Genomic DNA, 56,839 nt, shown 5'->3' on the forward strand with positions numbered 1-56,839 from the left:
TCTATCTTATCACCGTGATTCCGACTGTCAAATCCGACACGCCGAAGCTACCGAAGCAACCAGGCCATCAGACCGGCAAACCGATCACAGCGACAGACCACAAACTTACCAGACGACAACCTGAGGTTGTCCTGGAAGTGACATCTTCGTGAAGAGGCCGCTTCCCCCAGTAATCCCGCCCCACAGACATGACATCTGAAGGACTTCGTTGTGGTGGTTGTCGCCTTCCTGGGATGGGGGAGCCTCTCAGCTCGACCTCACCGCTTGGCGGCGACAAGGGATTACATTACGCAGGAACGACGAGGGCCACAAAAGCGGCTGCAGCCGGGCGTGTCGAAACGACGTCTGCGAGCGCTGATGCGTCCGCTCCCCCGTCGAACAGGGCGCTCAGCAGCGCGACGGCGCCGATCAGGATCCCGAACAGCACGACGAGCAGGATGATGCCGCCGATCAGGATCCCCTTGCCGGCCTTCTTCAGCGCACCGGTGACGGCACCGTTCGACAGTGCGTCGTGCATCACCGAGCGTCGATCCTCGATCGACAGGCCGCGTTCCGTGAGGTGAGTCCTGAGCGCCTCGCCCGACGGGCCGGACGCGTACTCGGCCATGACCTGTGCGCGCCCTTCGCGGGTGCGCAGCGCGCGCGAAGACTCGAGCAGCTTCGTCGCCTCGGGATCCGAGACGCCGTACCGCTCGGCGAGCCGGCCGGACATGTGCACGCCCAGCTCCTTCATCGCTTTCGTGCGCCCCTCTTCGGTCGTGAGGGCGAGCGCGGTCTCGCTGATGCCGGCGGCGTCGATGTCGACGCCGGCCTTCTGCGCGTACTCGGCGGCGCGCTGGCTGCCGGCCTGTTCGGCGGCGCGTCGCGCTTCCTCGGTGGGGATCATCGCCTCCGAAGCGGCCTGCGGGTCGAGACCGGCCACCGCATCGCGCAGCGGATCGCCGCGTTCGATGAGCTCGATCCCGTCACCGATGGCAACGCCGTCGTCGGGCTCTGCCGAGCGGCGCCACGGCATCTCATGCGTCGAACTGGTGCTCATCTTGACCCCCTCCGATCACGATAGCGAACCGCACGTGCTCAGGCGACGAATACTCCCGCGAGCGCTTTCTTGCCGCGACGGAGCACGGAGACTCCGCCGGGAAGGGATCCGGTCACGACGGCATCGTCGGACGTGACCTTCTCGCCGTCGAGCGATACGCCGCCCTGCTTGATCGCGCGGCGCGCTTCGGACCCCGACGGCACCAGCTCGGTCGCCACGAGCGCGTCGATGATCGAGGTTCCGGCCGCAAGGGTCGCGTGGGGCAGCTCCGCGAGCGCCGACGACAGCGTGCCCGCATCGAGCGATGCGAGCTCGCCCTTGCCGAACAGCGCCTCAGAAGCCGCGATCGCCTTCTGCGTGAGGTCGAGCCCGTGCACCGTCGCGGTCACCTCGAGCGCCAGCCGCTTCTGGGCCGCCCGGCGGAACGGCTCGTCGGCGACGAGCCGCTCGTACTCGGCGATCTCGTCCCTCCCCAGGAAGGTGAACACCTTGAGCCGTTCGATGACGTCGCGGTCGTCGGCGTTGAGCCAGAACTGGTACATCGCGTACGGGCTGCACATCTCGGCGTCGAGCCAGATCGCGTTGCCCTCGCTCTTGCCGAACTTCGTGCCGTCGCTGTTGGTGATCAGCGGGGTACCGAAGGCGTGAACGTCCGTTCCCTCGACGCGGTGGATGAGGTCCGTGCCGCTCGTGAGGTTGCCCCACTGGTCGCTGCCGCCCGTCTGCAGCACGCACCCGTACTGGCGGTGCAGCTCGAGGTAGTCGAGCCCCTGCAGGATCTGGTAGCTGAACTCGGTGTAGCTGATGCCCGCATCCGAGTTCAGCCGCGCGCTCACCGCATCCTTCTTCAGCATCGTGCCGACGCGGAAGTGCTTGCCGATCTCGCGGAGGAACTCGATCGCCGACAGCGGCGCCGTCCAGTCGAGGTTGTTGACCATGCGCGCCGCGCTGTCGCCCTCGAAGCTCAGGAAGCGCTCGATCTGCGCGCGCAGCTTCGCGACCCATTCCTCGACCGTCTCGCGGGTGTTGAGGGTGCGCTCGGCCGTCGGCCGCGGGTCGCCCACGAGCCCCGTGGATCCGCCGACGAGCCCGAGCGGGCGGTGCCCGGCGAGCTGCAGCCGGCGCATCGTGAGCAGCTGCACGAGGTTGCCGAGGTGCAGGCTCGGAGCCGTCGGATCGAAACCGCAGTAGTACACGATCGGATCGCCGTCGAGCAGGTCGCGGAGCGCGTCCTGATCGGTCGAGACATGCACGAGGCCTCGCCAGAGGAGCTCGTCCCAGAGCGTGTCGAAGCTGTCGTCGAGCTGCTGGGGCGCCAAAGTCGTCGCCATGGTCACTTGCCCTCCCCCGCGGTGATCGCCGCGAACGCGTGCTGTGCGCGCTCGGCGAGCTCGACGCGCTGCTCGGCGACGCGCTCGGGAGCGGTTCCGCCGACGCCGGCGCGGCTCGCCACGGATCCCTCGATCGTCAGCACCTCGCGCACGCCGGGCGTCAGGTGCTCGCTCACCTCGGCGAGCACCGCGTCGTCGGCGTCCTCGAGCCCGATCCCGCGCTGTTCGCACGCGCGCACCAGGGATCCGGAGATCTCGTGGGCATCCCGGAACGGCACGCCCTGCTTCACCAGCCACTCGGCGACGTCGGTCGCGAGCGAGAAGCCCTCGGGCGCACGCTCGGCCATGCGGTCGGTGTGGAACGTCACGGTCGCGATCATGCCGGTGAACGCGGGCAGCACGAGCTCGAGCGTGTCGACCGAGTCGGACACCGGCTCCTTGTCCTCCTGCAGGTCGCGGTTGTATGCGAGTGGCAGCGCCTTGAGCGTCGACAGGAGCCCAGTGAGGTTGCCGATCAGGCGGCCCGACTTGCCGCGCGCGAGCTCGGCGATGTCGGGGTTCTTCTTCTGCGGCATGATGCTCGAACCCGTCGAGTAGCCGTCGTCGAGGGTGACGAAGTCGAACTCGCGCGTGTTCCACACGATGATCTCTTCGGCCAGGCGCGAGATGTCGATGCCGATCTGTGCCGCGATAAAAGCGAACTCAGCTACGACGTCGCGAGCAGAGGTCGCGTCCATCGAGTTCTCCGCGGGACGATCGAGTTGGAGCTCGCGCGCCACGAGCGCCGGATCGAGACCGAGAGTGGATCCCGCAAGGGCTCCCCCACCGTACGGCGAGACGCCGGCGCGCACGCGCCAATCGCGGATCCGCTCGAGGTCGCGCACGAGCGGCCACGCGTGGGCCTGCAGGTGGTGCGCGAGCAGAACGGGCTGGGCGTGCTGGAGGTGGGTGCGGCCGGGCAGTATCGCGCCGTGGTGTGCCTCGGCCTGTGCGACGAGCGCATCAATGAGCTGCAGCACGTCGCGCGCGACGATGCTGGCATGGTCGATCAGGTACATGCGCACGAAGGTCGCGATCTGGTCGTTGCGGCTGCGTCCGGCGCGCAGCCGCCCCCCGAGCTCGGCGCCGACCTCGTCGAGCAGCATCTGCTCGAGCGCGCCGTGGACGTCCTCGTCACCGGGGCGCGGGACGAGCTCGCCCGAGGCCACCTTCGCGGACATCTGGTCGAGCCCCTCATGCATCGCCGCCGCGTCTTCCGCCGACAGGTATCCGGCCGCCTCGAGCGCCGTCGTGTGGGCGTGGGATCCACGGATGTCGTACTGCGCGAGCTTCCAGTCGAAGTGCGTCGAGCGGCTGAGCGCCTCGAGCGCGGGACTCGGGCCGGACGCGAATCGGCCGCCCCAGAGGGCGCCCTCGTTCGTGCCGTGCGGGGTCGATGCAGGATCCGTCGTACTCACCCGTCCAGCCTAGCCCGCACGGCACGCGTCGATATCGCGCCCACCGCCCATTCGAGCGGTCCTCGGCCGACGATAAGGTTCCACGCGCAGCAGAAGAAGACCGTTGCGAGGACCATCGGCCAGAACGGATCGACCGCATGGAATCCTCCGATCGGGTCGACGGGCGGATCCTGTGCCCAGATCCAAACGCTCCACGCGATGAGCTGGCCGGCGTACGCGGTCAGCGGCATCGACCCGACGACGCGCACGGGCCACACGATCCACGTGAGCGGTGTGCGGCAGACGAGAACGCAGGCGCAGACGACGGCGACCGCGAGTCCTCCCGAGCCGAACATCTCCCCGATGCCCGTCGTATGCGGTTCGGACGAGAGCGCTTCGACCCCGAAGCGGCCGATGACGCCGAAGCCCGCGCACGAGATCCCCGCGGCGATGAGACCGGTCGCGAGCACCGTGAGCGGTCGGTCGAACCCGATGCGGGCGACCGCGATCCCCACAGCGACGAACGCGATCCAGGCGAGGAACGGGTAGTGCCAACCTGTCAGGTCTTTTACGACCGCACCCTCGAACGACGACCAGAAGTCCGAGTGATCGATGGCGGCCACGACGAACGGGGCGACCACGGCGACGGCGCCGGCCATCGCGAGCAGCCATCTCGGCCGCCACGAGAGCAGCGGCAGGGCGAGGAGGAAGAGGATCCCGTACGCGGGCAGGATGACGTACACGGGCGCGGGCATCAGCCACAGCGCGATGCCGACCGCGTAGATCAGCGCGGCGCGGACGGCAGTGCGGCGGCGATCGGTCGCGAGGCGCACGCCCGCGTGCGGCGCGGATCCGCCCGTCAGCAGGCCGAGTGAGACGCCCGCGAGCACGGCGAACAGGATCGACGAGTTGCCGTTGACCGCCGCCGACCAGCTGGCGGGGTCGGTCCAGTGGAACTCCGGCGCCGTTGCGACCACGTGGGCCGCGAACATGCCGAACACCGCGAGCCCGCGGGCGAGATCGACCCCGCCCTCACGACGGTTCGGTGCTCGCCCGGCCGGCGCGCTCGTGCGCGGCTTCAGGAATGCTCCGATCCGCGCACGCATGGCCCTGCGATCAGACGGTCTCCTGCTGGCGCAACAGCCAGACGAGGAGCGCCTTCTGCGCGTGGAGTCGGTTCTCGGCCTCGTCCCAGATGACGCTCTGCGGGCCGTCGATGACCTCGCTGTCGACCTCGTAGCCGCGGTCGGCGGGCAGGCAGTGCAGGAAGATCGCGTCGCCGTTCGCGCGCGCCATCAGGTCGGTCGTGACCTTGTAGCCGCCGAGCGCCTTCAGCCGATCCGCCTTCTCCTCCTCCTTGCCCATCGACACCCAGGTGTCGGTGACCATGACGTCGGCGCCGTCCGCCGCGGCGACGGGGTCGGTCGTCAGCGTCACGGATCCGCCGGTCTGCGCGGCGATCGCGCGCGCGTCGGCGACGACGTCCTCGCGCGGGTCGTAACCCTCCGGGCTCGCGACGCGCACGTGCATGCCCGCCATCGCGCCGGCGACGAGATACGAGTGGCCCATGTTCGAGCGGCCGTCGCCGTAGAAGCTCATCGTGAGCCCCGCGGTCCTGCCCTTGTGCTCGCGGATCGTCAGCAGATCGGCGAGCAGCTGACACGGGTGGAAGTCGTCGCTGAGCGCGTTGACGACGGGCACCGTCGTGCCCGACGCCATCTGCTCGAGACCGGCCTGCGCATAGGTGCGCCATACGATCGCCGCGACCTGGCGCTCGAGCACCCGTGCCGTGTCGGCCGGGGTCTCCTTGCCGCCCAGCTGGCTCGAGGCGGTCGTGATGATCAGCGGGGATCCGCCGAGGTCGGCGATGCCGACCGCGAACGAAACGCGCGTGCGCGTGGATGACTTGTCGAAGATCACCGCCACCGTCTGCGGGCCGTCGAGCGGCTTCTCCGAGAATCGATCCTTCTTGAGCTCAGTCGCGAGATCGAGGATCTCGGACTGCTCGGCGGGCGTGATCGAGTCGTCGCGGAGGAAGTGACGAGTCATCGGGCGTTCTCCTGGTTCTGGGCGGCGACCGCGTCGAGCGATGCCGTGAAAATGTCGAGGAACTCGGCGATCTCGCTGTCGCCGATCGTGTAAGCGGGCGCGAGGCGGATGACGTCCGGCGCCGGCGCGTTGATGACGAGGCCGCGCGTCAGGGCCTCGGCCGCGACGTCGGCGGCCACCGGAGCATCGAGCACGATTCCGATGAGCAGGCCCGCACCGCGCGTCGAGGCCACGAGCGGAAGAGCCGCGACCTTCTCGCGCAGCTCCGCACCGCGTGCGGTGACGTTCTCGAGCAGGTTCTCGCTCTCGATGAACTCGAGCACGGCGTTCGCGACGGCGCTCGCGAGCGGGTTGCCGCCGAACGTCGAGTTGTGCGTGCCGGGGTAGAACAGCTCGCTCGCGGATCCGTACGTGATGAGCGCGCCGAGCGGGAACCCTGCGCCGACCGACTTCGCGATCGTCACGGCGTCCGGGGTGATCCCGAGGTGCTGGTGGGCGAACCACTCGCCCGTGCGGCCGGATCCGGTCTGCACCTCATCGAGGATGAGCAGCGCGTTGTGCTCGGTCGCGAGTTCGCGCGCCCGCACGAGGAAGCCCTCGGGAAGCGGCACGACGCCTGCCTCGCCCTGGATCGGCTCGGCGAAGATCGCCGCCACGTCGCCCGCCGCGAACGCCTCTTCGAGCGCCGCGATCGTGGGGTCGATCGCCTTCACGCCCGGCATCAGCGGCGCGAACGGATCCTGGTACGCGGCCTTCGGCGTGAGCGCGAGCGCGCCCGTGGTTCGCCCGTGGAACGCGCCGTTCAGACACAGGATCGTGCCCAGGCCGTGCTTGTTGCCGTGCAGCCGCGCGAGCTTGATCGCCGTCTCGTTGGCCTCAGTGCCCGCATTCGCGAGGAACACGCGCCCTTCGTCGCCCGTGCCCGCGAGCCGTTTGAGGCGTGATGCGAGCTCGAGCTGCTGCGGCGTGGCGAAGTAGTTCGACACGTGGATGAGGCGGCCGGCCTGCTGCGTGATGGCGTCAATGACGACCGGGTGGGCGTGGCCGAGGCAGTTCACGGCGATGCCGCCGAGGAAATCGAGGTAACGGCCACCGTCGGTGTCCCACACGTGGGATCCCTTGCCGCGCTCGAGGTTCGCGAGACGGCCGCCCAGGCTCATCAGGTCGCGGCCGGCCTCGTCCTTCCAGTTCTGCGTCATGATGCCGAGACCTCCGTTCCGATTCCGTTGCTGGTGAAGAGTTCGACGAGCACCGAGTGCGGCACCCGTCCGTCGATGATCGAGGCCTTCTGCACGCCGTCGGTGACAGCGTCGAGGCAGGCCTGCATCTTCGGGATCATGCCCGATTCGAGCTTGGGCATGAGGTCGGTGAGCTCGGCTGCAGTCAGGTGCGAGACGAGCGAATCGCGGTTCGGCCAGTCGGCATAGAGGCCCGGAACATCCGTGAGGATCACGAGCTTCTTCGCGCCGAGCGCCCGCGCGAGCGCGGAGGCGGCCGCGTCGGCGTTGATGTTGAGGGTGTGGCCCGGGTTGTCGAGGTCGGGGGCGACGCCCGCGACCACCGGGATCCGGTCGGCCCGCAGGTGGTCGAGCACGGGCGTCGGATCCACCCGCTCGACGTTGCCGACGCGGCCGAGACTCTCCTCGACGCCGTCGATCATCACGCCGCGGCGGCGGCCGCCGAACAGCGCGGCGTCCTCCCCCGAGATCCCCACCGCGAACGGCCCGTGCGAATTGATCTTCGCGACCAGCTGCGGGTTGATCTGGCCTGTGAGCACCATGCGGACCACGCTGATCGCCTCGGTCGAGGTGACGCGGTACCCGCCCTTGAACTCGCTCGGGATCGCCAGGCGGTCGAGCATGTTCGAGATCTGCGGGCCGCCGCCGTGCACGACGACGGGCTTGATGCCGACGTACCGCAGGTAGGCGATGTCCTCGGCGAATGCCTCCTGCAGCTCCTCCGAGATCATCGCGTTGCCGCCGTACTTCACCACGACGATCTCGTCGCGGTACTGCTTGAGCCACGGCAGGGATTCGATGAGCGTGGAGGCCTTGAACTCGGCCTCTTCGGGGCTCGTTTGCTGGAGATCGATCGGTGTCATGAGGAGTATGCGCTGTTCTCGTGGACGTAGGCGTGCGTCAGGTCGTTGGTCATGATCGTCGCCGACTCGGAGCCCGAGCGCAGGTCGATCTCGACGGTCGTCGTGCGGGGCGTGAGGTCGACGTCTTCCCGCGGGCGGTCGGGTCCGCCCTTCGTGCACACCCGCACCCCGTTCATCGTCACGTCGGTGTCGTACGGGTCGAACCGCGCATCGGTCGTGCCGATCGCCGCGAGCACGCGCCCCCAGTTGGGGTCGTTGCCGAACACGGCGGTCTTGAACAGGCTGTTGCGGGCGACCGACCGGCCGACCGTGACCGCGTCGTCTTCGGTCTCCGCGCCCGTGACCGTGATGAGGATGTCGTGGCTCGCGCCCTCCGCGTCGCCCATCAGCTGGGTCGCGAGGTCGAGGCAGACGTCGGTCAGCGCCGCGCGGAACGCATCGGCGTCGGGCGCGATGCCGGAGGCGCCGCTGGCCAACAGCGTGACCTGGTCGTTCGTCGACATCGCGCCGTCGGAGTCGAGCCGATCGAACGTCGTCCGCGTGGCGGCGCGCAAGTGCTGATCCGCCTCGTCCGGGGTGAGCTCGGCGTCGGTCGTGATGACGACGAGCATCGTCGCAAGGCCCGGCGCGAGCATGCCCGCGCCCTTCGCCATGCCGCCGATCGTCCAGCCGCCCTCGGAGCGCGTCGCCTGCTTCGGCACCGTGTCGGTGGTCATGATCGCGCGCGCGGCGCTCTCGCCGCCGTCGGCGCTCAGCGCCGCGGCCGCCGCCGTCGTGCCGTCGAGCACCTTCTGCCGGAACACCTCGTCGCCCGTGCCGATCAGGCCCGTCGAGCACACGAGAACGTCGACCGCGCCGACGCCGAGCAGTTCCGCGGCCTTCTCGGCCGTCAGGTGCGAGGTCTGGAAGCCGAACGATCCCGTGAAGCAGTTCGCTCCGCCGGAGTTGAGCACGATGGCCTCGGCCGTGCCGTTCTTGATGGCCTCCGCCGACCACATGATCGGATTGGCCTTGGCGCGATTCGAGGTGAACACCGCGGCCGCGGTCTTCTGCGGTCCGCGGTTGACGACGAGCGCGACGTCGGGCCTGCCGGTCGACTTGAGGCCGGCCGCGACGCCGGCGGCGACGAATCCCTGGGCTGCGGTGACGCTCACGGCGCTACTCCGTTCATGGTCAGCGCCGTCGTCTCCTCGAGTCCGAGCGCGATGTTCATCGATTGGATTGCGGCGCCCGCCGTGCCCTTGGCGAGGTTGTCGACGGCCGCGACGATGATGACGCGGTTCGCGGCGCGGTCGATCGTGACGCTCATGAGGGCGGTGTTGGCTCCGGTCACGTCCGCAGTGCGCGGGTGCGATCCCTCGGGGAGCAGTTGCACGAAGGTCTCATCGCCGTAGGCGGACTCCCACGCGGCGCGGATCTCGGCGTCGGTCGCGCCGGGCGCGATGCGCGCGGTGGTCGTGGCGAGGATCCCCCGCGCCATCGGCACGAGCACCGGGGTGAACGAGACCCGCGGATCCGTCGCGCCCGCGCCGCGCAGCGCCTGCTGGATCTCGGGGATGTGGCGGTGCGTGCCGCCGACGGCATACGGGTTCGCGGATCCGATGAGCTCGGCGCCCAGCAGATGCGTCTTGAGTGACTTGCCCGCACCGGACGGGCCGACCGCGAGCACCGAAACGATGTCGTCGGTCTCGATCACGCCCGCCGCGACGCCCGGGACGAGGCTGAGCGACACGGTCGAAGCGTTGCAGCCGGGAGCCGCGATGCGGGTCGCCCCCACGAGGTTCTCGCGCTGCTTCACACCATCGACGAGCAGCTCGGGCACGCCGTACGTCCACGGCGTGTGGAACTCGCCGCCGTAGAACTGATCCCATGCTGCGCTGCTCGTGAGCCGGTGATCCGCGCCGGCATCGATCACGAGATCGACGCTGTCGAGCGCGTCTGTGTACTGGCCCGACTGGCCGTGCGGCAGCGCGAGGAACACGATGTCGTGGCCCGCGAGCACCTCGGGCGTGGTGGGCTGCAGCTCGAGGTGGCGCAGCCCGCGGAGGTGCGGCTGATGCGCCACGAGCGGGTCGCCCGCGTTCGAGTGAGCCGTGACCGTGGTGATCTCGACATCGGGGTGATTCGCGAGCAGGCGAAGAATCTCGCCGCCCGCATAGCCGGAGGCGCCGGAAACGGCGACCGAATACGTCATGACTTCTACCTTATTGCGCGATGGGCGGTTGACCGTGACGGCGAACCGCTCGCGCGGCGCGATTTACGCGTGCGCTGGCCGGCGGTCCGCCCGGATTCGGCGGCCGCGACGGCTCTCGCAGAAGGACATGGCTGCGAGATTAGCACGGGTCGGGCCTTGCCGAGGATCTGAGGATTCGCCGAGGGCCTGACGATTTCCTCGAAATCGTCAGGCCCTCGGCAAGAAGTCAGGCGCTCGGCGAGAGCGATCAGATGATCTGCTCGCCGTTCTTCTTCGCCTCCCGCACGTCCTTGACGAACGCGCGGACCAGGACCGCGAGAGTGCCCGCGACGATCACGGGCCACACGAGAACATAGAGCGTGAGTGCGACGGTCATCGCATGGCTCCTTCCTTCTGGGCGGCAGGCGCTTCGGGGTCGAACGATCCCGTGCGCTGCTTGATGAGTTCGAAGTCGAACGACTTGGTGCGGTTCATCATCGTGATCGCCACGCACACGATCGTGCTGACGCTGTAGGCGATCAGCGATCCCGACAGCGTCGGATAGGTGTGCAGGAACCCGATCGCGAACGGCGCCGATGCGAGCGTTGCGACGATGCCGATCACGATGCCCGTCTTCAGGCCGAAGAACCCGAAGGCCATGAGCGCGAGCACCACGCCCACGCCGATCGTGGCGAAAACATCGCTTGCGATCCCCACGCCGCCCGAGAGGCCGATCCACTCGAAGCGCACCGGCAGGAACGCCGCGAGCGCCACGAGAACCGAGACCGTGAAGGCCACGTTCGTCACGCGCTTCCAGTAGAAGCTCGAGATCACCGGGAACACGAGCGCGCCCCACAGCGCGCCCACGAACACGAGCAGGTCGAGGATGCTGAACTGGATCGACGCGAAGCACAGGGCCGCGACGACCGCGACGATCATCGTGATCCGGCCGACCAGGAGCATCGTCTTGGGGTTGGCGTTCTTCTTGCCGGCCACGTTCTGGCCGTACACGTCAGCCATCACGATCGACGACAGCGCCGTGAGGTCGGAGTCAGCCGTCGACGAGAGCGAGCCGATGATCATCACGAAGAACACGCAGATCAGTACCGGGCCGAGGTAGGTGGCCGCCATCTGCGGGATGAGGTTGTTGACATCGCCGCCGAGCGGCTCGATCCCCGCGTACAGCGCGATGACGCCGAGCATGCCGACGCCGATGATCGTCGCGCCGTAGCCGACGGTCGCCGTCACGAAGGTCTTCTTGATGAGGTCCTCGCGCACGGCGAACAGGCGCTGGGCGATCGTCTGGTTGCCGATCGCGTAGGCCAGTACCGCCGCGATGTAGGGTGCGCCCTGCTCGAAGAAGGCCTTCGAGGAGAAGAAGTTCCCCTGCTCGGGCGTGAGGTTCGACGCCCCCTGCTCGAACATGCCGGGGCCGCCGGCGGCGAAGAACACGACGGGCACGATGATGACGACGGCGCCGAGCATCGCGATGACCTGGGCGAGGTCGGTCAGCACCGACGAGCGGAAGCCGGACCAGAGCGTGTAGAGCAGCACGCCCGCGCCGATCGCGAGGATGCCCTGCGTGAAGCTGAACGGCGACAGCAGCGAGATGAGCGCGCCGCCCGCGATGAGGTTCGACGTGAGGCTGATGAGGCTGCCGAGCACGTTGGATCCGGCGAGCATCAGCTGGCTGGAGCGCCCGTGGCGGGCGAACATGACCTCGGCGATCGTGTGCGCGCGGGGCGCGACCGAGCGGATCCGCTTGCCGAAGGGGTAGATGAGGAGGATCATCAACGCGCCCCACAACCCGTAGTGGATCGGGCCGGAGATCCCGAACTGGTAGCCGGATGACGCCGAGGCGTACATCGACGAGGCCCAGATCCAGGTGGCGGTCATAGAAGCCGCCGAGATGCCGAAGCCGAGCTTGCCGCCGCCGGTCATGTAGCCATCGGCGTTCTCCTTCTTCCGGGAGATGCGGACCGACATATAGAAGCTGCCGCCGAAGAAGACGAGCATGAGGATGACCACGACGGGCCAGGAGATCTGTTGGAGGTCGCCCACGGAGGCGGGTCCCTTTCTCTTGCCGCGCAGCACGCAGGCCGCGCGCGGTTGACGTATACGAACCTGGGCCACTGCTGCCGACATCGGACGAGCGAATGACCCGGGGCACTTCTCCTCTCGCGACTGGTACTGGACGCGGGCGCGCGCAAGCGCACTGAGCGTCAGGAAACGGAAAGCGCGGCGAACACGCGCGTGTGTGTCACGGCGATCGCGGTGCGGGGAGCGCACCTGGCGCTCGACCTCCACCCCCGCGCTGTCGCACGGGCACCACACGACACTATCAAAAACCTGGTGCCGAGCCTGGAGAAGCCTGTGAAACAGGTGGTACGCATCGCGTGTTCGCCTCGTTCCGCGCGCGAAAAAGGGCGAGGGATCCGCGGATCCCTCGCCCTTCTCAGCCGTCAGTCGCGGATGTGCGCGCCGAAGCGCTCTGCCGCGACCTCGACCCCGGCCATCTTCGCTTCCGTGGCCTCTGCCGCCGTCAGGGTGCGGTCGGCGGCGCGGAAGCGCAGGGCGAAGGTGAGCGACTTCTGCCCCTCCTCCAGGCCCTGGCCGCGGTAGTCGTCGACGAGGCGGGTGCTCTCGAGCAGCTCGCCCGCACCCTCGACGAGGGCGGCACGCACCTCGGCGGCGGGCGTTGCGGCGCCGACGACGAGCGACACGTCCTGGGTCGCGGCCGTGTAGGACGACAGGTGCGCGGCCGTCACGCGGTGGCCAGCGAGGGCGATCACGCGGTCGAGGTCGAGCTCGGCGACGGTGACGCGGCCGAACAGGTCGGCCTCGTTCGAGACGTCAGGGTGCAGCTCACCGACATAGCCGACGCGCTCGCCCGCCACGATGAGGGCGCCCGCGCGCCCGGGGTGCAGCGCGGCGCGCTGGGTCTGCACGACCTCGATCTCGACCCCCGCGGCCTCGCCGATCGCCCGCACCGCGTCGAGCGCCGACGACAGACCGGCTGCCTCCGCCGCGCGGCCGGGCTGCTTCGGCGCGATGTCTCCCGCGAACAGCACGCCCGCATAGCGCGGCTGCGGCGGGATCGCCGCGTGGATCTGCGCCAGCTGCTCGTCCGTCGGGCGCACGGCGCGCGGCAGGTTGAAGTCGGTGCCGTAGGCCACGCCCTCCTCGGGGAGGAACACGCTGCCGATCTCGAAGATCGACAGGTCGGACGTGCCGCGCGCCAGGTTGCGGTGCGCGGTCGCGACGAGGCCCGGGATCAGCGAGCGCCGCAGGAACGGCGCCGTCTGATCCAGCGCGTTCGCGATCCGGATCGCCGCGGCGGGCTCTCCCGATGCGGATCCGTGGAGCGTGTTGACCTTCTCCCCCACGAACGGGAAGGTGACCGTCTCGACGAGCCCCGTCGCCGCGAGCACGTCGGCGATGCGGCGCCGGGCGCTCTGCTCGCGCGTATAGCCGCGGCCCGACGGGGGCGTCGGGAGGATCGACGGAATCTTCTCGAGCCCCTCGACGCGCGCGATCTCCTCGACGAGCGTCCACTTGTCGGTGAGGTCGGGGCGCCACGTCGGCGCGGTCGCCTCGAACCCGGACGGTGTGCGCACGACGGCGCAGCCGATCTGCTCGAGGATCTGCTGCTGGCGCTCGGGGGCGTAATCGACGCCGACGAGCTCGCTCGCGAAGTTCTCGGGCAGCTCGATCGTGACGACGTCGTGCTCGTAGGCGAGCTCGGTGCCGATGGATCCGGCAGTTCCGCCCGCGAGCTCGACCATCAGGTCGACGACGCGCTGCGCCGCGGCGTGCGCGACCAGCGGGTCCACCCCGCGCTCGAAGCGCTTGGACGCCTCGCTCGGCAGCTTGTGGCGGCGCGCGGTGCGGGCGATCGACACAGAGTCGAACGCGGCGGCCTCGATCACGACGTTCGTCGTGTCGTCGCCGAGCTCGGTCGTCTGACCGCCCATGACGCCCGCGAGCCCGATCGGGCCGGACTCATCGGTGATCAGCAGGTCCTCGTCGCTGAGGGCGCGCTCCGCACCGTCGAGGGTCGTGAGCTTCTCCCCCGGGTTCGCGCGGCGCACCGTGATGCCGCCCGACAGGCGATCGGCGTCGTAGCCGTGGATCGGGTTTCCGAGCTCGAGCATGACGTAGTTGGTGATGTCGATGAGCAGACCGAGCGAGCGCATGCCCGCGAGCTGCAGGCGCGAGCGCATCCACGGCGGCGTCGGGCGCGACGGGTCGACCCCGTCGACCGTGCGCACGACGAACTGCTTCACGCCGGCGTTGCCGCGGATCGGGCGCTCGTCATTGATCGCGAGCGCGAAGCCGTCTCCGGCGGCGACGTCCGATGCGGGGCGTTCGGCGGGATCCTCGAAGGGGACCCCCGTGGCGAGCGCGTACTCGCGGGCGAGCCCGCGGATCGAGAGCGCGTAGCCGCGATCCGGCGTCACGTTCACGTCGACGGCGACGTCATCGAGCCCGAGCAGCGCGATGGCGTCGGTGCCGACGGCGGGATCGAGGCCCCACTCGGACAGGCGGATGATGCCGTCGTGGTCGTCGCCGAGGCCCAGCTCCTTGGCGGAGGCGATCATGCCGTCCGAGGTATGGCCGTACGTCTTGCGGGCGGCGATCGGGAACGGTCCCGGGAGCACCGCGCCCGGAAGCGTCGCGACGATCTTGTCGCCCTGCTCGAAGTTCTGCGCGCCGCAGATGATGCCGCGCACGCCGCCGTGGGCCTCGCCGACATCGACCTGGCACCAGCGGATGAGCTTGCCGTTCTTCTGCGGCTCGACCTCGAACGAGACGACCTGGCCGACGACGATCGGGCCCTGGACGTCGAAGCCGATGGCCTCTTCCTCCTCGAAGCCGACCGACACGAGCGACGCGAACACGTCGTCGGTCGACGTACCGTCTGCCATCTCGACGTTCTCGCGCAGCCACGAAAGCGGAACGCGCATCAGATCACCATCCCGAACTGCTCGCTGAAGCGCACATCGCCCTCGGCCATGTCGCGCATATCCTGTACGTCACTGCGGAACATCAGCGCCCGCTCGATGCCGATGCCGAACGCGAAGCCGCTGTAGACCTCGGGATCGATGCCCGCCGCGCGCAGCACGTTCGGGTTCACCATGCCGCAGCCGCCCCACTCGATCCATCGAGCGCCGCCCGTGAACGTCGGGTGCCACAGGTCGAACTCGGCGCTCGGCTCGGTGAACGGGAAGTGGTTCGTGCGCAGCCGCGTCTCGGCCTCAGACCCGAACAGCTGCTTCGCGATGTGATCGAGCGTGCCCTTGAGGTGCGCCATCGTGATGCCCTTGTCGACGACGAGCCCTTCGGCCTGCGTGAAGACGGGCAGGTGGGTCGCGTCGAATTCGTCGGTGCGCGCGACCTTGCCGGGCGACAGAATGTAGATCGGCACCTCGCGCTCGAGCATCGTGCGCATCTGCACGGGGCTCGTCTGCGTGCGCATCACCAGGTGTCGCTCGACCGGGTCGACGAAGAAGGTGTCCTGCTCCTGACGCGCCGGGTGGTCCTCGTCGAGGTTGAGCGAGTCGAAGTTGAACCACTCGTGCTCGAGCTCGGGGCCCTCGACGATCTCCCACCCCATGCCGACGAAGAGGTCGGCGAGCGCCTCCTGCATGAGGAGGACGGGGTGACGTGCGCCGGCGCGATTGCGGCTCGCGATCGCCGTGATGTCGAGGCGCTCGGCCTCGAGGCGCGCCGCGTCCTCCGTCGCCTTCAGCTCGGCCTCGCGCGCCGAGAACGCCTGGTTCACCTGGCCGCGCGCCTGCCCCAGCAGCTTGCCGGCCTCGGCCTTGCGCTCCTTCGCGACATGGCGCATCTGGGCGTTGAGGGTCGCGAGCGGGCTGCCCTCGCCCTGGTGCGCGGATCGGGCCTGTTTCAGGGACGCGGTATCGGTGGCGTCGACGACCGCGGTAAGCGCATCGGCGACGGCGGTCTCCACCGCTTCGGGAGTGATCTCGGGTACGTCAGACACGAGAGTCGAGCCTACCGGGAGCTCCTGGCGGTCACGGTGTGTAGAAGGCCGTGCCCTCGAACGACCAGTTGCGGTCCGTTCGCCGGATCGTGTTGGCCTCCGACTGGTTCGCGGTGTAGAAGTGCTTGCCGAACGTCTCGCTCCAGAACCGGTACACGGGCGTGCCCGATGTCGCGGCGCAGAAGCCGGTGCCCTCGTACGACCAGTTGCGATCCGTCTCGCGCACGGTCTTCGCCTCGGCGGCGTTCGAGGTGAAGAAGTGCGATTCGAACTTTGACGACCAGAAGCGATGGATCGCGACGGTGCCGGCTCGGCAGGATCCGTTCGATGCCTGCCATGCGCGGAAGTCGGTTCCCTCGTACTTCCAGTTGCGGTCGCTCGTGCGCAGCTTGTTCGCCTCCGACGCGTTCGTCGTGTAGAAATGCGCGTTGTCGAACGTCGACGACCAGAAGCGGTGCACGGAGACCGGTGCGGGCTGGCTGCTGCCGCCGCCGCCGGAACCGCCGAACCAGTCGGTGTAGTAGTTCACGAAGTTGCGGTTCCCGTACGACGCGCACGCATCGTTCGCCGCGCCGTAGCCGGCCGCGAGCGCGGCGCGGTTCGGCTGGTACGGCGTGTAGTAGTACAGCGCAGCGGTCGCGTTGTTGCGGATCGTGACCGGTCCGGATCCGCACGACGCGTTCGGGTGCCAGCGCACCTGGGAGGTCTTCCCGACGGGGTACCAGTTGAAGGACGAGTCCTTCGTGTACCGCTTCAGCTGCTTGGCCGCCATGTACACCTGGTTCTGGAAGCCGAAGTACTGCGAATCGCACGCCGCGCCGTCGGGGCATCCGTAGCCCATCGCGATGCGGTAGCGCCAGTCGCTCGGCCAGGTGTGGGTGACGAGGCCCTGCTCCTTCTGCAGGACCACGAGCAGCACCTTCTCGCTGACGCCGCAGGCCTTCGAGGCCTTCGAAATGATCGCGGCGGCCGACTCGCGGGATGCGCCCTTGTATGTGCCGGAACAGTACGAGTTGGGCGCCTTGGTCCGGGTCGTCTGCGCGAAGTCCTTGAGACACGTGTAGCCCGACTGGCAGCGAGGCACCTTGCCGTCGAGGAAGCGCTGGATCTGTGCCACCGACATGGTGCCGGAGGTGTACATCTTCGCGTCGCTGATCAGGTAGCCGGGGTCGAAGCCCTTGAGGGTGTCGGCGTGCAGCTGCCCCTCCTGCGTCGCGGCATAGTCGCCCGGGTTCGCCTCATGCTCGCCCGTCGACCCCTCGTAGTCGCCCTGGTCCGGCGTCGGGATATCGGTTAAGTCGACCGCCTGCGGCGGCGCCTCGGTCTCGGCGAGCGCGGCCTGAGGCACGAAGGCGGCCATCACCATCGCGATGGCGGCGACCCCGACGAGGGTTCGGGTGCGGAAGGACGTCGTCGAACGCGAATTCGGGCGCATGTCTTCCAGTATGACGGAAGCGGGGCGGGTGCTGTTAGTCGCACCCGCCCCGCCTTGACAACACCCTGCGCTACGGCTTGCCGAGCCGGTCGAGATCCTGCGTTCCGATGACCGACGTCAGCGTCGCGTCGTCGTCTGCCGCGGGGTCGCGCTCTGCCACGTGCGGGTTCTTCAGGTTGCGGTGCGTGCGCTTCTCGAGCCAGTTCGCGAACCACGACAGCAGCAGACACATGATGATGTAGATGCCACCGATGATCAGCGCGGCCTGGAGGATCGGGCGCCCCGGCTGCGTACTGAGCAGCTTCGCGTAGTAGAGCAGCTCGTGGTACGTGATGATGAACCCCAGCGCCGTGTCCTTCATCGTCACGACGAGCTGGGCGATGATCACCGGGAGCATGGCGCGGATCGCCTGCGGCAGCAGGATCAGCATCATCACGCCGCTCTTGCGCAGACCGATCGAGAAGCCCGCTTCGCGCTGGCCGCGCGGGAGCGACTCGACGCCGGCGCGCAGCGCCTCGGCGAGAACGGCTCCGTTGTACACCATGAGCGCGAGCACGACCGCCCAGTACGGCTCCATCTTGATGCCGAGCGTCGGAAGACCGTAGTACAGGATCATCATGAGCACGAGCACGGGGATCGCGCGGAACGCCTCCGTGATCACGGTCACGGGGATGCGCACCCACTTGTGGTCGGACAGCCGTCCGATCGCGAGGATGAAGCCCACGGCCAGGCTCAGCACGGCCGCGGCGGCGAACGCCTTCAGCGTATTGAGCAGCATCGAACCGATCTGCACCCACACCGTCGTGAAGGTGAAGACGTTCCACTTCGAGGCCTCGAACTGGCCGCTGAGCGCAAAGCGCCAGAGGACGAAGGCGACGATCGCGATGACCACCACGATCGTGACGACCGCGAGGATCGAGTTGCGACGATTGGCGCGCGGGCCCGGGACGTCATACAGGACGGAAGTCATCGCGCGATCCTCCATCGGTTCTCAAGAGTTCGCTGCAACCAGGTGAGCAGCATGACGAGCGCAACGAAGATCGCCGCGACCCAGAGCAGCACCTCCATCGGCGTGCCCGGCCTCGTGTGCGAGTTCGAGATCGTCGACTGCAGCAGGGGCAGCACGCCGATGCCGAAGCCGGCCGCGACGGTCGTGTTCTTCAGGAGGGCGATGATCACGCTCATGAGCGGGGGCACCACCGACCGGAAGGCCTGCGGCAGCACGACGAGCGACATGACCTGCCCGAACGGCAGGCCGATCGCGCGCGCTGCCTCGGCCTGGCCGACCGGAACGGTGTTGATACCGGCGCGCAGCGTCTCGGCCACGTACGTCGCGGTGTAGACGCCGATCGCCATGATGCCGAGCACCGTGTTCGACAGGTTGGGAAGCGCCAGAGCGCTGTAGCCGAACACGAAGAAGAAGAACACGAGGGTCAGCGGCGTATTGCGGATCAGGTTGACGTACAGCGTGCCGACCGCGCGCGCCACCGGCACCGGCGAGACGCGCATCGCCCCGACGATCGTGCCGAGCACGATCGCGATGGTTCCCCCGAAGAAGAACACGAGCAGCGTGAAGCCGATGCCCTGTCGCCACAGGTCGAGGTTCTCGAAGATGACGTCCACGCGTCCTCCTCTTTCTGGAGTAGATCGGTGAGGGGCGGCGAGAAAGCCGCCCCTCACCGCGAGTCATCAGCTGGCTGCGTCGACCTCGGGCTGCTCGATCTCGATGCCCGACTGTCCGAGCGTCGCGTCGAAGATCTCCTGCCACTTGTCGCCGCCGTCGGTGAACAGCGTGTTGATGTGCTCCTGCAGGGCCGAGTCGCCCTTGGGGATGCCGACGCCGTAGCGCTCCTCGGTGAACAGACCGTCGAGCACCTTGAGGTTGTCCGGGTCCTGGGCCGCGTAGCCGATCAGGATCGCCGCGTCGGTGGTGACCGCGTCGACCTTGCCGCTGAGAACGTCCTCGACGCACTGCGAGTAGATGTCGTACTCGCTCGCGTTGATCTCGGGGAAGTTCTCCTTGATGTTCTGGATCGGCGTCGAGCCCGTCGCCGAGCAGACGTTCATGCCGTTGAAGTCGGAGACGTCGGTGACCTCGGTCATCTCGCTGTCGGCCGAGACGAGGAAGCCCTGACCGGTCTCGAAGTACGGACCCGCGAAGTCGATCTGCTCCTTGCGCTGATCGGTGATCGAGTAGGTGCCGACGTAGTAGTCGATGTCGCCGTTCATGATCGCCTGCTCGCGGTTCGCGGAAGCGATCGGCTCGTACGTGATGTCGTCCTCTTCGAAGCCGAGAGACGCGGCGATCCAGCGCGCGATCTCGATGTCGAAGCCGCTGCGCTCGCCGGTCGTGACGTCGAGGTAGCCGAGACCGGGCTGGTCCTCCTTGACGCCGATCGTCGGGCCGCCGTTCTCGACCATGCGGTCGTACGTGTCGCTGCCTTCGAGCGCGACGTCCTCCGCGACCTCCTGCTCGGGTGCGTCGCCGCCGCCCGCGGGGTCGGTCGGCGATCCGCTGTTGCACGCGGTGAGCGCGAAGAGCGCCCCCGCTGCGAGGCCTGCGACCGCGAAGTTCCGGAACTTACGCATGTTTTCCTCCTGCTGGGATTGAGACTCGCGCCCTGCTGTGGGCGCTCGTCATAGGGACCTACTTGGTGAGAAGCTTCGAGAGGAAGTCTTTCGCGCGGTTCGACTGCGGCTTCGTGAAGAACGTCTCGGGGTCTGCCTCTTCGACGATCTCGCCGTCGGCCATGAAGACGACGCGGTCGGCCGCCTTCCGAGCGAACCCCATCTCGTGGGTCACGACCACCATGGTCATGCCCTCCTTCGCGAGGTCGACCATCACGTCGAGGACCTCGTTGATCATCTCGGGGTCGAGCGCCGAGGTGGGCTCGTCGAAGAGCATCACCTTGGGGTGCATCGCGAGCGATCGTGCGATCGCGACGCGCTGCTGCTGACCGCCGGAGAGCTGTGCCGGCAGCTTGTCGGCCTGGTGGCCGATGCCGACCCGGTCGAGCAGCTGGCGCGCTTCCTTCTCGGCATCAGCCTTGCTGAGCTTGAGCACCTTGATCGGGCCGAGCGTGACGTTCTCGAGGATCGTCAGGTGGCTGAACAGGTTGAACGACTGGAACACCATGCCGACCTCGGCGCGCAGGGTCGCGAGCTCGCGCCCCTCTTTGGGGAGTTCCTTGCCGTCGATCGAGATCGAACCGCTCGTGATCGTCTCGAGCCTGTTGATCGTGCGGCACAGGGTTGACTTACCCGACCCCGACGGACCGATCACCACGACGACCTCGCCGCGGTCGACGGTCAGATTGATGTCTTTCAGGGCGTGAAACTCACCATAGTGCTTCTGCACGTGGTCAATCACTACAAGAGGCTCTGCCATGCGGGTCAGCTTATCCACAATTCCCGCCCGGCCGCCATAGCGCGCGCCGACGAATTCCAGCTGTTACATAACGCTTACATCGAGCGTTGTGCGAACGCCGTCTCGTACAGGCAGACGCTTGCCGCCGTCGCGAGGTTCAGCGACTCGGCCGCACCGTAGATCGGCAGCCGCAGCGCACGATCGCAGAGGGCGAGGTCGTCGCCGGTCAGGCCGCGCGCCTCGTTGCCGAACACCCAGGCGGTGGGGTTCTCGAGCGCGCCCTCGCTGCGCACACCGAGGAGGTCGTCGCCCTTCACATCGGCGGCGAGAACCTGCAGCCCCGCGCCGCGCGCACGGCCGGTCACGTCGGCGAGATCGGCGTCGACCGCGAACGGCACGTGGAAGAGGGATCCGGTCGTGGAGCGCACGACCTTCGGGTTGAACGGATCGACCGTGCGTCCCGTCAGCACAACCGCGTCCGCTCCCGCAGCATCCGCGGCGCGCAGGATCGTGCCGAGGTTTCCCGGGTCGCGCACCTCTTCGCAGATCACGACGAGCTTCGGCTCGGACGCGAAGATGTCCTTCAGCCCGGTGGGGTTCTGCTTCGCGACGGCCACGAAGCCCTGCGGTGTGACGGTGTCGCTCATCGCGTCGATGACCGCCTCGTCCGCGTACTCCCACTCGAGGTCAGGGTTCTCGGCTTGCGCGTCGTCGATGAGGGTGCGGATGTCGCCGTGCTTCTCGAGCGCCGTCGGCGTCGCGAACAGATCCTCGACGAGGTCGGGGCGATATGTCAGCGCTTCCCGCACCGCCTGAGGTCCCTCGAGCAGGAAGCGCCCGGTCTCGCGGCGAACGGTGCGCTGGGAGAGCTTGCGGATGGTGCGGACGCGCGCGGCGCGGGGGTTCTCGAGCATGCCTCCAGAGTAACGGCGCGCGGCGCGCGAACGGATCCGCGGCGCGTTCACCGCGCACGACGAAGGGGCGCCCCACACGGGACGCCCCTTCGAGAGAAGTGCGCGCTTACGCGGCCTTCGGCGCGTTGACGTCGGAGGGCAGAGCGCCCTTCGCGACCTCGACCAGCGCGGCGAACGTGGCGGCGTCGTTCGTCGCCAGCTCGGAGAGCATGCGACGGTCGACCTCGACACCGGCCAGGTTCAGACCCTGGATGAAACGGTTGTACGTGAGACCGTTCGCGCGGGCGCCAGCGTTGATGCGCTGGATCCACAGGCGACGGAAGTCGCCCTTGCGCTTGCGACGGTCGCGGTAGGCGTAGACGAGCGAGTGAGTGACCTGCTCCTTGGCCTTGCGGTACAGACGCGAACGCTGGCCACGGTAGCCCGAGGCACGCTCGAGGATGACGCGACGCTTCTTGTGCGCGTTTACTGCGCGCTTAACTCTTGCCATGACTTTTTTTCCTTAACGCGTAACGAGATTCGAGCGGCTCAGCGGGCGAGGAGCTTCTTGATGGCCTTCACGTCGTTGCTCGAGACGATCTGGTCCTGGTTCAGACGACGGGTGCGACGGCTCGACTTGTGCTCGAGGTTGTGTCGCATGCCCGCGCGCTGCTTCTTGAGCTTGCCGCTGCCGGTGATCTTGAAGCGCTTCTTGGCGCCCGAGTGGGTCTTCTGCTTCGGCATTGTTCTTTCCTTGACGTGTGCGCCCATCGGGGCGACGTGGGGCGACCCGCCTCGCGGCGGGAAGACATATGGGTGTGACTACGCGGCCGCGGAGCTGTCGGACGAGTGCTTCGCGTCGCGGGCCGCCTGCTTGTTGACGGCGCGCTTGGCGTTCTGCTCGGCCTTGGCCTCGGACTTGTTCTTCACCGGCGCGATGATCATGACCATGTTGCGGCCATCGATCTTCGGTCGCGACTCGACGACACCGAGCTCGCCGACCTCTTCGGCGAACTTCATCAGCAGGCGCACGCCCATCTCGGGGCGCTGCTGCTCGCGTCCGCGGAACAGGATCATGGCCTTGACCTTGTCGCCCGCCTGGAGGAAGCCCTCCGCGCGCTTGCGCTTCGTGTCGTAGTCATGCTGATCGATCTTCAGACGGAAGCGAACTTCCTTGAGCACCGTGTTGGCCTGGTTGCGACGTGCTTCCTTGGCCTTCTGCGCAGCCTCGTACTTGAACTTGCCGTAGTCCATGATCTTGGACACGGGGGGACGCGAGTCAGGAGCCACCTCGACGAGGTCGAGGTCTGCTTCCTGAGCAAGACGAAGCGCCACCTCGGTGCGGACGACGCCAATCTGTTCGCCACCCGGGCCGATGAGACGGACCTCGGGAACGCGAATACGCTCGTTGATACGGGGATCGCTGATGCGGTACTCCTAATGGTGCGGTAGTCGGTGAGCCACCGTCGCACGAAGATCGCGCCACGGGCGGGAGAAATCATCACCATCCACCCGTGCGAGACGCAGGTTCGCGCGCGCACCACCCATCGAGCAAGCCTGTGACTCGCCCCAACCCGCCTGTCGGCGAGCGGAGTGTTACGTGACCCGGTAGCCTGGAACGGCAAGCGCGGGTGGGATGAAGATCCTCTTTCGTCCGGAATCACTTCCGGAGCCCGAAGCAGTCTAACAGAAAGACATTGATGAGCACCACCTCCGGCGAGCACGCCTATTCCTTCGACTCCGACCGCATGGCGAAGTGGGAGGCGAACGAGCAGGCCGCGGCCGCCACGGACGCCGCTCGCGACATCGCCGACGTGGCCGCCGTCGAGGTCATCTCGACAAGCTGCGTTCACCTGATGAGCGCCGCCGCGGTCAAGCTCGGCCTCGGCGAAGAGGGCCAGGCCGACGAGTGGGTCGACCTCGATGAGGCCCGCAAGCTCATCAACGCGCTCGCGGGTCTCGTGACCACCGCGGCCCCGGAGATCAGCGACATGCACGCTCGTCCGATCCGCGATGGGCTGCGCTCCCTGCAGTTGCGGTTCCGCGAGATCTCGCCCATCCCGGATGCGCACGGCAAGGGCCCCGGCGAGAAGTACACGGGCCCGGTCAGCTGACCGGAACGGGCCTCGTCACGACTCGATGCGCACCTGCATCGAGTCGACGAGGACCGCGATGCGATCCTCCGCCGCCCACCGCTTCGCGAGGCGGCCGAGGATCGTGTCGAGCTCAGCGCGCTCGAGCCCGGCCACCAGCGTGAGCGTGACGATCAGCTCCGGACCATGCAGGCGCGCCTCCGGGTCGCCGGCAGAGATCGCGATGTCCTGAACCGCGAGCTCCGATCCGATCGACCGGTGGAACGCTTCGGCGACCTCGGTGCTCAGCCACGACGGCTCCCAGGGCTGTTCCTGCGCGATCGCCCAGATCGCCGGTCGGCGCACGACGAACTCGGTGGGGCTCGTCGGGTCGAGGACGATGAGGTCGGTGTCCTCCCCCGCGGCGGCGAGAGCCGCACGCGTGCCCACTACCGGAATCGGCCTCGCGAGCGGGTTCCACGCGCGCATCGTGTCGACGCTCGTGAAGGCCGGAAGCACCTTGCGGCCGTCGGGAGCCGCGACCGTCACGATCGACAGCTCCTGGGTCTTGTCGACGGCGAGGCCCGTGGGGCCGACGCCCTCGTCGCCCTTCTCCGCGATGAGCGGCACGAGCACGCGCGCGCGGCGCAGGGCGTTGACGACGCCCTCGCCTCCGCCGGATCCTTCCCGGAAGTCGACGAGCGCGGCCAGCAGCGCGGGATCTGCGGATCCGTCGTCGCCCGCGGCCGGGTTCGGCTGGAACGCGCGACCCTCCCAGGCCTGCCCCGCGGAATCCGCGGTGTTACCGCTCAGGTGGGCGGGAAGGCGCGGCTGCGCGCCCTCCGCACCCGATCCGTCACTGTGCGGCGACATCCAGCGCCTCGGCGAGCGTGAACGCGCCCGCGTAGAGCGCCTTGCCGACGATCGCGCCCTCGACGCCGTGCGGCACGAGCTCGCGCAGGGCGGCGATGTCGTCCAGGCTCGAGATTCCGCCGGAAGCGACGACCGGGCGATCGGTGCGCTCGGTCATCTGGCGGAGCAGGTCGAGGTTCGGCCCCTTGAGGGTGCCGTCCTTCGTGACATCGGTGACGACATAGCGGGGGCAGCCGGCCTGCTCGAGCCGCTCGAGAACGTCCCAGAGGTCGCCGCCCTCCTTCGTCCAGCCTCGAGCTGCGAGCGTCGTGCCGCGCACGTCGAGGCCGACGGCGATCGCCTCGCCGTATCGGGCGATGACGGCAGCCGTCCAGTCGGGGTTCTCGAGCGCCGCGGTGCCGAGGTTGACGCGCTCGGCGCCGGAGGCCAGGGCAGCCTCGAGCGAGGCGTCATCGCGGATGCCGCCCGAGATCTCGACGCTCACGCCCTTCATGTGCTTGATGACCTTGCGCAGAATCGCGGTGTTGTTGCCGCGCCCGAACGCCGCGTCGAGGTCGACCAGGTGCAACCATTCACCGCCCTGGTCGCGCCACTGCTCGGCGGCCTCGATCGGGTCGCCGTAGCTCGTCTCGGAGCCGGCCTCGCCCTGCGTGAGGCGTACGGCTTTGCCGTCTGCCACGTCAACGGCGGGCAGCAGGGTCAGTTTGGGGGTCGAAGCGAAGTCGTTCATGTCTCCAGATCGGCTGCGGGGACCTCCCGCAGACCACACAACTGACAACGCTAGCCGTCGCCGACCGTTCCGCCCAACTCGCCTACGCCACGAGGGTGCCGAGCCAGTTGCGCAGAACCGCGATGCCCGCGTCGCCAGACTTCTCGGGGTGGAACTGCGTCGCCGTCAGCGGCCCGTTCTCGACCGCCGCGATGAAGCGCGATCCGTGCGTCGACCAGGTGACCGACGGGATGGGGAACGGCGGCTGCACGTCGAGCGTCCACTCCTGCGCGGCGTACGAGTGCACGAAGTAGAAGCGCTCGGACTCGAGGCCGGCGAACAGGCGCGACCCCTGCCCGACCTCGAGCGAGCTCCAGCCCATGTGCGGGATGACCGGCGCATCGAGCGGCCGGACCACGCCCGGCCATTCGCCGAGCCCCTCGGTATCGACTCCGCGCTCGATGCCGCGCTCGAACATCACCTGCATGCCGACGCAGATGCCGAGCACGGCCCGGCCGCCGGCCAGGCGACGCTCGATGAGCTCGCCGCCTCGGATCGATTCGAGCTGTTCCATCACGGCGCTGAACGCTCCCACGCCGGGCACGAGCAGCCCATCCGCCTCGGCGACGAGCGCGCGATCGCGGGTGAGGCGCACGTCGGCGCCGGCCTTCTCGAGCGCTTTGACCGCCGAGTGGACGTTGCCCGAACCGTAATCGAGCACAGCGACCAAGGGCCGCTCGGATGCCATCAGAGGGCGCCCTTGGTCGACGGCACGCCGACGACGAGCGGGTCGAGCGACTTCGCCTGACGGAACGCACGCGCGAACGCCTTGAACTCAGCCTCGGCGATGTGGTGCGGATCGCGGCCGCCGAGGACGTTCACGTGCACCGTGAGGCCGGCGTGGAACGTGATCGCCTCGAAGGCGTGGCGCACCATCGACCCCGTGAAGTGTCCGCCGATGAGGTGCATCTCGAACCCCGCCGGCTCGCCGGTGTGCACGAGGTAGGGACGGCCCGAGATGTCGACGACCGCCTGCGCAAGCGCCTCGTCGAGCGGCACGAGGGCATCGCCGTAGCGCGAGATGCCGGTCTTGTCTCCGAGTGCCTCGCGGATCGCCTGACCGAGCACGATCGCGGTGTCTTCGACCGTGTGATGCACGTCGATGTGCGTGTCGCCCGTCGCCTTCACGCGCAGGTCGGTCAGCGAGTGCTTCGCGAACGCCGTGAGCATGTGGTCGAAGAAGGGCACGGACGTGTCGATGGAGCTCGAGCCGGTGCCGTCGAGGTCGAGCTCGAGCTCGATCGACGATTCGCTCGTCGTGCGGGTGCGGGACGCGATGCGGGCGTTGGTCATAGCTCGATCCTATTCGTCGCCGATGCGGGCGAGTGCGTCGAGGAACGCGCTCGTCTCGTCTTCCGTTCCCGCCGACACGCGCAGGTGCCCCGGGATTCCGACGTCGCGCACGAGGACCCCGCGCTCGTACAGGCGCCGCCACGTGTCGTGCGGATCGTCGACCCCGCCGAAGAGCACGAAGTTGCTGCCCGACGGGTACGGGTCGTAGCCGAGTGCCTCGAGCGTCGCGGAGATGCGGTCGCGCTGCACGACGATCTCGTCGACGGTGCGCAGCATCTCATCGCTGTGCCGAAGGGCCGCCGTCGCGGCCGCCTGCGTGATGGCGCTCAGGTGATACGGGAGGCGCACGAGGCGAAGAGCGTCGACGACCGCGGCGTCTGCGGCGAGATAGCCGACGCGCGCGCCCGCGAAAGCGAACGCCTTGCTCATGGTTCGCGAGACGACGAGGCGCTCCCGGCCGGGCAGGAGCGTCAGCGCCGATGCGCCGTCGTCGGGCGAGAACTCGAAGTAGGCCTCGTCGACGATCACGATGCCGCGACTGGCCTCGTACACGGCCTCGACCACGTCGAGCGAGAGCGCCGTGCCCGTGGGGTTATTGGGCGTGCAGAGGAAGACGACGTCCGGATCGGCTTCGCGCACCTGACGCGCCGCATCCTCGGGATCGAGCTCGAAGCGCGGGCCGCGCGTGCCGGCGATCCATTCGGAGCCCACGCCGCGCACGAGAAGCGGGTACATCGAGTAGGTCGGGGCGAAGCCCATGGCCGTGCGGCCGGGGCCGCCGAACGCCTGCAGGACGTGTTGCAGAACCTCGTTCGAGCCGTTCGCGGCCCACACCTGGTCAGCTTCGATTCCGTGCCCGAGATACTCGGCGAACGCCTCTCGCAGCTCGACGAACTCGCGGTCGGGATAGCGGTTGAGCCCGGAGATCGACTTGGCGACCGATTCGGCGATGTCGTCGGCGACATCGGCGGGAACCGGATGGGTGTTCTCGTTCACGTTCAGCGCCACGGCGAGCGGCTCTTGCGGAGCGCCGTAGGGCTTCTGACCACGCAGGTCGTCTCTGAGGGGCAGGTCTTCGAGTCTCACCGTCACGCACCCGATTCTACGGCCCCGCCAGAAGTCAGAGACCGCTCGAGTACTGGGCCGGGATCGCGATGCGGTCGCCGGCGTCGACGGCCGAGTTCGACAGCACGTTGAGCGAGATGATCTCGCTCACAACGTCGCGCGGGTCGGCCTCGGGTGCCACCCGCTCGGCGATGCCCCACAGCGAGTCGCCGGGCATGACCGTGACGGACTGGAAGGTGCCCGACGGAGCGCCGGCGTCGTTGGAGCCGAGCGCCGCGCCGCCCGCAAAAGTGCCGATCGCTATGCCGGCGATGACGGGAAGCGCTGCGAGTGCTGCGAGAACCCGCCGACCGCGAGTCGTCAGACGCAGGCGGGTGCGGGAAGTCGCGATGTGCGGACCGGGTGCCGCGAGGGTGACCGTGCTCATCAGATGCCCTTCTCTCGTAGTGATGTTCCGAATCTATCTTCGAATGTTCGAATGTGTCAAGCGCTCATTCGAAACGACGCGATGCGGTCTCGCGACACACTCGAACAAACCTCCCGAAGATCGCACCGCTTCCGGTAACGTTCCTCGTGACGGGTTCCACCCCACCAAGAACCACTGACATTCGAAGAGGAGCGAGCGGATGAGCGCCGATATCACCCCGCAGACCCGCCCGAAGGGGCGCCGCCGCAAGAGCCTGAGCGAGAAGCAGATCGCGATCCTCGAGGTCATCCAGCATTCGATTCAGGTCAACGGCTACCCGCCGAGCATGCGCGAGATCGGCGACGCCGTCGGCCTCAAGTCGCTGTCGAGCGTGACCCACCAGCTCGGTCAGCTCGAGCTGAGCGGCTACCTGCGCCGCGACCCCGGCAAGACGCGCGCCATGGAGGTACTCGTCGATCTGCCCGGCTCGTCGACCGAGAATCCCGCGGATTCGGCGCCCTCTGTGGGCGATGCGGCGATGGTGCCGCTCGTCGGCCGGATCGCTGCGGGCACCCCGATCATGGCTCAGCAGCAGATCGAAGAGATCTTCCCGCTTCCCCGCCAGCTCGTCGGGAACGGCGAGCTGTTCATGCTCAAGGTCTCCGGCGATTCGATGATCGACGCGGCCATCTGCGATGGCGACTGGGTCGTCGTGCGCACTCAGAACACGGCGGAGAACGGCGAGATCGTCGCCGCGATGCTCGACGGCGAGGCCACGGTGAAGACGTTCCGCAAGCGCGACGGCCACGTGTGGCTTCTGCCTCGGAACTCGGCGTTCGAGCCGATCCTCGGCGACGAGGCGGTCGTGCTGGGGCGCATCGTCGCGGTCATGCGCGCCGTCTGACCGACGCGCCGATGGCGTCGCACGTCTGATTCTGTGCGGCTAGCGTGGGCATATGGCTTCCATCGACCGTCGTGCCTTCGGATCCTGGCCCTCGTCCATCCGCCCTGAGGACATGCCCGCGGGCTCTTTGCGCCTCGACCTCGCACGCTTCGTCGGTGACGACTACTGGTGGGCGGAGTCCGTGCCGTCTCAGAAGGGCCGCACGGCGATCCTTCGCTCCAGCGGCGACCCCGTGCTGCCGGCGCCGTGGAGCGCGCGCTCCCGAGTGCACGAGTACGGCGGCGGTGCGTGGACGCTGCTCGACGACGAACGATTCGCGTTCGTCGAGCAGTCGGACCAGCGCGTGTACATCTCGTCGGCGGGCTCCGATCCCGCTCCCCTGACCCCGGCGGATCCGCGCTTCGCGCACGGCGATCTCGTGTGGGCCGAAGGCGAGCTGTGGGCGGTGCGGGAGACGCACGTCGGGCCGCACGAGACGCCGATCCGCGAGATCGTTCGGATCCCCCTCGACGCGTCCGGGGCGAACGACGGGTCGGCCGTCGTGAGCGTCGTCTCCGGATCCGACTTCCTCGCCTATCCCACCCCGCGCGCAGGGCGGATCGCGTGGATCGCCTGGGACCACCCCGACATGCCCTGGGACGCCTCGGAGCTGCGCGTGGGAACCCTCGAGGACGGCCGCGTGCGCGAATGGACCCGCATCGCGGGCGGACGCGAGGCCAGCCGGGGCGAGAACGTGTCGGCGCTGCAGCCCGAGTGGGCGGGCGAGGACGAGCTGCTGTTCGTGCAGGATCCGCCGACGACCGCGGCGCGGGCCGACAGGACCTGGACGCAGCGCTGGAACCTCTTCCACGTGCGCTTCGATGATGGGCTCGCGCACGCGGCAGCCGAACCCGTCTATGCCGTCGACGGCGACACCGGCGGCCCGCTCTGGAGCCTCGGAGCCCGCTGGTACGCGGCGCTCGACGACGGCAACGTGCTCGCCGTCGTGACCGAGGGCCGTTCGCGGCTGATGCTCATCGAACCGGTCTCGGGCAGCGTCGCGGAGCTGGAGACGCCGCTCACCGGGGACATCCACATCCAGGCCGTGCGCGGCAGGCGGGCACTCCTGACGGGCGCCGGCGCCGAGGTGCCGGGCGGCCTGTGGGAGCTCGACGTGTCGGCGCGCTCGCTCCGGGCGGTGCGCGGCGGCGAGGTCGATCTGACCTCCCGCGTGCACTCCGTCGCGGTGCCGATGACCTTCCCCGGCCCCCTCGGCCCGGTGCATACGTTCTTCTATCCGCCGACGAACGGGGCCCTCGGCGGGCTCGACGGCGAGTTGCCGCCCGTGCTCGTGCTCGTGCACGGCGGGCCGACCGGTCACGTCACCGGCGATCTGTCGCAGAACTCCTCGTACTTCACGAGCCGCGGCATCGGCGTGCTCGATGTGAACTACGGCGGATCGTCCGGCTACGGTCGCGCGTACCGCGAGCGGCTCAACGGCGCATGGGGCCTCGTCGACGTGCAGGACGTCGCCGCAGCCGCGCAGGGCCTCGTCGCGAAGGGCCTCGCGGATCCGAAGCGCCTCGCCATCAAGGGCGGATCCGCGGGCGGGTGGACCGTACTGTGCGCGCTGGCCGACACCGACGTGTTCTCCGCCGGAATCAGCCGCTACGGCGTCGCAGACCTGCGCATGCTGCTCGCCGAGACTCACGACTTCGAGGCCCGCTACCTCGATGGCCTCGTGGGGCCGATGCCCGAGGCCGAGGCCGACTACATCGAGCGGTCGCCGCTGACGCATCCGGAGAAGCTCCGCACGCCGCTGCTGATCCTGCAGGGAACCGAGGATCCGGTGGTGCCGCCGTCGCAGTCGGAGGCACTGCGCGACGCGCTCGCGGCGAACAGCGTGCCGCACGCCTACCTGAAGTTCGAGGGCGAGAGCCACGGGTTCCGCCGCGCCGAGACGATCATCGCGTGCTTCGCGAACGAGCTCGCCTTCCTTGGTCAGGTGCTCGGCTTCGAGCCCCCCGGCGTCGCCGCGATCGAGCTCTCCTAGGGCGTGTCGGTCCGGCGACTGCGCGCGGGCGACGCGGTCGTCGCGTTCGCGGATGCCGCGGGCTCCTCCGGCGATGCGAGCGGGTTGAGCGAGACGGACCAGCGCCGCGCCGCGGCCCTCGTCGGGATCCGTCGCGCGCGATTCCTCGTGGGGCGCAGTCTGATCCGGTCCTTGATCGGCGAGCTCGCGCCGGGCAGCGACGCGGCGGTCATCGCGCGCTGCCCGCGCTGCGGGGGCGATCATGGCCCCGTCCGCGCCGTGGGCGCGCCCGTGAGCATCAGCGTGAGCTACGCGGGATCCGTCGTCGCCGTCGCCGCGACGCGCGGGCCGCGCGCCGTCGGCATCGACATAGAGCGCGGCGAGCCGCGCGCCCTGGTCGAGGGCCTCGAGCGGGTCTTCCGCACGCCGCCGACGCGCCGCCGGTGGACCGAGTTCGAAGCCGTCGTCAAGGCGGATGGCCGCGGGCTCGCGGTGCCGCCCGACGCGGTCAGATTCGAGCCCCGGGGAGAGAGCGCACTCGCCCATCTGGCAGACGCGCGCTACCGCGTGGACGCGCTCGACGCTCCGACCGGGTACACGGCCTCGATCGCCGTCGATTGAATCACGTCACAGAACCGGACCGCGCAGTATCGCCGGGGTCGAGGGAAGATCTGTCGGGGGAAACTCCGGCAGCTCGAGGTCTTCGAGCCACGCGACGAACAGGTCGCTGAGGTCTCGGCCCGTGACCTCCTCGACGAGGGCGATGAACTCGCTCGTGTGCGCGGTCGAGCCCGCGAATCGCTCGCACCATTCGCGGAGGAGGCGGAAGAAGTCGTCGTCGCCCACGGTCAGGCGCACGGCGTGCAGCGCGAGCGCACCGCGCTTGTACAGGCGATCGTCGAACATCAGATCCGGCCCCGGATCGGCGATGCAGATGTCCTGCTTCTCGTCCGCGAGCTGCTCACGATGCGCGAGAGCGAGCGCATGCGCCGAGTCGTCGCCCGCGGCCTCGGACCACAGCCATTCGGCGTAGCACGCGGGTCCCTCGTTAAGCCAGATATCGCGCCACGCGGCGATCCCGACGCTGTTGCCGAACCACTGGTGTGCGAGCTCGTGCGCGATCAAGCGGTCGAAGGTGCCCTCTCCGTCGATGAGGTTCGCGCCGAACACCGCGCCGCCCTGCATCTCGAGGGGGATCTCCAGGTCGTCCTCCGTGACGACGACCTGGTACGACTCGAACGGGTACGGGCCGAATGCTCTCTGGAATGCGCGCACCATGTCCCGCAGCGGCGCGAAGTCGGCGCGCGCCCGCGCCGCGATCGACGGCGGGAAGTGGAGTTCACCCCGGACGCCATCGAGGTCGACCTTCTTGACCGTGTAGCGGCCGATCTGCATGGGCACGAGATAGCTGGCGGTCGGCTCTGCGAGTCGGAACTCCCAACTGCGGCGCCCGCCCCGCGCGGAGTTCGCCACGCGTTCGCCCGCGACGACGTCGTAGAGAGTGTCGGTCGTGATGCGGATCCGATAGGTCGCCTTGTCGCGAGGATGGTCGTTGCAGGGGAACCACGTCGAGGCGCCCGTCGGCTCGGAGGCGACGGTCGCGCCGTCCTCGAGCTCTTCCCAGCCGAGGGTCCCCCAGCGCGAACGTCGCGGGCGCGGCGACCCGGCGTACTCGATCGCGATGTCGATCTCGTCGCCGCCCGAAACCGGGTCGGGCAGCGGAATCTCCAGGCGACCGCCGCGCTGGGTGAAGCGCGCGACGCGCTCTCCGCCCACCTGAACCCGGCTCGCTCGAAGGCCGACCAGGTCGAAGGCGATCGAGGTCGCATCCGTCCGCGCCGTGATCGCGATCTCGGCCCGCGCGGAGAAGCGGTTGTTCGACACTTTGTAATCGATGTCGAGATCGTAGTGCCGGGTGCGGAACCGGGCGTCGCCGAACCCCGGGGTGTAGTCGTCCGCGCCGACGTCCGTCGCGCGGAACCTCATGCGGCGTCCGCCTGATACGCGCGCACCGTGACCGCGCGCCACGGCCCGATCGGGTTTCCGCTCCACCGGCTGCCGACGGGAACGGACTCGCCGCGCATGACGAGGGACGCCGGCCCGACGGTGGAATCGGCGCCGATGACCGCGGCGGGCAGAACAACGCTGTGCGGCCCGAGCGTGGCGCCCTTTTCGATGGTGACGGTATCGGTGCTCATCACACGATCATGGAACAAATGCGTCTGAACCACACATCCACGGTTCACCGTCGCCCCGTCACCGAGCGTCACCAGGTCGGGCTCGGGCAGCCAGTAGCTGTCGGTCCACACGCCTCGGCCGATCTTCGCGCCGAGAGTCCTCAACCAGACCGCGAGCGCGGGCGTGCCGGCGGCGGCGTTCGCGAACCATGGCGCCGCGAGCATCTCCGTGAACGTGTCGGAGACCTCGGTCCGCCACACGAAACTCGACCACAGCGGGTGCTCGCCTGCGCGGATCCGCCCGACGAAGGCCCATTTCGCGACCGTGGTCACGAGCGCGGCGACCGCCCCGGCGAGCATCATCACGACGCCCGAGAGCAGGCAGGCGATGAGGATGCCCCACGAATCGATCATCGCGCCGAGCGCCGACATGACGGCGAGTCCGAGCGCGCACGTCACGACGACCGGGACGATGCGGCACAGCTCCCACAGCGCGCGCCACGCGCAGCGCGCGCGTGGGCTTGTACGTGCGCTCGAGATCCGCCTCGCTCACGACTCGTCGCAGGCGCACGGCAGGAGATCCGAGCCACGACGATCCGGCTTTCGCCTTGGCGGGGGCGACGGAGAGCACCGCGACGAGCGCGTTCTTCGGAACCGTGTGGCCCGCGGCTGACAGACCCGAGTTGCCGAGGAATGCGCGCTTGCCGATGCGCGCCCGGGCCAAGCGCATCCACCCGCCGCGCAGTTCGTAGGTCGCCACCATCGTGTCGTCGGCGAGGAACGCGCCCTCGTCGATCCGCGTGAGCGACGGCAGGAGCAGCACCGTCGACGCTTCCACGTCGTGCCCGACGCGCGCCCCGAGGAGCCGCAGCCAAACGGGCGTGAACAGGCTCGAGTAGATGGGGAACAGGAGCGTGCGCGAGGCATCGAGCAGGCGCTCGGTCGTCCAGGCCTGCCACGCCACGCGGCTGCGCACGGGGTACGTCCCGGGCTTCAGCCCGATCGAGAGCAGCCGCACGAGCAGCACGACGGCGCCCGCGAACACGACGCCCGCGACGATGACTCCGGGAACCAGCCAGATGAGCGCGCGCGGGACCGCTTCGGCGAACGAATCGGATCCGCGCATGGCCGCCGCGAGCACCGCGGCTCCCGCGGCGAACGCGATGAACGGCAGCAGCGAGAGGCCGACCGAGCTCGCGGCGTACGCCCACAGCCACCGCGTGCGACTCGGCGGGCGCGACGCGGACAGGGGCTTCGGGGCCGCCCCGGCGCGAGCGGCCGGCGAACCGGACCAGCTCTGCCCCGCCTTCACGCGACCGAAGACGGCGGATCCCGGGCGCACCTCGGCGCCGCGCCCGATCTTCGCGCCGGGCGCCAGCGTGCTGCGCGCGCCGATCGTCGCGTCCGCGCCGATGCGCACGGATCCGATGCGCACCGTATCGCCGTCGATCCATGTGCCCGTCAGGTCGACCTCGGGTTCGATCGCCACCCCGGATCCGATCTCGAGCATGCCCGTCACCGGCGGCAGTGTGTGCAGGTCGACGTCGCGCCCGATCTTCGCGCCGAGTGCGCGGGCGTAGTACGTCACCCACGGCGCCCCTGCGAGCCCGACGGGGTCGATCTGAAGGGCGATCTGATCCGCCAGCCAGAGCCGAATGTGCACGGACCCGCCGCGCGGATAGTCGCCCGGTCTCACACCCAGGAGGAGCAGCCGCGCGGCAGCCGCGGCGATCGCCATGCGGCCGAAGGGCGTGACGAACAGCACGAGACCGGTGACGATCACCCATTCCGGTGCGCTCGGCAGGAACTCGAAGCCGCTCACGAGGCCGAGGAGCCAGCTCGCCGCGAGCAACCAGGTCACCCATCGCGCGCCGGCGAGGACGAAGAGCGCAGCGGCCGAGAGCGACTGCACCCACTGCATCAGGGGCGGCGTCGGGCTTGCCGAGCTGTAGTTGGTCGCGCCCGTGGCGTGCTCCTCCTCGCCGATCGCCTCCGCCATCTTGCCGAGGCGCGGAAGGTCATAGACGTCGCTCATCGTGAACTCCGCCGCGCGCACGCGGATCCGAGACACCAGTTGGGCAGCCGCGAGCGACCCTCCGCCGAGCTCGAAGAAATCAGCCCGTTCGTCGACCGGGCGCAGTCCGAGCACCGCCGTCCACTGCTCCGCGAGCCACGCGGCGGTTCCGGACAGCGCCGAATCGCCCTCGCCCGTATCGGGGAGCGGCCATGGCAGCGCGGCTTTGTCGACCTTTCCGGAGGTGCGCACGGGCAGCTCTTCCATGACCGCGAGAACGGGGATGAGCGGCGCGGGCAGCGACTCGGCGAGCTCCGCGCGGGCGGCCCCGCGATCGAAGTCCTCGCCCGTCGGCACCACGTACCCGACGAGCATCGCGGTGCCGCCGGCCGAATGGCGCACGGCGACAGCGGCCGCGGTGACGGCGCTGAGGTTCTGCAGAGCCGACTCGACCTCGCCGAGTTCGATGCGCCGACCGCCGATCTTCACCTGGTCGTCGGCTCGCCCCAGGAAGACGAGGCCCTCCGGATCCGCCCGCACGAGGTCGCCCGACCGGTAGGCGCGTTGCCAACCGAGAGATTCCATCGGAGCGTACTTCTCGGCATCCTTCGCGGGGTCCAAATACCGCGCCAACCCGACGCCGCCGATGATCAGCTCTCCCTGTTCTCCCGCCCCAACCCTGTTGCCGGCCCCGTCGACGACCGCGAGCTCCCAGCCGTCGAGCGGCAGGCCGATGCGGATCGGCGCGGATCCGTCCATCTTCGCCGCGCACGCCACAACGGTCGCCTCGGTGGGTCCGTAGGTGTTCCACACCTCGCGCTCATCGCCGATGAGCCGCGCGGACAGTTCGGGCGGCAGCGCCTCGCCGCCGAAGATGAGCAGGCGCAGGTTCTCGATCGCGTCCTCCGGCCACAGCGCCGCGAGGGTCGGCACCGTCGAGACGACCGTGATCCCATGACCCACGAGCCAGGGGCCGAGGTCTTCGCCCGATCGGACGAGAGACCGCGGCGCGGGCACGAGACACGAGGAGTGGCGCCAGGCCAGCCACATCTCTTCGCACGACGCATCGAACGCCACGGAGAGCCCCGCCAGAACGCGATCGTCGGGCCCAAGCGGAGCGTCCTGCAGGAAGAGCCGCGCCTCCGCATCGACGAAGGCGGCGGCCGACCGGTGCGACACCGCGACGCCCTTCGGAACCCCCGTCGAGCCGGACGTGAAGATGATCCACGCGTCGTCGTCGGGCGTCGGCGCATCGACGTCCCTGGTCGGTCGCGCGCTCGGGTGCGGATCCTGCCCGTCGAACAGCCCGCCCGCGACGGTGCCGTCCGGGTCGACGAACTCCCCGCCCGCGCCGACGACGCCGCGCACGCGCGCTTCGCCGAACACGAGGTCTGCGCGCTCCTGGGGATCATCGGCGTCGACGGGCACATAGGCCGCTCCAGCCGCCATCACGCCGAGGATCGCGACGTAGACGTATCGGTCGCCCGAGGGCATGCGCACGCCGACGCGGTCGCCCCGGCGCACGCCGAGCGCGTGCAGCCGTCCGGCGGTCCGGTCCACGAGCGCGAGCAGCTCGGCGTAGCTGAGCGCACCGCGTTCGTCCTCCAACGCCGACGCGTCGGGATGTGCCTCGGCCGAGGCCCGAATGACATCGATGAGGGTGCGAGCAGGCGGCGCGGCGTGGGATCGATCGAGTCCGTTCGGATCCTGATCGGACGGATCAGCGGGCTCGATCGGCGGCGTCATCATGGTGGCGGGTGTCCTCGTGTCTCGTTCGACGGCGAGGTGTGCACCGCCGTGGCGCGGTCATTCTAGCCAGCCAACGAGAACGGTCGGGAAACCCCTACGCGGTGAGGAACGGGCCGAGATCGGCGGCCAGATCCGGGGCGACGCGGGCGTGCACCAGCGTTCCCGTATCCTCGTGGCTCTGCGCGAGGAACTGGCCCGCCTCGTGGATCTGCGAGATGAGGTCGCCGCGCTCATAGGGAACGAGCGCCCGGATCTCGACCGCCGGAACGGGAAGCGCCTGCTCCACGATCCGCCGCAGCTCGTCGATCCCTTCGCCCGTGCGCGACGAGACGAACACGGCCCCTGGAGCGAGACCCGCGAGCACCAGCCGTTCGGAGTCGTCGACGAGATCCATCTTGTTGAACACGACGATCTCGGGAAGATCGCGGGCGTCGACCTCGCCCAGCACGTCACGCACCGTCTGCAGCTGACCCGCGGGATCCGGGTGGCTTCCGTCGACGACGTGCACGATGACGTCGGCCTGACCGACCTCCTCGAGCGTCGAGCGGAACGCCTCGACGAGCTGGTGCGGCAGGTTGCGCACGAAGCCGACAGTGTCGGCGAGGGTGAACACCCGGCCGTCGGCCGTCTCCGTGCGGCGGACCGTGGCGTCGAGAGTCGCGAACAGCGCGTTCTCCACGAGCACGCCCGCCTGCGTCAGTCGGTTGAGCAGGCTCGACTTGCCGGCGTTCGTGTACCCGGCGATCGCCACCGACGGGATCGCGTGGCGGCCGCGCTCGGCGCGCTTGGCCTCGCGGGCCGGCGCGAAGCCGCGGATCTGCTTGCGCAGGATCGCCATGCGGGTGCGGATCCGGCGACGATCGAGTTCGATCTTCGTCTCACCGGGTCCGCGGGATCCCATTCCCGCGCCGGCCGCTCCCACCTGGCCGCCGGCCTGGCGGCTCATCGACTCGCCCCAGCCGCGCAGGCGCGGAAGGAGGTACTCGAGCTGCGCGAGCTCGACCTGCGCCTTGCCCTCGCGGGTCTTGGCGTGCTGCGCGAAGATGTCGAGGATCACGGCGGTGCGGTCGATGACCTTGATCTTGATGACGTCCTCGAGCGCGCGCCGCTGGCTGGGGGCGAGCTCGGCATCCGCGATCACCGTGTCGGCACCGACCGACAGCACGAGGTCGCGCAGCTCGTCGGCCTTGCCCCGACCGAAGTACGTCGCGGCGTCGGGATGCGGACGGCGCTGCAGGACGCCGTCGAGCACGACGGATCCTGCCGTTTCTGCGAGCGCGGCGAGCTCCTGAAGCGAGTTCTCGGCCTCTGCCTGCGCGCCCGACGGATACACGCCGATGAGCACGACGTTCTCCATGCGCACCTGGCGGTACTCGACCTCGGTGACGTCCTCGAGCTCGGTCGACAGACCGCCGACGCGGCGCAGCGCGTGACGATCGTCGAGATCCCACTGATCGCCGTCACTGTGATGGCTGGCCGTCTCGTGCGTCTGCAGCGCCTGCGCGGCACCGAAGACGCGGGACGTGCTGTGGGAATCTTCGCGCGCGAGGATGCGGTCGACTGCGTCGTCGGTGCCTGTCGTTTCGGCCAAGTGCTGCCTTTCGTGGAGCTGGACTTCGATTTTATCCGCTTCTCGCGTCGCGCGGGCCTCCGGTAGTGTCGATGTTCATGGGGGATCACTATTTCAGTGCGCAGCCCTCGAGCCCCGAAGAACTCCGCACCATCAGCGTGAACCTCGCTGGCCGCGACATCACGGCCACCACGGCAAGCGGCGTGTTCAGTCCTGATCGGCTCGACAAGGGCACAGAGGTTCTGCTCGCGAACTCTCCCGATGCTCCGCCCGGCGGCGATTTCCTCGACATCGGGTGCGGCTGGGGAGCGATCTCGCTCGATCTGGCGATGCAATCGCCGCACGCGCGGATCTGGGCGCTCGATGTCAACGAGCGAGCGCTCGATCTCGTGCGCCGCAACGCCGAGTCGCTCGGGCTCGACAATATCCGCGCCGTGACGGCAGACCAGATCCCCGCGGACATCGCCTTCCGCACGATCCGGTCGAACCCTCCGATCCGGATCGGGAAGCCCGCGCTCCACGAGCTGATGCAGACCTGGCTGCCCCGACTGGATCTCAGCAGCGACGCGTATCTCGTCGTGCAGAAGAACCTCGGCAGCGACTCGTTGCAGCGGTGGATGGAGCAGACCCTCCCCGACCGCTTCGCCGTGCACCGTCACGCGATCTCCAAGGGATTCCGCGTGCTGAAGGTTCGGCACCGCAGCGATACGACGGGGCCGATCGACACGCTCGCTGAGTGACTGACTTTTTGCCGAGCACCTGACGATTCGGCGGGATCCGTCAGGCGCTCGCCGAAATCTCAGGCGCTCGGCGAACCGTCACGCGACCGCGAGCGCCGTGGCAAGGCCCAGCATCATCACGGCGACGCCGGCGTCGAGGATCCGCCATGAGCGCGGCGAGCGCAGCCAGCGCGAGGCGAACCGCGCCGCGAAGGTGAGGATCGCGAACCACACGGCGCTGCCCAGGATCGCGCCGACGGCGAACAGCCAGCGCGCGTCGCCGTAGTGCGTCGAGATGGATCCGAGCAGCAGCACCGTGTCGAGGTACGTGTGCGGGTTCAGCCAGGTGATCGCGAGGCAGGTGAGGATCGCCGGAAGCATGGCGGTGCGCACTCGCGCCACGGGCACGGCCGTGAGCGTGGCGGTCGCGCCCGTGCCGCTCGCGAGCGTCGGCGCTGGCTCTTGGCGGGCGGGATCCGGCGATCCGGTCTCGATCGCCTCGCCGCCGCGGACCGCACGGATCGCTGCGAGCATCCCATAGCCGGCGAGGAATACGACGCCCGCCCAGCGCGCGGCGTCGAACAGCCACGGCACCTGTTCGACGACGACTCCGAACCCGCCGACGCCGACCGAGATGAGCACGACATCGCTCGCGAGGCATACGGCGGCGAGCGCGAGCGCGTGCCGCCGCCCGCCGCCCGCATGGCGGATCCCCTCACGCAGGAGGAAGACGTTCTGCGCGCCGGGCGCGGCGATGATCGACAGGCACAGGCCGAGGCCGGCGAGCAGAGCGGTGAGCATGGTTCCATCGTGTGCCGCGGCGTGCGAGAATCAAAAGCAGATCAGGATGAACGAAGGATGGTGAAGCAACGCTTATGTGGATTTCTCCCGAGCTCGCCGAGACGGTAGCGGCGATCGTCGACGACGGATCCTTCGAGCAGGCGGCCCGTCGCCTGCGCATCTCGCCCTCCGCCGTCAGCCAGCGGCTGCGCACCCTCGAGTCGCAGCTCGGCCGCGTGCTCATCATCAGGTCCCGGCCGATCCGCGCGACGGACGACGGCGCCGCGGTCGTGCGGCTCGCCCGTCAGTACGCGGCCGTCGGGCACGAGGCGTCCGTCGCGCTCGGCCTCGATCGGCAGGAGCGCATGCACGTGCCGATCGCGGTCAACGCCGACTCGCTCGCCACCTGGCTGCTGCCCGCGCTCGCGACCGTGGCGCACGACCAGGACGTGACCTTCGAGCTGCTCCGCGAGGACGAGGACCGCACGGCCAAGCTGCTCGAGACCGGCGCGGCGCTGGCCGCCATCACGTCGCAGAGGAAGCCGATCGCCGGGTGCACGGTGACGGGGCTCGGATCCACCGAGTACGTCGCCGTCGCAACGCCCGGCTTCGTCGCCCGGTGGTTCCCGGGCGGCGTCACCAAGAAGGCGCTGGCGTCGGCGCCGGCGATCGAATTCGATCGGTCGGATGACATCCAGTCGGACTGGTTGCGAGCCCTCGGCGTGGATCCCGATGTTCCCCCGCGGCATTACGTGCCGGCCTCGGAGGACTACGCCTCGGCGGTGCGCCTGAGCATGGGGTGGGGCATGCTGCCGCCGGCCCAGGCGCAGCCCTCGCTCGACATGGGCACGCTCACGCGCCTCGGCGGCCCCGACCTCGCGGAGCCGCTGTACTGGCAGCAGTGGAGCATCGATTCCGTGTCGCTGACGGCGATCCGGGAGTCGGTCGTCGCGCACGCGCGCGCGGCGCTCGCGGAAGCGTGACGGATCCGGGTTCGCCGAGCGCCTGAGATTTCGGCGAGCGCCTGACGGATCCGCCGAAATCGTCAGTATCTCGGCGAAAAGTCAGGCCCTCGGCGAGCGCATGCACGAGGCGAGAGCTGGCGGGGCCTCACCTCAGCGCGCTCACATTCGCGGATCCGGCGGTTCCCTCCACATTCCGGCACCCGAGTCGCACGCGGCGCGCGCGGATCCGACAGTCTGTGGTTTCCCGGCACACCGGAAGATGGGAACACAATGGAACTCGCGCCGCTCCTCGCCGCCCACGGCGGTTGGAAGCACCGGGACGACGTGCTCGATCTCGGGTGGAAGCCGCATCAGATCCTCGCGGCACGTCACGCCGAGGGGATCCCGCTGGTGCGGCGGAAGTGGCTGATCCTCCCGGGCGCGGGATACGGCACTCGCGAGGCGGCGCGCGTCGGCGGCGCGCTCACCGGGGTCAGCGCGCTCGACCGCTACGAGCTTTGGAAGCCGCCCGGGCTGCGCGATGGACGGGTGCACATCGGTGTGGCGCCGGATGCGCACGTCGATCGGGGCGAGCGCACCGTCCTCGACCGTGCGCGCACCGTGGTCGCTCGATCGCCGCGTTCCCTCATCGATCCGCTCCCGAACGTGCTCGCGAACATCGCGCGGATCCTCCCGCCCGTCGATGCGTTCGCCGTCTGGGAGTCGGCGGTCACGCAGAAGCACGCGACGCCGGAGCAGATCCGCGGCCTGCCGTGGCGAACGGAAACGGCGCGCTCCCTCGCCGAGCAGGTGAGTCGCCTCTCCGATTCAGGCATCGAGTCGATGTTCGTCGCGAACTGTCGCCGCGCGCGGATCCCTGTTGTGCAGCAGGTGAGGATCGCGGGGCGGCGCGTGGATGCGCTCGTCGGCGCGCACCTCGTCGTGCAGCTCGACGGGTACGCGTTCCACAGCGATGCCGCCCAGCGCCGCCAGGACATCGCCCACGACCGACAGCTGGCTCTGATGGGCTACACCGTGCTGCGGTACTCGTACCACGACATCGTCTACGACTGGCCGCGCGTGGAGCGAGAGATCCGCGCCGCGATCGCGCAGGGGCGCGCCGCATGATGTTGCCGAGCGCCTGAGATTTCGGCGAGCGCCTGACGGATCCGCCGAAATCGTCAGTATCTCGGCGAAAAGTCAGGCCTTCGGCGAACCGGCCCTACGCGAGGGTCACGGTGCCCGAGTATACGAGGGTGGCCGGGCCCGAGAGCGCCACGCGCTCCTGGCCGCCCATCTCGAACATGCTCACGCCCAGGACGCCGCCCGGAACCTCGACGCGCCACTCGTGCGGCGCACCGCCGGCCCAGCTGCGCACCGCGAGCGCCGCCGCGACCGTGCCGGTGCCGCAGGACAGCGTCTCCCCCACGCCGCGCTCGAACACGCGCATGCGGATCCGCCCCACGCCGGCCGTGATCAGCGGATCCTCGGGAACGACGAACTCGACGTTCGCGCCGCCCTCGGGCTGCGGGTCGATGTGCGGGATCACCGAGAGGTCGAGCCCATCGAGCTCGGCATCGCTCGCGAGCGCGACGACGATGTGCGGGTTGCCGAGGTCGATGTTCATGCCCGGGCGCGCGACGTCGAGCCCCCGGGCGCGCACGAGCGGATCCGCCGCGTCAGTGCGCCAGGTGCCGAGGTCCACCCGGAATCCGTCGTCGCTGCGCGTGACCGTCTTCGTGCCCGCGCGCGTGCCGACCGCGAGCGGGCTATCGAGCGAGGCGAGCCCCGTGTCGGCGAGGTAGCGTGCGAACACCCGCACGCCGTTGCCGCACATCTCCGCGATGGATCCGTCGGCGTTGCGGTAGTCCATGAACCACTCGGCGTCGGAGCCGAAGCCGCCCGCGGCCGATCGCACCACGCGCAGCAGCCCGTCTGCGCCGATGCCGAAGTGGCGATCGCACAGCGCCGCGACCTGGGCGGCGGAGAGGTCGAGCACACCATCCGGATCCGGCACGATCACGAAGTCATTGCCGGTGCCGTGGCCTTTTGTGAAGGGGATCTCGGGCATGGCTCAAGTCTACGAGCCCGTCATCCTCTGGTACGACGAAATCCCTCTGAGGATCCGTCTCACCTCCGATGTGCGCGAAGGTCGATCCGCGAAGGATAGAAGCATGATCACCACAGAACATCTCACCAAGCGTTTCGGATCCCATACCGCGGTCGACGACGTGTCGTTCGTGGTCAAGCCCGGTCAGGTCACCGGATTCCTCGGGCCGAACGGCGCCGGGAAATCGACCACCATGCGCATGATCATGGGCCTCGACCGGCCGAGCGCCGGATCCGCCTTCGTCAACGGCCGTCCGTTCGCGGAGCACGCAGATCCCATGAGCCAGGCGGGCGCGCTCCTCGACGCCAAGGCCGCGCACCCGGGCCGTCGCGCCGTGGATCACCTCCGTATGCTCGCCGCGACGAACGGGATCGGCAAGCGCCGCGTCGACGAGGTCATGGACCTGACCGGGATCTCGTCCGTCGCCTCGCGCCGCATCGGCGGATTCTCGCTCGGCATGCACCAGCGTCTCGGCATCGCCGCCACGATGCTCGGCGATCCGCAGGTGCTGATCTTCGATGAGCCCGTCAACGGCCTCGACCCGGAGGGCGTGCACTGGGTGCGCGGATTCGCCCGGGCGCGAGCAGCCGAGGGGCGCACCGTGTTCATCTCGTCGCACCTGATGAGCGAGATGGCGCAGACCGCCGACCACATCATCGTGCTCGGCAAGGGCCGCGTGCTCGCCGACGCACCGCTCAGCGACTTCCTGCGCGGCGCCGAGCACCCCACCGTGCGCGTGCGCGTCTCCGATGCCGCCGTGCTCGGGTCCGTTCTCGCCGCCTCCGGCGTCGCGATCACGCAGACCGGATCCGATGCGCTCGAGGTGACCGGCGTTCCCGCCCACATCGTGGCGCGCGCCGCCAGCCTCGAGGGCCTCGAGCTCCACGAACTCACCCCGGTGAACGCCTCCCTCGAGGAGGCCTACCTCGCCCTCACGGACGACGCCACCGAGTACCGCAGCGACTCCGCCGCCCTCGTCTCCTGACCCGCGGGCCGACTCTAAGGATCTTCGACATGACCACCACAATCGCTCCCACCGCCCCGCAACAGGCCACCCACCGCGTGAGCGCGGGTTCGCTCCTGAAGGCCGAATGGATCAGCATCGCGAGCCTGCGCTCGAACAAGCTCTCCTGGATCATCGGCACCGCTCTCGTCGTCCTCCCCGCCGCCGCATTCGCGGCGATCTACGGCGCGCAGTTCACCGACTCGGGCCAGGATCCCGCCATGCTCGAATGGCTGCCGGGCGTCGGCGAGATCGCCATGAACGGCTACTTCTTCGCCATCGCGATGGCCGTGATCATCGGTTCGTCTGTGTACGCGAAGGAGCACAGCACGGGATCGCTGCGCACGCTGCTGAGCGCCGCGCCGAAGCGCTTCGGCGTGATGGCCGCGAAGGCCGCCGTCGTGATCGCCGCCACCTTCATCGCGACCGTCGTCGCGTTCGTTCTCGCCTTGGCCGCCGCCTGGATCGTCGGCGAGCTGTTCGGTCTGCCGACGAACGTCGACGACGTGCTGTTCGGCGTCGTCCTGCCGATCCTCGGCGCCGGCGTCTTCGCCGCGTCGACGGCCGCGTTCACTCTCGGGATCGCCGCCCTGCTGCGTTCGGAGACCTGGGCCGTCACCGCGTCGCTCGTGTTCGTGTTCATCCTGCCGATGATCCTCGCGACCCTGCCGTGGTCGTGGGGCGCCGACGTGGCCGACGTGCTGCTCGGAACGACCGGCCAGAACCTCCTGTTGGCGCACGGCGCCCTCTCTGGCGATCTTCTGCTCGATCTGGTGCTCACCCTGGCCTGGGGCGCGGCGGCGTTCTTCGGCGGTGCGGCGGTGGTCGCGCGACGCGACGCGTAGATTCGTTGGCGATGACTGCGCAGAGCTCGGCGGCACCCGGATCCTCCACGGACCCGGGTGCCGCAGAGCTCGCGCTGCCCCGCCCGCCCGGGCTCTTCCGGCGGTGGATCGACCGGCACCCGCGCACCGTCGACGTGCTGATCGCGTTCTTCACGGCGGGGCTTCCCGCGCTGCTGGCGCCCGTCCTCCTCGCAACGGGCGACGTCTCGAACGCGGTCATCATCGGGATCGGATCCGCGCTGCTCTTCGTCGCGACGCTGTTCCGCAGGCGGTTCCCGTTCGTCCTGCTGCTCGCGGCGACAATCATCGGGCAGGTGCCGGACCCCAGCATGACCATCGGCATGGTCTCCGCGTGGGTCGCGCTGTATTCGATCGCGGTGTTCCGTTCGACGCGACAGGCGTGGATCGGATTCGCGATCGCGACGGTGCTGTGGTTCGCCGGATTCGTGCTCGACTGGTCTCCTGCGACGGCGAGCGCAGCGCTCACGGGAACCGACTGGATCCAGATCCTCGGGCTCCTGTTCCAATCGGCGACGGCCATGCTGGTGCCCACGCTCATCGGGATCTCGGTCGGCGGCCGCCGCCGCTACGAGCGCGCGCTGATCACCCGCGCGGAGGATCTCGCGCGCGAGCGGGATCAGCGCGCGCGGCTCGCGGTCGGCGAGGAGCGCACCCGCATCGCCCGCGAGATGCACGACATCGTCTCGCACAGCCTCACCGTGATGATCACGCTGTCGGAGGGCGCAGCCGCCCAGGCCGAGACCGGATCCGATCTCGCGCCGGACGCCATGCGCCGCGTCGCCGAGACGGGACGCGAGTCGCTGGCGGAGATGCGGAGGCTGCTCGGCGTGCTGCGCACACCCGGGTCCTCCGCCGAGCTCGCGCCGCAGCCGGGCGCCGACGACATCGGATCCCTCATCGCCCAGTTCCGCGACGCGGGGATGCCCCTCACGTGGCGGAGCGAGGGAGAACCGATCCCACCGGGAGGCGTCTCGCTCGCCGCATACCGCATCGTGCAGGAGTCGCTGACGAACGTGCTGCGCCATGCGCCCGGCACGCAGCGGGTGGACGTCGTGAGCCGCAACGCCGATGGGGTCATCTCACTCACGATCGATAACGAGACCACGCGCGACCCGGCACCCTCGGACGGATCCGGGCGCGGCCTCGTCGGAATGCGAGAGCGCGCCGCACTCGCCGACGGCACCGTCGAGGCCGGGCTGCGCCCCGACGGCCGCTGGCGCGTACACGCCGTCCTCACCCATCCTGGAGAACTATGACCGCCATCCGCGTCGCGATCGTCGACGACCAGCAGCTCGTGCGCATGGGGCTGCGCATGATGCTCGATGCCCAGCCCGATATCGACGTCGTCGCCGAGGCGGCTGACGGGCACGAGGCGGTGGCCGTCGCCGCAGCGGGCGGCATCGATGTCATCCTGATGGACGTGCGCATGCCCGGGCTCGACGGGATCGCCGCGACCGAACGGATCTCGGCGCTGGAAGGTGCCCCGCGGATCCTCGTGCTCACGACCTTCGATCTCGACGAGTACGCGTTCGCCGCGCTGCGTGCGGGGGCGAGCGGGTTCCTCCTGAAGGACGCGCGGCCGCCCGAGCTGCTCGGCGCGATCCGGTCGGTGCACGCGGGTGACGCCGCGCTCGCGCCGCGCGTCACGGCTCGGATGATCGAACAGTTCATGGACGCTCCTGCGCCGGCCGACGAGGCGAAGATCGACGTGCTCACCCCGCGCGAGCGCGAGATCCTCATCGCGATCGGCGAGGGCATGAGCAACGACGAGCTCGCCGCGCACTTCTTCCTGTCGATCTCGACGGTGAAGACCCACATCTCGCGCCTGCTGCAGAAACTCGACGCCCGGGATCGCGTGCAGCTCGTGATCCTCGCCTATGAGACGGGGCTCGTCGGGCGGTGAGACGATGCCGATCAGACCTGCAGCAGCTCGCGGCGGGCGAGGTTCGTCATGAGGTCGGCGATGCCGAACGACCAGGGCGCGATCGACTCCGCGTGCTGCACGCGGTTGACGAGGGATCCGAGTCTCGAGGACGCGATCGTCACCACGTCGCCCACGTGGTGGGTGAAGCCGCGGCCCGCCTCGCCGCGGTCGTCGGTCGGTGCGAACATGGTGCCGAGGTAGAGCACGAACCCATCGGGGTACTGGTGGTGCGCGCCGGTCGCCTGGGCCGCGAGGTCGGCGGGATCCCTGCTGATCTGCTGCATGTGCGACTCCGCGGACATCGCGAAGCCGTCCTCACCGGTCACCGACAGCGACACCGTCTCGCGGCGCACGTCGTCGAGAGAGAAGCCCTCATCGAACAACCGGATGAGAGGCCCGACCGACGCCGAGGCGTTGTTGTCCTTCGCGCGGCCGAGCAGAAGGGCGCTGCGCCCCTCGATGTCGCGCAGGTTGACGTCGTTGCCGAGCGTAGCTCCGACGATCTGGCCGTCCGAGGCGACGACGATCACCACCTCGGGCTCGGGGTTGTTCCACTGCGATTCGGCGAGCACGCCCACGTCCACGCCCGAGCCGACCGTCGCGAGCACCGGCGCCTTGGAGAAGATCTCGGCGTCAGGCCCGATGCCGACCTCGAGGTACTGGCTCCACAGACCCTGCTCGATCAGGACCTGCTTGAGCCGCATCGCCTCGGGCGATCCGGGCACGAGGTCCGCGAGGTCGCCGCCGATCGCGTCGAGCACGGTGGCACGGATCCCGTCGGCCGACGACGCCTCCCCGCGCGCCCGTTCCTCGATCATGCGCTCGAGCATCGAGACGGGAAAGGTCACCCCGGCGGCCTTCACGACATGCAGATCGATCGGCGAGAGGAGAAAGGGGCGCGAGGCGTCGCGGGTAGCGGGATCCGTGTTCGCCCACACGTCCGCGAAGGATCCGATCGACATGCCCTCAGCCCCGCGCGCCGCCGACGCGGGATCCGCGCGCTCGGTCAGCTCGCGCATCGTCGGGAACGTGCGGGAGACGTCGATCAGCTCGCCTCCGCGCAGGACGACGACGCTCGGCCCGGCGGCGGTTTCGGCGCGGCCCACGAGCAGTGCGCTGTCGGCGTCGTCGGGCAGGACGCTCGCGGCGTCGGGGATCCACCTGGTCATACTCGTTCCTTCGTCGGTCACGTCTGTCATCTCCCGTTGAATACGCCGTCGCGCTTCTCGGCGAACGCCGCGCGCCCCTCGGCCGCGTCGTCGGTTGCGAAGGCGATCGACTGCATCTCGCGTTCGTAGGCCATCGCCTGATCCTGCGGCAGATTCCACGCCGCGCGCAGGTTCGCCTTCGCCGACTCCGCCGCGATCGGCGGGCGCAGGGCGATCGTATCGGCGATCCGCTGCGCACGGGTGACGACGTCCTCGGCGGGGACGACCTCGCTGACGAGCCCCCACGCGAGCGCGCGCTCGGCGTCGATCGGATCTCCGGTCATGAGCATCAGCGCCGCGTTGGAGGCGCCGATCGAGTTCGCGAGCAGCGCCGACATTCCGCCGCCGCCGACCCATCCGAGCTTGATCTCCGGCGCGGCGAAGGTCGCGGTGTCGGCGGCGACGCGGATGTCGCAGGTGAGCGCTGCTTCGAGGCCGCCGCCGAAGGCGAATCCGCTCACGGCCGCCACGACCGGCTTGCGCAGCTCTCGCAGGGCGTCGCAGTAGTCGCGCCGGTTGCGGAAGCTCCAGGGCGTCGGGTACTGGTCGAGCGTCGAGATGTCGCTGCCCGCGCTGAACGCGCGCCCCGTGCCGGTGTAGACGACGGCCCGCACCGACGGATCCGTGTTGAGATCGCGGACGATCTGCTCGAGCTCGTCGCTCATCTGCTGCGTGACGGCGTTGAGCTTCTCGGGGCGGTTCAGCCGCACCGTGGCGACCGCGCCGGAGCGCTCGACGACAACGAGATCGGAGGTCATGAGCGGTCCTTCCTCGCGGCGGCGGATACGGTCTCGGCGACCGCCCCGGAGGAGAACAGCTCCGCCGCGCGGTCGGGCGTCACGCCGATCTCGGCGAGGATCTCGCCCGTGTGCTCGCCGACGCGCGGAGCGCCCCGGTCGACGCGCGCGGGCGTTCTGTCGAACCGATACGGGAATCCGGGGGTCTTCACCCGCCCTTCGGTCGGGTGGTCGTACTCGATGAACGTGCCGTTGTGGGCGATCTGCGGATCGTTCACGAGCTCTTCGTAGCCGTAGACGGGGCCGACCCACACGCCTTCGGGCAGCAGCGTGTCGAGCCAGTGCTGCGCCGTGTTCGTCTTCAGGTGGGTCGAAACGAGGCGGAACAGTTCGTCGCGGTGCGTCCAGCCGTGCTCCTCGGGGTCGAGGCCCATGAGCGCCGGCTCGTCGAAGACGCGTCCGAGCGTGTCGAGATCGGCGAAGGCCAGGGCGAGGAAGCCGTCGCTCGTCTCGAAGACGCCGTACGGCGCGCGGATGTACACGTGGGCGTTCGGCTCGGATCCGCGCTCCTGCGGCACGCCGCCGACCGTGTAGACGCTCAGCTCCTGCATCTGGAGGGTCGTCAGCGCGTCGAGCATGTTGACGGTCACGAGCTGCCCCTCGCCCGTGCGCTCGCGGTGCAGCAGCGCGGCGAGGACGCCCTCGAACGCCGTCGAGGCCGTGACCGCGTCGGCGAGGAACAGTCCGGCGGCCCGCGGGGCTTCGCCCTTCCGGCCACCGGACAGCATGGATCCTGTCATCGCCTGCAGCAGCATGTCCTGTCCCGGCCGATCGCGGTACGGGCCGTCTTCCCCGTAGCCGGAGATCGACACGTAGACGATCGACGGATTGATCTGCTTGACCGTGTCGTAGTCGAGGCCGAGCCGGGCGGCGACGCCCGGGCGGTAGTTCTGGAGGAACACGTCGGCCCCGGCGATGAGCTCGCGCACGACCTCCTTGCCGCCCTCGCTCTTGAGGTCGGCGGCGAGGGATCGCTTGTTGCGATTGAGCGAGAGGAACGACACGTTGATCTCGTTGCCTTGTGCGCCGCCGGCGGCCGCGAACCGCTGCCATTCCCCGGCCGTGGGCTCGACCTTCACGACGTCGGCGCCGAGGTCTCCGAGCCGCTGGGCGGCGAACGGTCCGGCCATGGCGATCGAGCAGTCCACGACGCGGTAGCCGTCGAGGACGCCGCGGGGGGAGGAATCAGTCATTTTCACGTGCCTTTTCTGTCAGACGTTCGTTTCGACGCCGCCGGCCGCGGACGAGCGCAGGAGCGCGTCGATCAGCTCGACGGACCTCGCCGCCACCGTGACGTCGGAGTTGTTGTCGGTCTCGCAGCCGGTGATGAGATCGATGAATCTCACGGGCGGGACGAGGCATTCGTAATCGCCCTCGCCGGGAGCGATCTCGATCTCCTCGCGGGATCCGTCGAAGCGGCTGAGACTCACGCGCTCGCGCTCGACGTCGATCATGAGCGTTCCCTCGGTTCCGAACAGCCGGATGTCGATCTGGTACCGGTCGCCGTCGGCGAGCGTCGCGGCGCCCGTGACGGATCCGAGTGCGCCGCCCTCGAAGTGCACGACGCCCGCGTCGAACAGGTCGACGGGCGCGCCCGCCGTCGAGACGCGCCCCGCGACCGACGCGGCGCGCAGGCCCGTGAGCCAGAACAGCAGGGCGGACGAGTGCGTGACCTGGCCGTGCGCGTATCCTCCGCCGTGTTCGGGGCTCGACCAGGTGGTCGGGTCGGGCGCCGTCTCGGAGCTCCAGAGCTCGAGCATGTAGCTCGGATCGCTGCCGAACAGGCCGCGCGTCGGCGAGGCCATGTTGCACGAGACGAACTGGATCTCGCCGATCGCCCCGGAATCGAGGATCCGCTTCGCGGCGATCGTGAACGGCTTGTAGTTCCAGCCGTACGGCACGAGGAAGACCGTGCCGGCTTCCTCCGCGCGCTGCGCGAGATCCCAGGCGTCGTCGGCCGTCAGCGTCATCGGCTTCTCGCACAGCACGTGCAGGCCGCGCTCGAGCGCGCGGGAGGCGAGGTCGTGATGCAGGTCGTGCGGCGTCGCGATGATGACGGCGTCGATGTCGGCATCGAGCAGCTCATCGGCGTCCTCCGTCGCGAAGTCGAACCCGAATTTCTCGCGGATCTTCTCGAGGCCGTCGCCGATGCCGCACACGCCCACGAGCTCGACGTCGGGGTGATCCTTCATCAGGGGGAAGTGGTTGCTCGTCGCCCACCATCCGGCGCCGATCGCGCCGAGGCGCACCTTCTTCTCGCTCATGCGAGCCACCTCCACGTGCGGTTCTCGTCTCGGGCTCCCACCGCGACGCGGCCCGCGCGGGCGAGGCGCTCGAGGTTTCCCGTCATCGGGAAGATCAGGTACTCGGCGGCGTCCGCGGGCCACGGGCCCAGATCCTGCGCCGCCGCGCGGATCAGCTCGAGCGACGTCATCTCGCGCGTGAGGTGCCGTTCGATCGCGCGATCGATCCGCTCGGTGTATGCGACCGACACGTCGAGGAACTCGGTCGCGGCAGCGCCCTCGTAGACCGGATAGTGGGCGGTCAGCAGAAGCGAGGCGTCGTAAGCGCGCAGCCGGTCGATCGTGGCGACGTACGCGATCGTGTCGCGGTAGGTCGGCGGGAACGCCGGTTCGCCTCCCGCGGTCGGCACCGTTTCGCCGAGCACGGCGTCGGAGATCGCAAGCGCGTGGTTCGCACCGTCCCAGAGCGCGAGGTGCCCCGGAGAGTGACCGGGCGCCGCGATCACCTCGATGATGCGGCCGCCGCCGAGGTCGAACGTCTCGCCTCCCGCGAGCGTGCGATCCACGCCCACGAGGCGCGTCGACGCCCGGATGTCCGCGGTCGTCTCGGGGGGATCGTCGAATCCGTCCGCCCGCGCGAACTCGCCGTAGCGGCCCGCGATCAGCACCTCGAGGTTCTCGGTCATGAGCTCGTCGGCGGCCCCCGCGAGGAACTCGGCGCCCGGCGCGACCTCCTTCAGTGCGGCGTTGCCGCCGGTGTGGTCGAAGTCGCAGTGCGAGCTGACGACCCAGCGAATCGCCGCCGGGTCGATGCCGTGCTCCGCGAGGTACGGCAGCAGCGTTCCCTCGACGGAGCCGTCGATGCCCGTGTCGAACAGCAGCGCGCCGTTCGGCCCGGTGAACAGATGCATCGCGATGAAGCGCACGCCGATCGGCGCTTCGATGCGGTGCAGGCCCGGCCTGATCTCCATGGTCTTCCTCTCGAATGTGCGCCGGGGCCGCGCGGTGCGGCCCCGGCGCGGATCTCACACGCCCTGGCGCTTCAGGACCTCGTCGATGAACTTCTTCGCGCGCGGCACGTCGGACTCGTCGAGGTGCTCGATGATGAGGGGAACGTTCGGCGAGCGCTCCGACAGTCGCTTGACGAAATGGTCGTAGTCCATCGCGCCGAGGCCGGCGGCCGGAAGCTCGATGTCGCCGACGCCGCGGAACGTGTGCGATGCGAGCGCGTCATCGTCGCCGATGTCCGCGTGCTTCTCCTGCTTGTCATCGCCCGCGCGCTTGACGTCCTTCGCGTGCGCGACGCGCACGCGGTCGCCGAGCACGTCGAACACCTCGTCGAGCGTGCCCTTCTGGTCGTCGATGTTGTCGCCGTCGAAGAAGTTCGTCGGATCCATCAGCAGTTCGAGACCGGGATGGTTCACGTCGTTGAAGGCGCGCGCCGCCTCGCGCACGGATCCGATGACGTTGTTGACGTACGTCTCCATGAGGAACGTCGCGCCGTGATCCCAGGCCGTCTGCGCGAAGTCGGCGAGCGTCTCGCGCGCGAGGTCGTACGCGCGCTCGGAACGGTTGTCGGGGTGCGAATCCCATTCGCTGTCGGGATTCATGGTGCCGGTCTCGCTGATCACATACGGCGAGCCGAAGTCGCGGGCGTGGCGGAGGATCTCCTTGACGCGCTCGACGTTGCTGCGGCGAACGTCCGGATCCGGGTGGATCATGTTGGTGTACGCGCTGATGCCGCTGATCGGCAGGTCGTGATCGCGGAACGTGTCGCGCACGCGCTTGCCCTTCTCAGCGGTCAGCTGCCCGTCCGAAAGGTCGAGGTCCTTGAAGTGCAGGTCGAGCTGCACGGTGTTGAACCCGAGCGCGCGGATCTTCGATGCCGTCTGCTCGAGGTCGTACGGGAAGTAAGCGGAGAATATGCCTACCTGAATCATGGAATTGCTCCTTTGCGTATTCCTGCGGGTGGTCCTAGAGGGGGAACTCGTCGAGGCGCACGGTGCGCTTCTCGGCGAGCGAGAGGTAACTGGCCTCGACGGTCGCCATCGTCCTGACGTTGTCGGCGACAGTCAGAGCGGGTTCGCTTCCGGTTTCGACCGCGTGCTGGACCTGCTCCATGACGCCGGCGAACGCGTGCGGGAACCAATGGGTCTGCCAGGTCGGGGCGACCCATCGGCCGCCGGTCTCGGTGACCGAGTTGAACGTGATCGTCGAGGGCTGGCCGTTCGGCCACCCGATCGTGCCCTTCGCGACGCCGTCGGTTCCCTCGACGCGCCACGAGATGAAGAAGTCGTCGTCGTAGCCGTCCTGCCGCGGACCGCCCCACACGTCTTCGCGCGTGGTCGCGAGCAGACCGCCGGGGAAGCGGATGATGGACGCGGCGATCCCGTCCGTGTGCGCGAAGCGCGTGCGCGGATCCGCGCGGGCCGCCGTCGTGATCTCTTCCGGATCGCCGAACAGATAGCGCAGCGCGTCGAGATGGTGCACCCCCATGTTCGCGATCGTCAGCCGGTCGTACTCCTCGAGGAACGTCTGCCAGTGGGGCACCGCGTGCATGTCGATCGCCGCGAATACGGGGGTGCCGAGCGCGCCGCGGTCGAGCAGCTGCTTGAGCGACCGGATCGACTGGTCGTAGCGCATGTTCTGGTTGACCGACAGGATCTTGCCGGCCGCCTCGGCCTCATCGCGGAGCGCGATCGCCTCGTCGAGTGTGAGCGCGAGGGGCTTCTGCGCGAGGATCCCCCGAATGTGCGGCGCGGCGAGCGCCGCCCGGATCAGCGCTGGCTGCTGGTCGGGAGGAAAGGCGATGTCGAGGATCTCGATGCGCTCGTCGGCGATCAGGTCCGATGGAGTGTCATGAACGGTCTCGATCCCGTAGCGGGACGCGACCTCTGCTGCATGCGATGGCGTGCGCGACGCGATCGCGATGACGGGGAAGCCCGCATATGCGTACGCCGCGAGGTGCTGGTCGGCCATGATGGCGCCCGCGCCGATCACGCCGATCGCGTGGTTCGAGGAGCGGATCGGAGGATCCGGTTCCAGATCGTATTCGCCTGCTGATGTCATTCGGGCTTCCTCCTTGAAGCTCTCGATGTGTGGCGTTCGGAACGAGCCGCGGGATCAGGCGCCCTGGTCGGCGAGGCGCAGCCCGGCCCGCGGAGACCGAACGTGCGGGCCGGCCGGCTCCTGCCAGTTGCCGCTGGCGTGGTACGCCGCGATCGAGGCCTCGTCGATGGCGATGCCCGCCCCGGGACGGTCGCCGAGCACGATGCCGCCGCCGGCGATCTCCTGATCGATCGTCACGCCCACCGGGGAGCCGAGATCCTGCACCTCGGCGGTCAGGTGGTTCGGGATCGCTGCCGCGACGGCCGCGACCGCGAAGTTCGCCGTCAGCCCGACGGGGCTCACGGGGAGGTCTCTCGCATGGGCCGCGATCGCCACGCGCTGAAGGTGCGTGATCCCCCAAACGGCGCCCGCCTGCACGACGTCGACGCCTCCGGCGTCGAGGATCGGGCGATACTGCTCGAGTCCCGTGAGGTTCTCCCCCGTCGCGACGGCCGCTCGAACCGCGCTGCTGAGCCGCGCGTGCCCCGCCGCGTCCCATCGGCGCAGCGGTTCCTCGATCCAGGTGAGGTCGACTTTCTCCTCGATGGCGGAGACGTAGCGCACGGCCTGCTTGAGGTTCCAGGACTCGTTCGCGTCGAGCATGAAGGCGGGATCGTTCGCTCCGAGTGCGTCGCGCGCGATGTCGAACCGGGCGAGGTCGCGCGCAAGGTCGCGCCCGCCCTTCAGCTTCGCGGCCGTGAAGCCGCGTGCGGCGAATCTGCCGTACAGCGCGGCGAGCTCGTCGTCGGGGATCCCGGCGTCGAGCGGCGACGCGTACCCCGTGACGAATCGATCGTCGGCACCGAGCAGGCGCCAGAGCGGCTCGCCCGCCAGCTTCGCCTTGAGATCCCAGAGGGCGGTGTCGAACGCCCCGATGCCGCCGAAGGTCGCGCCGTTGTGGGACGACTTGAACACGCGATCGAGCATGGCGTCGTACAGCGCCGTGACGGCCCGCGGATCCTTGCCCTCGAGCGCGGGGAAGAGCCGCTCGAGGTCGGCATGCGTACCCATGCCGATGCCCTCGACGCCCTCGTCGGTTTCGAGGATCACGATCGGCACGTCGGTGATGCCGCTCGCGATCACGCCGTTGACGTCGCCGACGGGACGCCCCCAGTCGTGCACGGTCTGCAGCGTGCGGTAGCCGGTGATCTTCATTGCGCCCTCGAATCTGAGATCATGTGTTGAAACAACATACATCACATGTATTCTCAGCGCGACGACGATCTCCCCCACACCTGCGCGGAGACCGCGCAATCGAAGAAATAGAGTGTGAACCATGAGCACGTCCATGCAACCCCGCGCACGCGCACCGATCGAGCGGATCGGGCTGACGGTGCTTCGCGAGATCGTCGAGGCGATCGTGACCGGCGAGTACCCGCCCGATGCCCCGATGCCGACCGAGTCAGTTCTGAGCGAACAGTTCGGCGTGAGCCGCACCGTCGTTCGAGAATCGATGAAGCGACTGCAGGAGAAGGGCCTGGTCACCGTCGCCCAGGGCCGGGGAACGAGCATCAACCCCCGCACCAGCTGGAACGTGCTCGACCCGCTCGTGATCGAGGCCCTCGTGCAGAACGATGAGACCCTCAAGGTGCTCGACGACCTCAGCGCCACGAGAGCATCCCTCGAGGCCGAGATGGCCTCGGCTGCGGCGCGCAACCGCGACGACCACGGCATCGAGACGCTGCGCGAGGCGCTCGCGGTCATGACGGAGACGATCTCCGATTCGGCGGCGTTCCGCGAGGCCGACGTGCGCTTCCATCACGCCGTTATGGCCCTCTCGGGCAACGCCCTCGCGGAGAACATCGCCCGCGTCCTCCTCGGACACGCGCTCGGAAGCGACCGCTTCACCGGCCACGACCCCGCGCACTCGTTCGAGCTGACGCTCAGCGAACACGAGCGGATCGCCGACGCGATTGCGGCGGGCGAGCACGACGCCGCGCACTCCGCCATGCACTCGCACATCGTCGACTCCTGGGAGCGCCGCCGCGAACCCGAAATCGATTGAACATCATTCATGTGATGTTTGTTGACGAGGGTCATCAGACGTAGTACATTTCAGAGGACATTCGCACGGGCATTCCTCCCCGTAGCCGCGAATCATCCCCTGAGAGGATCGCAATGAAGCGAACATTGATCACTACGGCTGTCGCGGGCCTCGCCCTCGTCTCCCTCACCGCCTGCGGCGGCGCCGCCCCGACGACCGGTGCGGCGAGCGGCGATGGCGGATCCGCGGGCGGCGAGACCCTCACGATCTGGAACTGGGGCGACGCGGACGAAGCCGCTGCGGCCTACACGGAAGACGTCACCGCCGCCTTCGCGGAGAAGCACCCCGACGTCGACGTCAAGATCGTGAACCAGCCGTTCGACCAGTACTACACACTGCTCGGCAGCGCCGTCGAGGCC

Annotated in this window: 53 protein-coding genes and 1 pseudogene (1 of these 54 cut by a window edge); 13 read left to right on the plus strand and 41 right to left on the minus strand. The window is 69.1% G+C overall.

The annotated features are described in order from the left end of the window. Positions 1–286: 286 nt before the first annotated feature. The 22 genes from G510_RS0101995 to infC form a co-directional block, all read right to left on the minus strand. Entirely contained in the window at positions 287–1,039 is a 753-nt protein-coding gene (locus G510_RS0101995; protein WP_157560384.1) for a hypothetical protein, read from the minus strand. Between the two features lie 38 nt (positions 1,040–1,077). Next, entirely contained in the window at positions 1,078–2,370 is a 1,293-nt protein-coding gene (gene tyrS / locus G510_RS0102000; protein WP_029152227.1) for a tyrosine--tRNA ligase, read from the minus strand. A 2-nt stretch (positions 2,371–2,372) separates the two neighbouring features. Then, positions 2,373–3,827, minus strand: coding sequence for an argininosuccinate lyase (gene argH / locus G510_RS0102005; RefSeq protein ID WP_029152228.1), 1,455 nt, complete (start codon positions 3,825–3,827; stop codon positions 2,373–2,375). Continuing rightward, complete coding sequence (locus G510_RS0102010) at positions 3,824–4,912, minus strand: heparan-alpha-glucosaminide N-acetyltransferase domain-containing protein (protein ID WP_051216204.1); 1,089 nt, start codon at positions 4,910–4,912, stop codon at positions 3,824–3,826. The genes argH and G510_RS0102010 overlap by 4 nt, the downstream gene beginning before the upstream one ends. A gap of 10 nt (positions 4,913–4,922) precedes the next feature. Further along, positions 4,923–5,855, minus strand: coding sequence for an ornithine carbamoyltransferase (gene argF, locus G510_RS0102015; protein ID WP_029152230.1), 933 nt, complete (start codon positions 5,853–5,855; stop codon positions 4,923–4,925). Beyond that, a complete protein-coding gene (locus tag G510_RS0102020) occupies positions 5,852–7,054 on the minus strand; it encodes an acetylornithine transaminase (protein WP_029152231.1) in 1,203 nt (400 codons plus the stop codon). Before G510_RS0102020 ends, argF begins: the two co-directional genes overlap by 4 nt. Then, positions 7,051–7,956 (minus strand): acetylglutamate kinase, encoded by a 906-nt coding sequence (argB, locus tag G510_RS0102025; protein WP_029152232.1) that lies wholly within the window; start codon positions 7,954–7,956, stop codon positions 7,051–7,053. The genes G510_RS0102020 and argB overlap by 4 nt, the downstream gene beginning before the upstream one ends. Continuing rightward, entirely contained in the window at positions 7,953–9,110 is a 1,158-nt protein-coding gene (argJ, locus tag G510_RS0102030; RefSeq protein ID WP_029152233.1) for a bifunctional glutamate N-acetyltransferase/amino-acid acetyltransferase ArgJ, read from the minus strand. The genes argB and argJ overlap by 4 nt, the downstream gene beginning before the upstream one ends. Further along, positions 9,107–10,150, minus strand: coding sequence for an N-acetyl-gamma-glutamyl-phosphate reductase (gene argC, locus G510_RS0102035; RefSeq protein WP_029152234.1), 1,044 nt, complete (start codon positions 10,148–10,150; stop codon positions 9,107–9,109). Before argC ends, argJ begins: the two co-directional genes overlap by 4 nt. A gap of 247 nt (positions 10,151–10,397) precedes the next feature. Next, positions 10,398–10,526, minus strand: a complete 129-nt coding sequence (locus G510_RS18630) for a putative transporter small subunit (RefSeq protein WP_029152235.1) — start codon at positions 10,524–10,526, stop codon at positions 10,398–10,400. Next, entirely contained in the window at positions 10,523–12,145 is a 1,623-nt protein-coding gene (locus G510_RS15060; protein WP_051216277.1) for a sodium:solute symporter family transporter, read from the minus strand. Before G510_RS15060 ends, G510_RS18630 begins: the two co-directional genes overlap by 4 nt. 446 nt (positions 12,146–12,591) lie before the next feature. Next, positions 12,592–15,096, minus strand: a complete 2,505-nt coding sequence (pheT, locus tag G510_RS0102050; protein ID WP_029152236.1) for a phenylalanine--tRNA ligase subunit beta — start codon at positions 15,094–15,096, stop codon at positions 12,592–12,594. Continuing rightward, positions 15,096–16,136 (minus strand): phenylalanine--tRNA ligase subunit alpha, encoded by a 1,041-nt coding sequence (pheS, locus tag G510_RS0102055; RefSeq protein ID WP_029152237.1) that lies wholly within the window; start codon positions 16,134–16,136, stop codon positions 15,096–15,098. Before pheS ends, pheT begins: the two co-directional genes overlap by 1 nt. A 31-nt stretch (positions 16,137–16,167) precedes the next feature. Continuing rightward, positions 16,168–17,571, minus strand: coding sequence for a hypothetical protein (locus G510_RS17375; protein WP_051216206.1), 1,404 nt, complete (start codon positions 17,569–17,571; stop codon positions 16,168–16,170). A 70-nt stretch (positions 17,572–17,641) separates the two neighbouring features. Continuing rightward, the gene (locus G510_RS15070; RefSeq protein ID WP_051216279.1) at positions 17,642–18,541 is read right to left on the minus strand and encodes an amino acid ABC transporter permease; all 900 of its coding nucleotides are present in this window, start codon (positions 18,539–18,541) and stop codon (positions 17,642–17,644) included. Further along, positions 18,538–19,194 (minus strand): amino acid ABC transporter permease, encoded by a 657-nt coding sequence (locus G510_RS0102070; protein WP_029152238.1) that lies wholly within the window; start codon positions 19,192–19,194, stop codon positions 18,538–18,540. The genes G510_RS15070 and G510_RS0102070 overlap by 4 nt, the downstream gene beginning before the upstream one ends. A 66-nt stretch (positions 19,195–19,260) precedes the next feature. After that, positions 19,261–20,160, minus strand: a complete 900-nt coding sequence (locus G510_RS0102075) for a glutamate ABC transporter substrate-binding protein (RefSeq protein ID WP_029152239.1) — start codon at positions 20,158–20,160, stop codon at positions 19,261–19,263. A 58-nt stretch (positions 20,161–20,218) separates the two neighbouring features. Beyond that, a complete protein-coding gene (locus tag G510_RS0102080) occupies positions 20,219–20,959 on the minus strand; it encodes an amino acid ABC transporter ATP-binding protein (RefSeq protein ID WP_051216211.1) in 741 nt (246 codons plus the stop codon). A gap of 74 nt (positions 20,960–21,033) precedes the next feature. Beyond that, positions 21,034–21,852 (minus strand): TrmH family RNA methyltransferase, encoded by an 819-nt coding sequence (locus tag G510_RS0102085; RefSeq protein WP_029152241.1) that lies wholly within the window; start codon positions 21,850–21,852, stop codon positions 21,034–21,036. 106 nt (positions 21,853–21,958) lie between these two features. Then, entirely contained in the window at positions 21,959–22,342 is a 384-nt protein-coding gene (gene rplT, locus G510_RS0102090) for a 50S ribosomal protein L20 (protein ID WP_029152242.1), read from the minus strand. Positions 22,343–22,380: 38 nt separating this feature from the next. After that, entirely contained in the window at positions 22,381–22,575 is a 195-nt protein-coding gene (gene rpmI / locus G510_RS0102095; protein ID WP_029152243.1) for a 50S ribosomal protein L35, read from the minus strand. 78 nt (positions 22,576–22,653) lie between these two features. Beyond that, complete coding sequence (infC, locus tag G510_RS0102100) at positions 22,654–23,259, minus strand: translation initiation factor IF-3 (protein ID WP_084644159.1); 606 nt, start codon at positions 23,257–23,259, stop codon at positions 22,654–22,656. A gap of 272 nt (positions 23,260–23,531) precedes the next feature. Here infC and G510_RS0102105 point away from each other — a divergent pair, with 272 nt between their 5' ends. Beyond that, entirely contained in the window at positions 23,532–23,945 is a 414-nt protein-coding gene (locus G510_RS0102105) for a DUF1844 domain-containing protein (RefSeq protein WP_029152245.1), read from the plus strand. Positions 23,946–23,960: 15 nt separating this feature from the next. On the opposite strand, the gene G510_RS0102110 is transcribed toward G510_RS0102105, so the two are convergent. The 6 genes from G510_RS0102110 to G510_RS0102135 form a co-directional block, all read right to left on the minus strand. Beyond that, on the minus strand, positions 23,961–24,776 hold the full coding sequence (locus tag G510_RS0102110; protein ID WP_084644160.1) for an SseB family protein: 816 nt from the start codon (positions 24,774–24,776) through the stop codon (positions 23,961–23,963). Beyond that, positions 24,760–25,506, minus strand: coding sequence for a bifunctional 1-(5-phosphoribosyl)-5-((5-phosphoribosylamino)methylideneamino)imidazole-4-carboxamide isomerase/phosphoribosylanthranilate isomerase PriA (priA, locus tag G510_RS0102115; protein WP_029152247.1), 747 nt, complete (start codon positions 25,504–25,506; stop codon positions 24,760–24,762). The genes G510_RS0102110 and priA overlap by 17 nt, the downstream gene beginning before the upstream one ends. 82 nt (positions 25,507–25,588) lie before the next feature. Next, on the minus strand, positions 25,589–26,233 hold the full coding sequence (gene hisH / locus G510_RS0102120; RefSeq protein ID WP_036321674.1) for an imidazole glycerol phosphate synthase subunit HisH: 645 nt from the start codon (positions 26,231–26,233) through the stop codon (positions 25,589–25,591). Further along, positions 26,233–26,838: an imidazoleglycerol-phosphate dehydratase HisB gene (hisB, locus tag G510_RS0102125; RefSeq protein WP_029152249.1), complete on the minus strand. Its 606-nt coding sequence runs from the start codon at positions 26,836–26,838 to the stop codon at positions 26,233–26,235. Before hisB ends, hisH begins: the two co-directional genes overlap by 1 nt. Before the next feature lie 9 nt (positions 26,839–26,847). Then, positions 26,848–27,930: a histidinol-phosphate transaminase gene (locus tag G510_RS0102130; RefSeq protein ID WP_029152250.1), complete on the minus strand. Its 1,083-nt coding sequence runs from the start codon at positions 27,928–27,930 to the stop codon at positions 26,848–26,850. Between the two features lie 28 nt (positions 27,931–27,958). Then, on the minus strand, positions 27,959–28,330 hold the full coding sequence (locus tag G510_RS0102135) for a LysM peptidoglycan-binding domain-containing protein (protein ID WP_029152251.1): 372 nt from the start codon (positions 28,328–28,330) through the stop codon (positions 27,959–27,961). 199 nt (positions 28,331–28,529) lie between these two features. On the opposite strand from G510_RS0102135, the gene lexA reads away from it, so the two are divergent. The 3 genes from lexA to G510_RS15075 are packed head-to-tail and all read left to right on the plus strand — an operon-like array spanning position 28,530 to position 31,845. Continuing rightward, a complete protein-coding gene (lexA, locus tag G510_RS0102140; protein ID WP_029152252.1) occupies positions 28,530–29,213 on the plus strand; it encodes a transcriptional repressor LexA in 684 nt (227 codons plus the stop codon). Between the two features lie 52 nt (positions 29,214–29,265). Beyond that, positions 29,266–31,245, plus strand: a complete 1,980-nt coding sequence (locus G510_RS0102145; RefSeq protein WP_029152253.1) for a S9 family peptidase — start codon at positions 29,266–29,268, stop codon at positions 31,243–31,245. A gap of 3 nt (positions 31,246–31,248) precedes the next feature. Beyond that, entirely contained in the window at positions 31,249–31,845 is a 597-nt protein-coding gene (locus G510_RS15075) for a 4'-phosphopantetheinyl transferase family protein (protein ID WP_051216212.1), read from the plus strand. 6 nt (positions 31,846–31,851) lie between these two features. On the opposite strand, the gene G510_RS15080 is transcribed toward G510_RS15075, so the two are convergent. The 3 genes and pseudogenes from G510_RS15080 to hflX form a co-directional block, all read right to left on the minus strand. Further along, on the minus strand, positions 31,852–33,210 hold the full coding sequence (locus G510_RS15080) for a M1 family metallopeptidase (protein ID WP_084644176.1): 1,359 nt from the start codon (positions 33,208–33,210) through the stop codon (positions 31,852–31,854). After that, positions 33,207–37,164: pseudogene (locus G510_RS15085) on the minus strand (Pls/PosA family non-ribosomal peptide synthetase). Before G510_RS15085 ends, G510_RS15080 begins: the two are co-directional and overlap by 4 nt. A 94-nt stretch (positions 37,165–37,258) precedes the next feature. Next, positions 37,259–38,755: a GTPase HflX gene (gene hflX, locus G510_RS0102165; RefSeq protein ID WP_029152254.1), complete on the minus strand. Its 1,497-nt coding sequence runs from the start codon at positions 38,753–38,755 to the stop codon at positions 37,259–37,261. 71 nt (positions 38,756–38,826) lie between these two features. Here hflX and G510_RS0102170 point away from each other — a divergent pair, with 71 nt between their 5' ends. Beyond that, a complete protein-coding gene (locus G510_RS0102170; RefSeq protein ID WP_425411284.1) occupies positions 38,827–39,474 on the plus strand; it encodes a class I SAM-dependent methyltransferase in 648 nt (215 codons plus the stop codon). Between the two features lie 78 nt (positions 39,475–39,552). Here G510_RS0102170 and G510_RS0102175 read toward each other — a convergent pair whose 3' ends face one another. Then, positions 39,553–40,254, minus strand: coding sequence for a LysE/ArgO family amino acid transporter (locus G510_RS0102175; protein ID WP_029152256.1), 702 nt, complete (start codon positions 40,252–40,254; stop codon positions 39,553–39,555). A gap of 74 nt (positions 40,255–40,328) precedes the next feature. Between G510_RS0102175 and G510_RS0102180 the strand changes: the two genes are divergently transcribed. Further along, positions 40,329–41,216, plus strand: coding sequence for a LysR family transcriptional regulator ArgP (locus G510_RS0102180; RefSeq protein ID WP_029152257.1), 888 nt, complete (start codon positions 40,329–40,331; stop codon positions 41,214–41,216). 252 nt (positions 41,217–41,468) lie between these two features. Next, entirely contained in the window at positions 41,469–42,305 is an 837-nt protein-coding gene (locus G510_RS0102185) for an endonuclease domain-containing protein (RefSeq protein WP_051216217.1), read from the plus strand. A 94-nt stretch (positions 42,306–42,399) separates the two neighbouring features. Here the strand turns inward: G510_RS0102185 and dapF are convergent, their stop codons facing one another. After that, a complete protein-coding gene (gene dapF, locus G510_RS0102190) occupies positions 42,400–43,248 on the minus strand; it encodes a diaminopimelate epimerase (protein ID WP_029152259.1) in 849 nt (282 codons plus the stop codon). 103 nt (positions 43,249–43,351) lie between these two features. Here dapF and G510_RS0102195 point away from each other — a divergent pair, with 103 nt between their 5' ends. From G510_RS0102195 to G510_RS0102210, 4 genes are read left to right on the plus strand one after another with little or no spacing between them, the layout of a single operon-like run. After that, the gene (locus G510_RS0102195; RefSeq protein WP_029152260.1) at positions 43,352–44,272 is read left to right on the plus strand and encodes an ATP-binding cassette domain-containing protein; all 921 of its coding nucleotides are present in this window, start codon (positions 43,352–43,354) and stop codon (positions 44,270–44,272) included. A gap of 29 nt (positions 44,273–44,301) precedes the next feature. Further along, positions 44,302–45,135, plus strand: coding sequence for an ABC transporter permease (locus tag G510_RS0102200; RefSeq protein ID WP_029152261.1), 834 nt, complete (start codon positions 44,302–44,304; stop codon positions 45,133–45,135). An 11-nt stretch (positions 45,136–45,146) separates the two neighbouring features. Then, positions 45,147–46,412: a sensor histidine kinase gene (locus tag G510_RS15090; protein WP_084644161.1), complete on the plus strand. Its 1,266-nt coding sequence runs from the start codon at positions 45,147–45,149 to the stop codon at positions 46,410–46,412. Next, positions 46,409–47,059: a response regulator transcription factor gene (locus G510_RS0102210; RefSeq protein ID WP_029152262.1), complete on the plus strand. Its 651-nt coding sequence runs from the start codon at positions 46,409–46,411 to the stop codon at positions 47,057–47,059. The genes G510_RS15090 and G510_RS0102210 overlap by 4 nt, the downstream gene beginning before the upstream one ends. A gap of 11 nt (positions 47,060–47,070) precedes the next feature. Here G510_RS0102210 and G510_RS0102215 read toward each other — a convergent pair whose 3' ends face one another. From G510_RS0102215 to G510_RS0102250, 8 genes are read right to left on the minus strand one after another with little or no spacing between them, the layout of a single operon-like run. After that, entirely contained in the window at positions 47,071–48,249 is a 1,179-nt protein-coding gene (locus tag G510_RS0102215; protein WP_029152263.1) for a fumarylacetoacetate hydrolase family protein, read from the minus strand. 26 nt (positions 48,250–48,275) lie between these two features. Next, complete coding sequence (locus tag G510_RS0102220) at positions 48,276–49,046, minus strand: enoyl-CoA hydratase/isomerase family protein (RefSeq protein WP_029152264.1); 771 nt, start codon at positions 49,044–49,046, stop codon at positions 48,276–48,278. Further along, entirely contained in the window at positions 49,043–50,278 is a 1,236-nt protein-coding gene (locus tag G510_RS0102225; RefSeq protein WP_036321679.1) for a CaiB/BaiF CoA transferase family protein, read from the minus strand. Before G510_RS0102225 ends, G510_RS0102220 begins: the two co-directional genes overlap by 4 nt. Positions 50,279–50,296: 18 nt before the next feature. Then, a complete protein-coding gene (locus G510_RS18635) occupies positions 50,297–51,349 on the minus strand; it encodes a Gfo/Idh/MocA family protein (protein ID WP_036321753.1) in 1,053 nt (350 codons plus the stop codon). Next, on the minus strand, positions 51,346–52,299 hold the full coding sequence (locus G510_RS15095) for an MBL fold metallo-hydrolase (protein ID WP_051216218.1): 954 nt from the start codon (positions 52,297–52,299) through the stop codon (positions 51,346–51,348). The genes G510_RS18635 and G510_RS15095 overlap by 4 nt, the downstream gene beginning before the upstream one ends. Before the next feature lie 54 nt (positions 52,300–52,353). Continuing rightward, the gene (locus tag G510_RS0102240; protein WP_029152267.1) at positions 52,354–53,268 is read right to left on the minus strand and encodes a sugar phosphate isomerase/epimerase family protein; all 915 of its coding nucleotides are present in this window, start codon (positions 53,266–53,268) and stop codon (positions 52,354–52,356) included. Positions 53,269–53,302: 34 nt separating this feature from the next. Continuing rightward, complete coding sequence (locus G510_RS0102245; protein WP_029152268.1) at positions 53,303–54,397, minus strand: Gfo/Idh/MocA family protein; 1,095 nt, start codon at positions 54,395–54,397, stop codon at positions 53,303–53,305. Positions 54,398–54,451: 54 nt separating this feature from the next. Continuing rightward, positions 54,452–55,591 (minus strand): mandelate racemase/muconate lactonizing enzyme family protein, encoded by a 1,140-nt coding sequence (locus G510_RS0102250; RefSeq protein ID WP_029152269.1) that lies wholly within the window; start codon positions 55,589–55,591, stop codon positions 54,452–54,454. Positions 55,592–55,712: 121 nt separating this feature from the next. Between G510_RS0102250 and G510_RS0102255 the strand changes: the two genes are divergently transcribed. Next, complete coding sequence (locus tag G510_RS0102255; protein WP_029152270.1) at positions 55,713–56,441, plus strand: FadR/GntR family transcriptional regulator; 729 nt, start codon at positions 55,713–55,715, stop codon at positions 56,439–56,441. 113 nt (positions 56,442–56,554) lie between these two features. Then, a protein-coding gene (locus tag G510_RS0102260; RefSeq protein ID WP_029152271.1) for an ABC transporter substrate-binding protein crosses the window boundary here: on the plus strand, positions 56,555–56,839 show its start. 990 nt of this gene lie beyond the right edge of the window; only the first 285 of its 1,275 coding nucleotides appear in the window; its start codon is at positions 56,555–56,557; its stop codon lies off the right edge, out of view.

Origin of the sequence: Microbacterium gubbeenense DSM 15944 (assembly GCF_000422745.1) — a bacterium.
GTDB lineage: Bacteria > Actinomycetota > Actinomycetes > Actinomycetales > Microbacteriaceae > Microbacterium > Microbacterium gubbeenense.

Bases quoted from the DNA above. Each gene is read 5' to 3' on its own strand.
- G510_RS15080 (WP_084644176.1), bottom strand. From the start codon at position 33,210: ATGAGGTTCCGCGCGACGGACGTCGGCGCGGACGACTACACCCCGGGG.
- G510_RS0102020 (WP_029152231.1), bottom strand. From the start codon at position 7,054: ATGACGCAGAACTGGAAGGACGAGGCCGGCCGCGACCTGATGAGCCTG.
- G510_RS0101995 (WP_157560384.1), bottom strand. From the start codon at position 1,039: ATGAGCACCAGTTCGACGCATGAGATGCCGTGGCGCCGCTCGGCAGAG.
- G510_RS0102245 (WP_029152268.1), bottom strand. From the start codon at position 54,397: ATGACATCAGCAGGCGAATACGATCTGGAACCGGATCCTCCGATCCGC.
- G510_RS0102225 (WP_036321679.1), bottom strand. From the start codon at position 50,278: ATGACTGATTCCTCCCCCCGCGGCGTCCTCGACGGCTACCGCGTCGTG.
- G510_RS0102250 (WP_029152269.1), bottom strand. From the start codon at position 55,591: ATGAAGATCACCGGCTACCGCACGCTGCAGACCGTGCACGACTGGGGG.
- G510_RS0102220 (WP_029152264.1), bottom strand. From the start codon at position 49,046: ATGACCTCCGATCTCGTTGTCGTCGAGCGCTCCGGCGCGGTCGCCACG.
- tyrS (WP_029152227.1), bottom strand. From the start codon at position 2,370: ATGGCGACGACTTTGGCGCCCCAGCAGCTCGACGACAGCTTCGACACG.
- G510_RS0102175 (WP_029152256.1), bottom strand. From the start codon at position 40,254: ATGCTCACCGCTCTGCTCGCCGGCCTCGGCCTGTGCCTGTCGATCATC.
- hisB (WP_029152249.1), bottom strand. From the start codon at position 26,838: ATGACCAACGCCCGCATCGCGTCCCGCACCCGCACGACGAGCGAATCG.
- G510_RS0102215 (WP_029152263.1), bottom strand. From the start codon at position 48,249: ATGACCAGGTGGATCCCCGACGCCGCGAGCGTCCTGCCCGACGACGCC.
- G510_RS15090 (WP_084644161.1), top strand. From the start codon at position 45,147: ATGACTGCGCAGAGCTCGGCGGCACCCGGATCCTCCACGGACCCGGGT.
- G510_RS0102185 (WP_051216217.1), top strand. From the start codon at position 41,469: ATGGAACTCGCGCCGCTCCTCGCCGCCCACGGCGGTTGGAAGCACCGG.
- G510_RS0102010 (WP_051216204.1), bottom strand. From the start codon at position 4,912: ATGCGTGCGCGGATCGGAGCATTCCTGAAGCCGCGCACGAGCGCGCCG.
- G510_RS0102255 (WP_029152270.1), top strand. From the start codon at position 55,713: ATGAGCACGTCCATGCAACCCCGCGCACGCGCACCGATCGAGCGGATC.
- argF (WP_029152230.1), bottom strand. From the start codon at position 5,855: ATGACTCGTCACTTCCTCCGCGACGACTCGATCACGCCCGCCGAGCAG.
- G510_RS0102075 (WP_029152239.1), bottom strand. From the start codon at position 20,160: ATGCGTAAGTTCCGGAACTTCGCGGTCGCAGGCCTCGCAGCGGGGGCG.
- hisH (WP_036321674.1), bottom strand. From the start codon at position 26,233: ATGGCATCCGAGCGGCCCTTGGTCGCTGTGCTCGATTACGGTTCGGGC.
- G510_RS0102200 (WP_029152261.1), top strand. From the start codon at position 44,302: ATGACCACCACAATCGCTCCCACCGCCCCGCAACAGGCCACCCACCGC.
- G510_RS15070 (WP_051216279.1), bottom strand. From the start codon at position 18,541: ATGACTTCCGTCCTGTATGACGTCCCGGGCCCGCGCGCCAATCGTCGC.
- G510_RS18630 (WP_029152235.1), bottom strand. From the start codon at position 10,526: ATGACCGTCGCACTCACGCTCTATGTTCTCGTGTGGCCCGTGATCGTC.
- rplT (WP_029152242.1), bottom strand. From the start codon at position 22,342: ATGGCAAGAGTTAAGCGCGCAGTAAACGCGCACAAGAAGCGTCGCGTC.
- G510_RS0102085 (WP_029152241.1), bottom strand. From the start codon at position 21,852: ATGCTCGAGAACCCCCGCGCCGCGCGCGTCCGCACCATCCGCAAGCTC.
- pheT (WP_029152236.1), bottom strand. From the start codon at position 15,096: ATGCGCGTTCCGCTTTCGTGGCTGCGCGAGAACGTCGAGATGGCAGAC.
- dapF (WP_029152259.1), bottom strand. From the start codon at position 43,248: ATGCCCGAGATCCCCTTCACAAAAGGCCACGGCACCGGCAATGACTTC.
- argB (WP_029152232.1), bottom strand. From the start codon at position 7,956: ATGACACCGATCGATCTCCAGCAAACGAGCCCCGAAGAGGCCGAGTTC.
- priA (WP_029152247.1), bottom strand. From the start codon at position 25,506: ATGAACGACTTCGCTTCGACCCCCAAACTGACCCTGCTGCCCGCCGTT.
- G510_RS0102180 (WP_029152257.1), top strand. From the start codon at position 40,329: ATGTGGATTTCTCCCGAGCTCGCCGAGACGGTAGCGGCGATCGTCGAC.
- G510_RS0102170 (WP_425411284.1), top strand. From the start codon at position 38,827: ATGTTCATGGGGGATCACTATTTCAGTGCGCAGCCCTCGAGCCCCGAA.
- G510_RS0102195 (WP_029152260.1), top strand. From the start codon at position 43,352: ATGATCACCACAGAACATCTCACCAAGCGTTTCGGATCCCATACCGCG.
- lexA (WP_029152252.1), top strand. From the start codon at position 28,530: ATGAGCGCCGATATCACCCCGCAGACCCGCCCGAAGGGGCGCCGCCGC.
- G510_RS0102210 (WP_029152262.1), top strand. From the start codon at position 46,409: ATGACCGCCATCCGCGTCGCGATCGTCGACGACCAGCAGCTCGTGCGC.
- G510_RS0102105 (WP_029152245.1), top strand. From the start codon at position 23,532: ATGAGCACCACCTCCGGCGAGCACGCCTATTCCTTCGACTCCGACCGC.
- G510_RS15060 (WP_051216277.1), bottom strand. From the start codon at position 12,145: ATGCTCGTCTTCTTCGGCGGCAGCTTCTATATGTCGGTCCGCATCTCC.
- G510_RS0102110 (WP_084644160.1), bottom strand. From the start codon at position 24,776: ATGTCGCCGCACAGTGACGGATCGGGTGCGGAGGGCGCGCAGCCGCGC.
- rpmI (WP_029152243.1), bottom strand. From the start codon at position 22,575: ATGCCGAAGCAGAAGACCCACTCGGGCGCCAAGAAGCGCTTCAAGATC.
- G510_RS17375 (WP_051216206.1), bottom strand. From the start codon at position 17,571: ATGCGCCCGAATTCGCGTTCGACGACGTCCTTCCGCACCCGAACCCTC.
- G510_RS0102145 (WP_029152253.1), top strand. From the start codon at position 29,266: ATGGCTTCCATCGACCGTCGTGCCTTCGGATCCTGGCCCTCGTCCATC.
- G510_RS18635 (WP_036321753.1), bottom strand. From the start codon at position 51,349: ATGAGCGAGAAGAAGGTGCGCCTCGGCGCGATCGGCGCCGGATGGTGG.
- G510_RS15095 (WP_051216218.1), bottom strand. From the start codon at position 52,299: ATGGAGATCAGGCCGGGCCTGCACCGCATCGAAGCGCCGATCGGCGTG.
- argC (WP_029152234.1), bottom strand. From the start codon at position 10,150: ATGACGTATTCGGTCGCCGTTTCCGGCGCCTCCGGCTATGCGGGCGGC.
- G510_RS0102135 (WP_029152251.1), bottom strand. From the start codon at position 28,330: ATGAGCACGGTCACCCTCGCGGCACCCGGTCCGCACATCGCGACTTCC.
- G510_RS0102240 (WP_029152267.1), bottom strand. From the start codon at position 53,268: ATGATTCAGGTAGGCATATTCTCCGCTTACTTCCCGTACGACCTCGAG.
- G510_RS0102080 (WP_051216211.1), bottom strand. From the start codon at position 20,959: ATGGCAGAGCCTCTTGTAGTGATTGACCACGTGCAGAAGCACTATGGT.